The 57,671-nt window shown below is 40.8% G+C and carries 49 protein-coding genes (1 of these 49 running past the window's edge); 11 read left to right on the top strand and 38 right to left on the bottom strand.

Annotated features, from left to right (window positions below; genetic code table 11):
- From CUU64_RS02035 to CUU64_RS02015, 5 genes are all read left to right on the top strand, one after another.
- Positions 1-983 carry the 3' portion of an ATP-grasp domain-containing protein gene (locus CUU64_RS02035; RefSeq protein WP_101631618.1) on the top strand. It extends 253 nt beyond the left edge of the window, so only the last 983 of its 1,236 coding nucleotides appear in the window; its start codon lies beyond the left edge, outside the window; its stop codon occupies positions 981-983.
- A gap of 244 nt (positions 984-1,227) precedes the next feature.
- Positions 1,228-2,364, top strand: a complete 1,137-nt coding sequence (locus CUU64_RS02030; protein ID WP_101631617.1) for a GerAB/ArcD/ProY family transporter — start codon at positions 1,228-1,230, stop codon at positions 2,362-2,364.
- Between the two features lie 121 nt (positions 2,365-2,485).
- A complete protein-coding gene (locus tag CUU64_RS02025) occupies positions 2,486-3,991 on the top strand; it encodes a spore germination protein (RefSeq protein ID WP_374702695.1) in 1,506 nt (501 codons plus the stop codon).
- A gap of 31 nt (positions 3,992-4,022) precedes the next feature.
- Positions 4,023-5,228 (top strand): Ger(x)C family spore germination protein, encoded by a 1,206-nt coding sequence (locus CUU64_RS02020; protein ID WP_101631615.1) that lies wholly within the window; start codon positions 4,023-4,025, stop codon positions 5,226-5,228.
- Positions 5,228-5,464, top strand: a complete 237-nt coding sequence (locus CUU64_RS02015) for a hypothetical protein (protein ID WP_101631614.1) — start codon at positions 5,228-5,230, stop codon at positions 5,462-5,464. Before CUU64_RS02020 ends, CUU64_RS02015 begins: the two co-directional genes overlap by 1 nt.
- A 131-nt stretch (positions 5,465-5,595) precedes the next feature.
- On the opposite strand, the gene CUU64_RS02010 is transcribed toward CUU64_RS02015, so the two are convergent.
- Positions 5,596-5,787, bottom strand: coding sequence for a hypothetical protein (locus CUU64_RS02010; protein ID WP_101631613.1), 192 nt, complete (start codon positions 5,785-5,787; stop codon positions 5,596-5,598).
- Positions 5,788-5,981: 194 nt separating this feature from the next.
- Here CUU64_RS02010 and CUU64_RS02005 point away from each other — a divergent pair, with 194 nt between their 5' ends.
- Positions 5,982-6,821 carry an STAS domain-containing protein gene (locus CUU64_RS02005; RefSeq protein ID WP_101631612.1) on the top strand — a complete coding sequence of 280 codons (840 nt, stop codon included), beginning with the start codon at positions 5,982-5,984 and terminating at the stop codon, positions 6,819-6,821.
- A gap of 469 nt (positions 6,822-7,290) precedes the next feature.
- Here CUU64_RS02005 and CUU64_RS02000 read toward each other — a convergent pair whose 3' ends face one another.
- Positions 7,291-7,635, bottom strand: a complete 345-nt coding sequence (locus CUU64_RS02000; RefSeq protein WP_101631611.1) for a general stress protein — start codon at positions 7,633-7,635, stop codon at positions 7,291-7,293.
- A 532-nt stretch (positions 7,636-8,167) separates the two neighbouring features.
- On the opposite strand from CUU64_RS02000, the gene CUU64_RS01995 reads away from it, so the two are divergent.
- Together CUU64_RS01995 and CUU64_RS01990 are read left to right on the top strand one after the other, a co-directional pair.
- Positions 8,168-10,660: a transglycosylase domain-containing protein gene (locus tag CUU64_RS01995; RefSeq protein ID WP_101631610.1), complete on the top strand. Its 2,493-nt coding sequence runs from the start codon at positions 8,168-8,170 to the stop codon at positions 10,658-10,660.
- 132 nt (positions 10,661-10,792) lie between these two features.
- Positions 10,793-11,608: an exonuclease domain-containing protein gene (locus CUU64_RS01990; RefSeq protein ID WP_101631609.1), complete on the top strand. Its 816-nt coding sequence runs from the start codon at positions 10,793-10,795 to the stop codon at positions 11,606-11,608.
- Positions 11,609-11,800: 192 nt separating this feature from the next.
- Here the strand turns inward: CUU64_RS01990 and CUU64_RS01985 are convergent, their stop codons facing one another.
- The 6 genes from CUU64_RS01985 to CUU64_RS01960 form a co-directional block, all read right to left on the bottom strand.
- Positions 11,801-12,991: a M20 family metallopeptidase gene (locus CUU64_RS01985; protein ID WP_101631608.1), complete on the bottom strand. Its 1,191-nt coding sequence runs from the start codon at positions 12,989-12,991 to the stop codon at positions 11,801-11,803.
- Positions 12,992-13,108: 117 nt separating this feature from the next.
- Positions 13,109-14,176 (bottom strand): alpha/beta fold hydrolase, encoded by a 1,068-nt coding sequence (locus CUU64_RS01980; protein ID WP_257985369.1) that lies wholly within the window; start codon positions 14,174-14,176, stop codon positions 13,109-13,111.
- Positions 14,177-14,405: 229 nt separating this feature from the next.
- Entirely contained in the window at positions 14,406-15,719 is a 1,314-nt protein-coding gene (locus tag CUU64_RS01975; protein WP_101631607.1) for an MFS transporter, read from the bottom strand.
- A 29-nt stretch (positions 15,720-15,748) separates the two neighbouring features.
- Positions 15,749-17,341, bottom strand: coding sequence for a class I adenylate-forming enzyme family protein (locus tag CUU64_RS01970; RefSeq protein ID WP_101631606.1), 1,593 nt, complete (start codon positions 17,339-17,341; stop codon positions 15,749-15,751).
- Positions 17,342-17,365: 24 nt separating this feature from the next.
- The gene (locus CUU64_RS01965; RefSeq protein WP_101631879.1) at positions 17,366-18,130 is read right to left on the bottom strand and encodes an SDR family NAD(P)-dependent oxidoreductase; all 765 of its coding nucleotides are present in this window, start codon (positions 18,128-18,130) and stop codon (positions 17,366-17,368) included.
- A gap of 302 nt (positions 18,131-18,432) precedes the next feature.
- Positions 18,433-19,866, bottom strand: coding sequence for a sigma-54 interaction domain-containing protein (locus tag CUU64_RS01960; protein ID WP_257985368.1), 1,434 nt, complete (start codon positions 19,864-19,866; stop codon positions 18,433-18,435).
- 341 nt (positions 19,867-20,207) lie between these two features.
- Here CUU64_RS01960 and CUU64_RS01955 point away from each other — a divergent pair, with 341 nt between their 5' ends.
- Together CUU64_RS01955 and CUU64_RS01950 are read left to right on the top strand one after the other, a co-directional pair.
- Positions 20,208-20,996, top strand: coding sequence for an alpha/beta fold hydrolase (locus CUU64_RS01955; RefSeq protein ID WP_257985367.1), 789 nt, complete (start codon positions 20,208-20,210; stop codon positions 20,994-20,996).
- Positions 20,997-21,088: 92 nt separating this feature from the next.
- The gene (locus tag CUU64_RS01950; protein WP_101631605.1) at positions 21,089-21,892 is read left to right on the top strand and encodes an alpha/beta fold hydrolase; all 804 of its coding nucleotides are present in this window, start codon (positions 21,089-21,091) and stop codon (positions 21,890-21,892) included.
- A 331-nt stretch (positions 21,893-22,223) separates the two neighbouring features.
- On the opposite strand, the gene CUU64_RS01945 is transcribed toward CUU64_RS01950, so the two are convergent.
- From CUU64_RS01945 to CUU64_RS01900, 9 genes are all read right to left on the bottom strand, one after another.
- Positions 22,224-22,979 (bottom strand): SDR family oxidoreductase, encoded by a 756-nt coding sequence (locus CUU64_RS01945; RefSeq protein ID WP_101631604.1) that lies wholly within the window; start codon positions 22,977-22,979, stop codon positions 22,224-22,226.
- Positions 22,980-23,204: 225 nt separating this feature from the next.
- Entirely contained in the window at positions 23,205-24,389 is a 1,185-nt protein-coding gene (locus CUU64_RS01940) for a thiolase family protein (RefSeq protein ID WP_101631603.1), read from the bottom strand.
- A gap of 51 nt (positions 24,390-24,440) precedes the next feature.
- Positions 24,441-25,649 (bottom strand): acyl-CoA dehydrogenase family protein, encoded by a 1,209-nt coding sequence (locus CUU64_RS01935; protein ID WP_101631602.1) that lies wholly within the window; start codon positions 25,647-25,649, stop codon positions 24,441-24,443.
- A 1,182-nt stretch (positions 25,650-26,831) separates the two neighbouring features.
- Positions 26,832-27,890 (bottom strand): phosphotransferase family protein, encoded by a 1,059-nt coding sequence (locus CUU64_RS01930; protein WP_101631601.1) that lies wholly within the window; start codon positions 27,888-27,890, stop codon positions 26,832-26,834.
- Positions 27,891-28,751: 861 nt separating this feature from the next.
- A complete protein-coding gene (locus CUU64_RS01920; protein ID WP_101631599.1) occupies positions 28,752-29,501 on the bottom strand; it encodes an SDR family NAD(P)-dependent oxidoreductase in 750 nt (249 codons plus the stop codon).
- A gap of 67 nt (positions 29,502-29,568) precedes the next feature.
- A complete protein-coding gene (locus CUU64_RS01915; RefSeq protein ID WP_180954428.1) occupies positions 29,569-30,315 on the bottom strand; it encodes an SDR family NAD(P)-dependent oxidoreductase in 747 nt (248 codons plus the stop codon).
- A gap of 22 nt (positions 30,316-30,337) precedes the next feature.
- Positions 30,338-31,975 (bottom strand): AMP-binding protein, encoded by a 1,638-nt coding sequence (locus tag CUU64_RS01910; protein ID WP_101631597.1) that lies wholly within the window; start codon positions 31,973-31,975, stop codon positions 30,338-30,340.
- A gap of 33 nt (positions 31,976-32,008) precedes the next feature.
- Positions 32,009-32,806 carry a 1,4-dihydroxy-2-naphthoyl-CoA synthase gene (menB, locus tag CUU64_RS01905; RefSeq protein WP_101631596.1) on the bottom strand — a complete coding sequence of 266 codons (798 nt, stop codon included), beginning with the start codon at positions 32,804-32,806 and terminating at the stop codon, positions 32,009-32,011.
- 66 nt (positions 32,807-32,872) lie between these two features.
- Positions 32,873-34,027, bottom strand: a complete 1,155-nt coding sequence (locus tag CUU64_RS01900) for an acyl-CoA dehydrogenase family protein (protein WP_101631595.1) — start codon at positions 34,025-34,027, stop codon at positions 32,873-32,875.
- A 241-nt stretch (positions 34,028-34,268) separates the two neighbouring features.
- On the opposite strand from CUU64_RS01900, the gene CUU64_RS01895 reads away from it, so the two are divergent.
- On the top strand, positions 34,269-34,841 hold the full coding sequence (locus CUU64_RS01895; protein ID WP_101631594.1) for a hypothetical protein: 573 nt from the start codon (positions 34,269-34,271) through the stop codon (positions 34,839-34,841).
- A gap of 149 nt (positions 34,842-34,990) precedes the next feature.
- Here the strand turns inward: CUU64_RS01895 and CUU64_RS01890 are convergent, their stop codons facing one another.
- The 21 genes from CUU64_RS01890 to CUU64_RS01790 form a co-directional block, all read right to left on the bottom strand.
- Positions 34,991-35,101 (bottom strand): helix-turn-helix domain-containing protein, encoded by a 111-nt coding sequence (locus tag CUU64_RS01890; RefSeq protein ID WP_257985403.1) that lies wholly within the window; start codon positions 35,099-35,101, stop codon positions 34,991-34,993.
- Positions 35,102-35,110: 9 nt separating this feature from the next.
- Positions 35,111-36,328 carry a sigma-54 interaction domain-containing protein gene (locus CUU64_RS01885; RefSeq protein WP_101631593.1) on the bottom strand — a complete coding sequence of 406 codons (1,218 nt, stop codon included), beginning with the start codon at positions 36,326-36,328 and terminating at the stop codon, positions 35,111-35,113.
- A 12-nt stretch (positions 36,329-36,340) separates the two neighbouring features.
- Positions 36,341-36,757: a hotdog family protein gene (locus tag CUU64_RS01880; RefSeq protein ID WP_101631592.1), complete on the bottom strand. Its 417-nt coding sequence runs from the start codon at positions 36,755-36,757 to the stop codon at positions 36,341-36,343.
- Between the two features lie 358 nt (positions 36,758-37,115).
- Positions 37,116-38,588 carry an aldehyde dehydrogenase family protein gene (locus CUU64_RS01875; protein WP_101631591.1) on the bottom strand — a complete coding sequence of 491 codons (1,473 nt, stop codon included), beginning with the start codon at positions 38,586-38,588 and terminating at the stop codon, positions 37,116-37,118.
- An 18-nt stretch (positions 38,589-38,606) separates the two neighbouring features.
- Positions 38,607-39,701 carry an NAD(P)-dependent alcohol dehydrogenase gene (locus CUU64_RS01870; protein WP_101631875.1) on the bottom strand — a complete coding sequence of 365 codons (1,095 nt, stop codon included), beginning with the start codon at positions 39,699-39,701 and terminating at the stop codon, positions 38,607-38,609.
- 162 nt (positions 39,702-39,863) lie between these two features.
- On the bottom strand, positions 39,864-40,424 hold the full coding sequence (locus CUU64_RS01865; protein WP_101631590.1) for a UbiX family flavin prenyltransferase: 561 nt from the start codon (positions 40,422-40,424) through the stop codon (positions 39,864-39,866).
- A 33-nt stretch (positions 40,425-40,457) separates the two neighbouring features.
- Complete coding sequence (locus tag CUU64_RS01860) at positions 40,458-41,849, bottom strand: UbiD family decarboxylase (RefSeq protein ID WP_101631589.1); 1,392 nt, start codon at positions 41,847-41,849, stop codon at positions 40,458-40,460.
- Between the two features lie 11 nt (positions 41,850-41,860).
- The gene (locus CUU64_RS01855; RefSeq protein ID WP_101631588.1) at positions 41,861-42,691 is read right to left on the bottom strand and encodes a R2-like ligand-binding oxidase; all 831 of its coding nucleotides are present in this window, start codon (positions 42,689-42,691) and stop codon (positions 41,861-41,863) included.
- A gap of 26 nt (positions 42,692-42,717) precedes the next feature.
- A complete protein-coding gene (locus CUU64_RS01850) occupies positions 42,718-43,893 on the bottom strand; it encodes an iron-containing alcohol dehydrogenase (RefSeq protein WP_101631587.1) in 1,176 nt (391 codons plus the stop codon).
- Between the two features lie 18 nt (positions 43,894-43,911).
- The gene (locus tag CUU64_RS01845) at positions 43,912-45,378 is read right to left on the bottom strand and encodes an aldehyde dehydrogenase family protein (RefSeq protein ID WP_101631586.1); all 1,467 of its coding nucleotides are present in this window, start codon (positions 45,376-45,378) and stop codon (positions 43,912-43,914) included.
- 74 nt (positions 45,379-45,452) lie between these two features.
- Positions 45,453-46,796, bottom strand: coding sequence for an MFS transporter (locus tag CUU64_RS01840; protein WP_101631585.1), 1,344 nt, complete (start codon positions 46,794-46,796; stop codon positions 45,453-45,455).
- A gap of 150 nt (positions 46,797-46,946) precedes the next feature.
- Positions 46,947-47,735: an enoyl-CoA hydratase/isomerase family protein gene (locus CUU64_RS01835; RefSeq protein ID WP_101631584.1), complete on the bottom strand. Its 789-nt coding sequence runs from the start codon at positions 47,733-47,735 to the stop codon at positions 46,947-46,949.
- Positions 47,736-47,753: 18 nt separating this feature from the next.
- Positions 47,754-49,313, bottom strand: coding sequence for an AMP-binding protein (locus CUU64_RS01830; protein ID WP_101631583.1), 1,560 nt, complete (start codon positions 49,311-49,313; stop codon positions 47,754-47,756).
- A 15-nt stretch (positions 49,314-49,328) separates the two neighbouring features.
- Entirely contained in the window at positions 49,329-49,811 is a 483-nt protein-coding gene (locus CUU64_RS01825) for a (2Fe-2S)-binding protein (RefSeq protein ID WP_101631582.1), read from the bottom strand.
- A gap of 5 nt (positions 49,812-49,816) precedes the next feature.
- A complete protein-coding gene (locus CUU64_RS01820; RefSeq protein ID WP_101631581.1) occupies positions 49,817-50,686 on the bottom strand; it encodes an FAD binding domain-containing protein in 870 nt (289 codons plus the stop codon).
- Positions 50,687-50,704: 18 nt separating this feature from the next.
- A complete protein-coding gene (locus CUU64_RS01815) occupies positions 50,705-51,160 on the bottom strand; it encodes an SRPBCC family protein (protein WP_101631580.1) in 456 nt (151 codons plus the stop codon).
- A gap of 15 nt (positions 51,161-51,175) precedes the next feature.
- A complete protein-coding gene (locus tag CUU64_RS01810) occupies positions 51,176-53,590 on the bottom strand; it encodes a xanthine dehydrogenase family protein molybdopterin-binding subunit (RefSeq protein WP_101631579.1) in 2,415 nt (804 codons plus the stop codon).
- Positions 53,587-54,192: a nucleotidyltransferase family protein gene (locus CUU64_RS01805; protein WP_101631578.1), complete on the bottom strand. Its 606-nt coding sequence runs from the start codon at positions 54,190-54,192 to the stop codon at positions 53,587-53,589. The genes CUU64_RS01810 and CUU64_RS01805 overlap by 4 nt, the downstream gene beginning before the upstream one ends.
- Positions 54,189-55,310, bottom strand: coding sequence for an XdhC family protein (locus CUU64_RS01800; RefSeq protein ID WP_101631577.1), 1,122 nt, complete (start codon positions 55,308-55,310; stop codon positions 54,189-54,191). Before CUU64_RS01800 ends, CUU64_RS01805 begins: the two co-directional genes overlap by 4 nt.
- Before the next feature lie 15 nt (positions 55,311-55,325).
- Positions 55,326-56,099: a response regulator transcription factor gene (locus tag CUU64_RS01795; protein WP_101631576.1), complete on the bottom strand. Its 774-nt coding sequence runs from the start codon at positions 56,097-56,099 to the stop codon at positions 55,326-55,328.
- A gap of 355 nt (positions 56,100-56,454) precedes the next feature.
- Entirely contained in the window at positions 56,455-57,393 is a 939-nt protein-coding gene (locus CUU64_RS01790; RefSeq protein ID WP_101631575.1) for an MBL fold metallo-hydrolase, read from the bottom strand.
- Positions 57,394-57,671 lie beyond the last annotated feature (278 nt).

The following is a 57,671-nucleotide window of genomic DNA, read 5'->3' as shown; positions in this document are numbered from 1 at the left end:
TGCGTAAAGCTGGTCTCCATGTGCCTTCCAACCGTTATACCTACCGGGACGATAAGGAATATATTCAAATTCTTAATAGATTAAAAGAGGAAAATAGAAAGCTGATCTTCCAGTATCCTCATCCTATTGAAGATGTCTCTCCTGACCTCTATTGGGTAGATCCTGACTTGCTGGCATATTTATGTGATAAGCGAAATATTCCTGAACTTGTTCCTAAGGAGCATGTGCCAGGCCGGAGAATGATGAGCCTTGAACAAATCCTGGAGGAAAAACCAAAATTGCCAATTGTAGTAAAGACAGGTGACGGCCGGCCTACTTCAGGCGGTTGTGGTGTACTTTTGATTAGTGAAGAAAAACAGCTCTTTGAAATTGACGATACATTTGGCGATTTATCCCGTCTTATTGTTGAAGAGCATATCGATTACGATAATAATATTTCTGTTCATTTTGTAGTAAACAAAGATGGAGAAATCAGTTTCCTTGGAAAATCCGAACAACTCGTCAATAAAGACGGCTGTTTTCGCGGGAGCTGGATCAGTGTAGATGTAGAAGATGACATTGCCGATATTATCGAAACCGGATATGGAATAATGGAAAAAGCGGCTCAGAAAGGATATGTGGGTGTAGCCGGCTTTGATGTCCTTATCCGGGGAGATCAATATTATTTTATTGACTTAAATGTCCGCTTTAATGCCTCTACATGCGGGTTATTGCTGTTTAACGAAATACGAAATAAATACGGAAAAGAAATCGTGCGCCTGTGTACACTTGAGTGGCAATATGATTTCGAAAATGTTGTTCCTGTTGTGGAAAAATATATGGATCAAAAACGTTTTGTACCATTAAGCTTATTGGACGCAGGTTATTTTCCTGACCAAAATGGTTCCTCCGTTATTATCGGACTAGTGCTGGGACATTCTGTGCCTGAAGTGGAGGTCATCCTTGAGGAGTTGGCTAGAGATGGCCTTCATCTGCGCGAGTAACAAATGAATTGTTTTTATGGAGGAACACTCCAGAAATTCTAGCACTATCCCCTTTTAATAGGCAGTCTAAGGATTAATCTCTGCCTATTAAAAGGGTTTTTTTGAAAATCCCATTGGTGCGCCTCAAATATATATTACCTCGCTTTTACTTTTCCTTTTCAAAGATTGTCCCACATCACTAATTTCTGAATGTATTTAAACAAAAGAGAAATACTAGAAAAAACATAAAATGAGGGACAGATAAATGATCGAAAAAGGAAAGATATCTGCATATCAATTGGGACTTCTAATCTATCCGACAATTTATGCCACTGCCGTTCTATTTGTTCCTGCGGTTACAGGTAAATATGCCGGGCGCGATATGTGGTTATCCCCTATCTTAGGCTCAATAACAGGTTTCATAACAGCGTTGATCCTTTATAGATTACATAAATCCTACCCGGATGAGACCATCATCCAATATAGTAAACATATTATCGGCCGCAAGCTCTCGTTCATTCTCAGTTTTCTTTATATATTTTTTTTTCTTTTTCTTTGTGGATTTATTATGAGGGAATACGCTACTTTTATCATCACTTCTTTTTTACCGCGTACCCCACTAATTGTAATTATTGTAAGTTTTGTGCTTGTTTGTGCAGTAGCAGTTAGTGGCGGAGTGGAAGTTTTGGGAAGGGCCGCAAATATTTTTGTCCCATTATTTATTTTTCCCATTCCTATATTTGTGCTTTTGCTTACTGGAGATATGGATCTAAAAAATGCCCTTCCTATTCTCGAGGATGGGTTAAAACCTGCCATTTTGGGGGCTGTTTCACCACATGGATGGTTCAGTGAAGTTTTTCTGATTTCTATGTTACTGCCCTATGTAGGCAATCGTGAAAAAGGATTAAAGTGGACTCTTATATCCATTGTTGCTGTTATAACAAGTTTGGTAAGCCTTAACCTTATGTGTATATTTTTATTTGGAGAGATTACCGCCAGCTACACTTATCCAGTTTTCAAAGCAATTCGTTATATTAGCGTTTCTGAATTTTTTGAACACCTAGAAGCAGCTATCATTTCTGTATGGATAATCGGAGCATTTGTTAAAATGACGGTATTTTATTACGCACTTGTTTTAGGGACTGCCCAATGGTTACAGCTTTCGGACTATAAACCCATTGTATTGCCTTTAGGCTTTATCATTACTCTGTTCAGCATTTGGGAATTTGATAATCTGCAGGAACAAATTCGATTCTCGGAGACTGTCTTTCCTTTTTATGTTCCATTTATGTTAACTTTGATCCCATTTCTGTTACTTGTGATTGACTGGGTTCGAAAAGGATGGCGCAGGAACAAAGATGGAGTAAAGAGGAAACTCGATATCAAAAATTTTGACTCATAGTATGTAGGAAATTTAATCAAGTCACTATGTTCGAATATTATAATCGTAAGGAGTGCGTTTAACTTTGTTTGATAAAATCCAAAGATTACTCCTTAAACTGCAGCCTAAGGATAAACAAGATGTGTATACACAAAACGAATCGGATTCTCTTTCTCATAATTTAGATGAAAATTTACAAAAACTTGGGTCCATTTATGATAACTGTTTTGACGTCGTTTTCCGTTCATTTTTTATGGGTGGACATACTAACGCGGTACTTGTTTATATTGAAGGATTATCTGATGTAAAGCAGATTGAAAACAACTTGCTTGCTACGCTTATGTCGGCAACAAAGGAACCTTTACCTCCAAAAGAGGCGATAAAGAAAAATATTCAATTAGCGGATATTAAAGTAATTACAACCTTCACTGATTGCATTAACAATATTTCCACCGGAAACCCTGTACTTCTGGTACAAAATGAACAAGAGGGATTCGCACTAGGTTTAGCTAAGTTTGAGAAGCGGTCAATCGAAGAACCTTCCGCTGAATCCGTTCTCCGGGGCCCAAGGGACGGGTTTGTAGAAGATATAGGAGTAAATACCAGTTTAATTCGAAGAAGGATTACAAGTCCAAAACTGAAGATGCTTTCAATGAATATTGGACGTTACACAAAAACTAAAGTAGTCATCGGCTATATTGACGGGATCGCAGACCATACCTTAATCGAGGAAATAAAAAACAGGCTAGACCGTATTGATATTGACGGCGTTTTAGAAACCGGTTACCTCGAAGAGTTAATTGAAGATTATCCGGCTTCCCCCTTTCCTCAATTAATGAGCACTGAGAGGCCTGATGTAGTAGCAGCAAATCTCCTAGAGGGCCGATTTTTCATTTTGGTAGACGGGACCCCTTTCGTCTTAATTGCACCCGTCAGTTTTTTTTCCTTCCTGCAATCTGCAGATGACTTTTATAATCGCTATATCAATGGAACAGCTATCCGTTTACTACGATTTATATTTATAGTTATATCCATCTTTTTGCCTTCATTTTACGTCGCGGTCCTTACTTATCATCAAGAAATGGTTCCAACTGCCTTGCTTATCAGCATTGCATCGTCACGTGAAAATGTACCTTTTCCTACCCTGGTGGAAGCGTTGATGATGGAAGTGACTTTTGAAGCTCTTAGAGAAGCCGGCCTCCGCCTACCTAAACAAGTTGGCGCAGCTGTAAGTATTGTTGGTGCCCTTGTTATTGGTCAGGCTGCCGTACAAGCAGGCATTGTATCTGCCCCGATGGTCATAGTGGTTGCTCTAACAGGCATTGCTTCTTTTATGGTCCCCCGATACCCGCTGGGTATTGCACTGCGGCTTTTACGCTTCCCCGTTATACTTTTGGCGGGAACAATGGGGTTATTGGGTATTGTGCTTAGTGTAATTATGATAACTGTCCATTTGTGTAAACTTCGGTCGTTTGGAGTTCCATACCTTTCTCCTATCGCTCCAATGAAAGCAAAGGAATTGAAGGATGTCCTCATTCGGGCACCGTGGTGGATGTTAAGCAAACGGCCTCACCTAACGGGTGAGTATAATAAATACCGCCAACATCTGGGTCAAAAGCCAAATTCACATGAAGGAAATGAAAAGTGATTGCCCTTTTTGCAGAAAGGCGTGACATAATTTGAAATGGTGTTTATCTATTAAGATTCGAATCGTTTGTTCCGTTGTTCTTCTGATCTTAACATTGTCCCTGCTGGCAGGATGCTGGGACAGTAGAGAACTTAATGACCTGGCATTAGTTGTAGGAGCTGCATTAGATAAAAGTAAGGAAGACCAGATCATGCTTACGGTACAAATCTTGACACCACGTTCGGCCGGCAGCAGCCAACAAGGCGGTGGAGGAAGCAGCACGCAACCACAGTTTGTAATAAAATCCGCTACAGGGCAGAATATGGCCGATGCAATGTTAAACCTCCAGCAAAAAGTTTCACGCCAAATTTTTTGGGGGCATTGCGAAATTTTTATTTTCGGCGAAAGTCTCTCAAAACATGGAAATCTTAAGGACCAAATTGACTACCTGAACCGGCATCCAGAACCGCGGGAACGTGCCAATTTGTTTGTTAGCAGAGGGAATGCCGCAGACATATTGGAAACGAACCCAACTTTAGAAAGCTACACTGGAAACGTCCTCCAAAAGTTAAATGAGATTCATTTCGACGAAGGATTAACAATGAAGGATTTTGAACAAAACGCAATCTTAAATGCTGAGGGAGCCATTTTGCCCTTTATTGATGTCCCTCCTGCCACATTAAAAAACGAGGAATCAATCCCTTCCATAAATGGGATTGCCATTTTTAATAAAAGTAAAATGATTGGTAACATAGATATTGATACGTCCAAAGGTTTGTTGTGGATACAAAATCAAATAGAACAACCCACTGTTACCGCAACTATAGACAAAAGAAAAACAATCTCCTTTAAATCAATCCGGGAATCAACCAAATTGACCCCTTCTATTCATCATTCAAAATGGAGTATCACTATTAATGTAAAATCAGAGGGAATGGTTGTACAAAATGCAAGTGACATCGATGTCATCTATCAGTCAGAAGCAAAAAAGGCAGAACAGGCATTAGAAAAGGAAATCAAGAGGAATATTGGAAAAGCGCTACAAAAAGTTAAGAATGATCTGGAGACAGATGCATTTGGATTTGGAGAGGTTTTTCATCACAAATACCCTGATGAATGGCAAAAAATCAAAAATAACTGGAATCATTTTTTACCTGAAGTTTCAGTCAAAGTGCAGGTTAAGGTAAATATCAAGGAGCCTGGACTAACAACTACCCCGTTGGAACTTTTAGAAAAAGAAAAAGAGGTTACAGACTAATGAAATTGGTAGTCGTTTTAGTAATAACAGTCATAATGCTTCTTATTTTTTTATATGAGTGGCCAAAAATCGAAAAAGGCCAAAAAAAAGAAAGAGCCGCCTTTGTTACCCTGACAACAATTGGCCTGCTCCTCTCCATACTCCTTGTTTTCTTTCCTGAAATTCCTGGTCCATCGGAACTTCTAAGCAATCTTTTTTACCCATTCGGGCAAATGTTGGATAGAAGCAGGAGTTAATAACATAACAGTATTCCTAAACAGATTTAGAAGGAAAAGTGAAGTTTGTATCAACTAGCCACGTTGCAGAGATAAAGAGAATACCTTTTATTCCAAAATGGAATGGCTGGCAAATTGTACGCCAGCCATCATTAATGTACGACTCCATCCTTCAGCAGTGTCTTAATCATTCCCATTTGGATCGCTGGATTGGATTTATTTAAAGTACCTGCGTCAAATCCTGCTGCAAAACCTAATGCAGCGTATTTGATAATCTCTTCTGAAACGCCTTCAGCCCTTAAAGAGTCAAGATAGGCCTGGATTGCATTTTCTTTGTAATTCATAGTGCGGCACCCCCTACTTTATGTATCGGCTGTATCTTTATAGATATGAATGATTTTTACTGATTTATTCCATCTATGTTTCCTGTATAGCTTATTCCTTGTTTTAAGCAATAAAGTTGAAAGACAAAAACGGGAAGGTTACCATAATAGCATGAAATGAACATACAAGCTAGTGTATTTTGGAGGCAGATAGAATGAGCTGGAATGAAGAACAAGTAGCAGAAAAGGTTGCGGCCCAAAAAAATGAGCTGGCAGAAAAAATCACTAATATCCAGAACCAAAAACATCCAGAGCAGCAAGTGCCTATATCTAAACAGTTACTGGAAGAGAGAGTTAAATTGATTGAAATGTACAAGGAACTGTTAATTGATCCTTTAGATACAGCACTTAAAAAAATCTCCTTGTGGGGAGAAGAAACGGGAGAATATTGTTCCAAACTGGGGATGACCATTGATGTAGCACTGGATGAATTACCCATTTACCGTGAAGTAATGGCAGAAGTAATCACTCAAGAAGCAATTTCCCAACAGGCATCCTTTCACGAATATAGTGATTACGTTACAAAATTGCATAGAATTATTGACCAGGCGGCTCATAGTTTTAGTGTGGCGTTTGTGAACCACCACAACCACTTAATGGAAACTGCACGAAACGCTCTAGCTGAACTATCCGTACCGGTAGTTCCTCTAGAGAAAGGTGTTGCTGTCCTTCCGATCGTTGGCACAGTCGATACCGAGCGTGCAAAATTATTGATGGAAGAATCATTGAAGCGAAGTACCAAATTAAATGTTACTTATTTCATATTGGATCTTTCAGGCGTTCCGATTATAGATACGATGGTCGCCCATCAGTTATTCCAGGTCGTTGATTCCTTACGCCTGCTTGGTGTTGAAGCTGTTATAACAGGAATACGACCTGAAATAGCTCAGACCGTCGTCAGCCTTGGCATAGACTTTCATAACATCAAAACGTATGCCACCCTGCAGCAAGCCCTAAACGCATATAGAAAAAGGGAAAAAGACGGTGAAGCATAAGAAATGTTTCTAAGTAAATCGCTTTTTTACAGCAGTACCATCCCCCCAAGGAACTGAGAATATTCAGGTTTTACTATCCAGTTCTAGATGAATTGTTTGTGGGCTGACTTTTCCTTCTATGAATGTCGGCAAAAATGATTAATTAGATCGAACATCGATTCCCTTTAAAGAAACTCGACTGAAATACAGTAATTTGTTGATACATCATTTGATACATTAATATCATATTCATTCATAAAGCTGCTTATTTCTTGACAATCATATAATTTTTATATCTGGATAGTCATTTAAATGATATAGTATGCTAATTTCTTGATGTATACGCAAATTCTTACCACCAATACATTGGTTGGTAACCTATGACCATTAAAATAGCGTATTTTCACGATCTAATGCTTTTGAAAATAAAAAAGAACTGCCAAATGACAGTTCTTTTTACTTATTTTATACTTTTTTCTCCCCGGCTCCCCTATTTCCGTTCCAGAAGTATCAGTATGCCATCATTTTTAACGACATTTGCATATTTCTCTGCATCCTCATGACTCAGCCCTGCTTCCAAAAGGTTATCCTCCGGGCGGAGATTTCCGGCATCGTAAAATATTTTTAGAACCTTATCGATAATGGTGTCATCTTCCGGAGAGTCTATTGCGATTTTTAGATTTAGGTCCTCATTATGACGTGCAAAATGAAGCGTTTCTTCCTTTTCCGCAAGCAACGTAATATCCTCGTCCTCCAAGCCTCTGGCCTCTAAATCATGGATAGCAGCGATAACCGCCTCTCTAGTCTTATAGACCCCATAAACTTCCTTTTTCATCACATATCCCCCAATGATTAGTTTTTAAATTTATACCCTGCATTCTCCCAAATAAACGAATGATCCTACTATATAAAAGGAATCTTTCCCTTAACTTAATACTCTCGTCCCTTTTCAAATACAGTCCATGTGTTATAGTAATTAAATATATTCTATCGAGCTTTTTAGTACGATATTTTTTAACAGGAATAATGGGATATAACGATGCTAATCATTGGCACTTTATGAACACCATCCATTATTAACAAACATTCGACAAACCGCTACCGTTTGGAAATTTGCTTAATGAAATGGGGATACTTTAATATTGACTAAATCAGCACACCAATTTATCATTACACCTGAACGAAAAATTCACTGCTATAATTTTCTAACTCTAGCACGTTCTCAGCCCAGTTGTCCCTGACCTAAACTACACCTTTTTAATCATTTTATAAAAGTAATAGAACGTTTTTGTTTGATTATTGACTTACTACGGGAAATTCCCGTTATTGAGTCTTATTTCTTGTTCATGAAAGGCAGGTCGTATCTTATGGCTGAAAAATATAACTCAAGACTTGAACGCCGAAAACAAATGGAGGGCCAGAATAAAAAAGGCAAGGATAAAACTGGCGGCGGTCTTTTTAAGCGAATCTTCCTTATCCTGATTTCACTCGGGATTATCGGCATTATTACGGGTGGCGCTACATTCGCCTACTTTATCAGTGACGCTCCTAAATTGGATGATAAATTATTAAGGGACCCAGTTTCCTCAAAGATCTATTACGATGATGGCAAACTTTTAACAGAAGTTGGGGCTGAACGTGACTTTGTTGCTTATGAAGACATTCCAAAACAGATTGAGGATGCTGTGCTAGCTACTGAGGATGTCCGTTTTTATGAGCATCAGGGAATTGATTTCTATCGACTGGGAGGAGCAGTTCTAGCAAACTTCACTCAAGGTTTCGGATCACAAGGGGCAAGTACCATTACCCAGCAGGTTGTCAAACGTTCCTATTTAACAGCGGATAAAACAATGAAAAGAAAAGTCCAGGAAATGTGGCTCGCCTTTCAGCTGGAACGAAAGTATACAAAAAAAGAAATTTTTGAAATGTATATGAACAAAATTTTTTATGGTGAACGAGCCAATGGTATTGCCAGGGCAGCAAAAACGTATTACGGAAAGGAACTCAAGGATTTAGAGTTAAACGAAATCGCCCTCTTGGTCGGATTGCCGCAGCGTCCAAGCGCATATAATCCTTATGAAAATAAAGAACTCGCCAAAAAAAGGCGCGATGTGGTACTTCATCTGATGAATAAGCATGGTTTCATCAGTAAGGCGGAAATGGAAAAAAATCAAGACATTCCAATCACCGAAGGCCTTCAAAAAGAGCAAACAAAAAAGAACGTAGCGACATACGACGCTTTCATCGACCAGGTAATCGAGGAAGTTGAAGCCATGGGCGACTATAATGTATACAGCGATGGATTAGAAATTCACACAACGCTGGACAAGGACGCACAAGAGTATGTTTATAAAATGCTTAACACAAATGATATTATTAACTATCCGAGCGAAAAGCTGCAGGCAGGGATAACGCTTCTTGATACAAAAACCGGAGAGATTTTAGCAATTGGAGGCGGCCGTAACACGAATGTATCCCGCGGTTTCAATTATGCCACTGATGCAACACGACAGCCCGGTTCGACAATTAAACCGATCCTAGACTATGGCCCTGCAGTTGAGTATCTCAACTGGTCTACCCATAAGTTGATCACGGATGAACCCTATGAGTATTCTAACGGAACACCTTTGAAAAACGCATCAAACCGATATTACGGAACGATGACCATCAGGGAAGCACTTGGGCGCTCACTAAATATCCCGGCGGTTAAAACCATCCAAGAAGTGGGACTTGACCGGGCACGGGAATTTGGCGCCAATTTGGGCCTTCCCCTTCCGGATGAAATTGGGGAAGCTTATGCAATTGGCGGAATGAAAGACGGCATTTCTTCCTTACAGCTGGCCGGCGCATACAGCGCTTTTGGAAATGGCGGTATATACAACAAACCGCATACGGTGAAAAAGATTGTGTTAAGGGATAAAACTTCCATCAAAAACAACGTGGAATCGAAAACGGTTATGAAGGAATCTACCGCATTTATCGTTTCAGATATGCTTAAGAGCGTATTGAAGGAAAGCTATGGTACAGGAAGGCTCGCAAATATCCCATATCTTCCTGTTGCGGGGAAAACAGGTTCAACAAACTTCTTAAAAGAAGACCGTCTCCGCTATGGTATCCCTGCTGAAGGAGTTCCCGACAGTTGGATGGCCGGATATACAACGAACTTTACGATTGCTGTCTGGATGGGCTACGATCCAAAGGATAATACAAAAGAGTATTTAGGTAAGGAATCACAAAAAATCCCTAAATATCTCTTTAAAAATCTGATGGAATATGCTTCAAAAGACGTAGCAACCGCGGATTTTGAACAGCCCTCCAGCGTTGCAAGTAGCGGAAGTGAATTCTACGTAAGAGGCCACATGCCGGTTCAGGTTGCCAAAAAGCCTAAGAAAGAAAAGAAAAAAGAAAGTGAACCAGCAACAGCGCCAGTAGAAGAAGAGGAAAACCCAGAGGAAGACACTTCAACCGAAGAAGAAACCCAAAATCCGGAACAAACTACACCGCCTGGACAGGAAAACGGTGAAGGAAATGATCAGGATCAAAACGGTAACGATGATAATGAAAACGGAAATGGCAACGGAAATGGCAATGGAAATGGTAATGGCAACGGAAACGGAAATGGTAATGGTAATGGCGGCAACAATGATAATGGCGACGACCAAGGAAATGATAATGGTTCTGGATCCAAGCCTGCCAACCCAGCTACACCTGGCACTACTCCGGGTAATGGAGGCAACAATAATACCGGTGGCTCTGGTACCACTCCTGAAACAGGAAATCAGCCGCCTCAATCAAATCCAAACACCCAAAAGCCAAGTCCCAATAGAGAGTCAATAACGCCAGAATCATCAAACCCATAAAACTATTCAAAAAGAGGTTATATCACAGGACCTGTTCCTAGTGATATAATCTCTTTTTGTTCATTACCAAATATTTGACAAACCAAACTGACACTTTTCTGTTATAATGTATACATAGAAAAGGTGGTACTTATGAACTATATAATTGTTGATGTGGAGAGAAACAGTTTTAAATATGCAACGGACAAACCTAGTGAAATCATTGAAATCGGAGCTGTGAAGCTGGATGAAACCGGAACAGTTCTCGATACTTTCTCAACTTTAATTAAGCCATTGTGTACCCTTTCAAACTTTACCTCCAAGCTAACTAACATTACAGAAGATATGATTAAGGATGCGCCGAGGTTTAAAGAAGCTTATTCCAATTTCGTCCATTTTCTTGGTAAGGACTATGTCTTCGTTTCATGGGGAAAAGAAGATTACCGATTCTTTCAGTCAGACTGTAACCGTTTGGAACTGAAGCTTTTTGAGCCCTCTTCCCTATTGGATATCCAGGAAGTTTACATGTACGGTGTTTTACACACCTTCAATACACCAAGCCTCACTTCAGCCCTTGCGCAACTAGAAATTAAGGAAAATCAAAATGCCCACAGAGCATTAAGCGATGCAGAAAGCACTGCTAAGATCTTTCTTGCGTTACGAAACAAGTTTGACCTATACTCCGTACAAAAACCAAAAAGATTAGCAAGTGAACTTCATTTCTCAAGTGGAAAATTGAACAGCTCTGGTAAAAAGAAATTTTCCAGATTGATCAGCTCTACCATGAAAAAAACCGGTCAATTGAACCTTACCTGGAAGCAATTCAACTCCCATTCAAAATGGCAGGAATACAAGAAAGACTTCCAAATTGATAGTGTATTGGAAAAATACTATGAAAAACAATTCAATAAGACAAAAAACAATATTATCCATAGTCTTAAACAAAAACAAAAGGTGGAGTCTATTTAGGAAGGACTTCCCTTTTCTTATTGATATATATTTTCGACAACTATACTTAATAATGACCTGAGTTATAATAGTTTGTAAAAACTAGCCACCGATTTAAAGTTGGTTTGTATGTTACAAAATGGCACAAACTAAAAAAACCCGAATAACGGCACTATGTTCGCTGTGCCCCTCCCCGGGTGTTTTATCCATTTGCTATTCTTTTTGACCCTGACCCAAGTAATCAATGGCGAGGGCAATAAAATAACGGATGGATTCTATGAAGTGATCAATTTCTACATACTCATTCGGCTGATGGGCCAACTGCGGATGGCCTGGACCAATAATGATCGTAGGAATTTGTAAATGAGGCCAATAAACAGATGCGTCAGTATAGTAATTGACCCCTGTAGGTTTTAAATCTAAGTCAAGATGCTCCTTGCCTGTTTGAACGGCACGTTTAACAAAACCGTCTGATTCGTCTGTCGAAACGGAATCCATACGATTAATGATTTTTATTGCATACGTGGATTGCGACCCCTTTGCAGCCGCTTGGATCATGGTCTCAATATCTGATAGAATGCGGTCATTATCCTGTCCTGGAACGGTCCGGATATCTAGGGTTAAATTACACTGGTCTGGAACGACATTTGTTTTAACCCCACCTTCAATGGTTCCGATATTCATTGTCGGGTGTCCCAATATCGGATGTGGTATATAATCAAAATGATAGGTTTGCAGTTTATTCATAAATTCATTCATCGTATTGATAGCGTTAATTCCCTGATCAGGCATCGAACCGTGTGCCGTTTTTCCATATGTAATAATCTCCAGCCAGAGACACCCTTTATGAGCGGTAAATAGCTGATTACTGCTTGGCTCAGAAACAACCATCGCTGTAGCACCGTCGATTTGTCCTTTTTCTATTACTTTTTTTGCTCCGAAGCCGTCCACTTCTTCTCCTGCTGTGCCAACAAACTGCAGCTTTCCGTTTAGTGTAAGGCCAGCCCGTTCTATACATTCTAAGGCAAGGATCATTGCGGCTACACCGCTCTTCATGTCGGTCGTTCCCCGACCGAACATTTTATTATCGATTACTGTGCCTGAAAACGGGTCATGTTCCCACGGGGCCTTCCCGGTAGGTACCGTATCAAAATGCCCGCTGTACACTAAATGCTTTTCCTCCGATGTCGTATGTGGATATGTAACAAAAAGATTTGCCCGATTATCTCCGAGATCATCCAATTCCACTTGAAGCGCGGATGAATTTAAATAATTTTGAATAACCAAAGCAACATCTTTTTCGTTCCCTTTTGGGTTCACACTATTTACCTGAATAAGTGATTGCAAAAATTTGATGGATTTTGCTTCATCAATGAGTTCAAAAACGGTTTGTAAATTTTTCATGTAATCCTTCCTTCCTTGTTAATAATAACTCGCCCGCCTGTCTCCAATAAATCTAGGAAACAGGCAGGCATTATGTGTTGCTTATCCTTTTATAATCATCACTACTGCGGCTTGTGTTTAAACATTTTTTGAACGGTCACATAACCACGTATCCAAAATACCGGAAAATTTCCCAGTTAACGCTAATGAAACATGGCCCGCCTCCACTACCTGGTAGGTTTTATCTTCGCTTGACACCAAATCCATTAGAGGGCGGCTTTGTTCCTGAGGTATGAGGTTATCATTTTTTGAGCTAACAACCAGAAGGTTTGCCTTAATATTCCCTAAATCTACTTTCTTGCCGCGAACCGTAAATTCACCTTTGACCAGCTTATTTTCCTTAAAAAGATCGTTCGTTAATTGCCTAAATGCTTCCCCCGTAAACGGGACATGTTCTTTCGTCCATTTATTCATTCGTCTCCATTTTTCCACGAATCGCTTGTCAGTGGCACGGTTTAACAAAGTAACGTAAGGACTGAAGTATACAGGTGATGTAACTGACCGGAACATTGCTTCAATGTAATGTGGCGGGATTAATCCATACACATCAATTAGACGATCTATGTTAAACGCACCTTCTTGCATCCCTTCCGCCCATTTTTCAGGCATCGCTGCGACACCGAAATCAATCGGAACGGTCGCGACAACCAGGTTCTTGATCGGTTCTTCTGCAATGGCCGCATACATGGCTGCCAGGGTTCCTCCCAGGCAGTACCCAACAACAGACACTTCATTGGCACGCGAATGCCGTAATGCCCTCCGGACCCCATTTCTAATATAATCGACGATATAATCTTCTATATTAATTTCTTTATCCTCGTATCCTGCAATCCCCCAGTCGAGAAGATATACATCGTACCCGCTCTTTACCAAGCCTTCAATAACGCTTGAACCTGGGGAAAAATCAAGGATATTAGGACGGTTAAATAAGGAATAAACAAAGAAAACGGGAATATCGTATTTCTTTTCTACCGCAGGATAATGCCATAAAACAGCCTTATTCTTCTTCCAAACCACGTGTCTCGGCGTATGGTCTACACTCGGTTCAGGTTGATTTGCGATATTTGAAAAAACATTCCAACGTTCCACCTCTTTTTCTATATCAAAAGTGGGTAACATAGAATTAGTTAAAGTATTAGTAGCCAACGCTGCTCCTCCTTACGATCATTTACGTGTCACGAATTCTCGTTTTGTTTCTTGTTGTGATGTATTTGTTTGTACATTCATTTCCTCTTTTAGTGAAATGATCTCCTTTTTAATTCAACCGTTCAGTTCGAAGATGTTTTACTCACTAAATGGTTTAAATGTTTTGTAAGGATCGAATGCTTTCTGTTCAGCCATTTCAGTGCACCCTTTATAGTAGTAGGTTATTTATTTACACGCTTTGCTCTTTATTACTTACCACATGCTGAGAAGTGGTTAATTTCTTTTCTTTAAGAATAAAAGAACATACGGCCGCTAATGCCGCTGCTGCTGCAAAAAAGATAAATACGGCGCCAAAATCCTGTGTCCCATCCGTCCCTACTTTTACTAAATAACCTGCAATTAATGGAGAGACGAAAGAACCCAGCTGTCCGATCCCATTAGCTAGCCCGGTAGCACTGCCGACGATTTCTTTTGGGTAGCGTTTTGGCAAATAAGCATAAATGGAACCGAAGTTTAAGTTTACAAAGAAACCAACGAGCAAGAGTAAAACAAGCAAAGAGCCTGTATTCCCCTTTTCTACAGAACCCAGCATCCATAAAACAGGGATACTTCCGATATAGGCAATCCACGCAACCGGCTTCATTCGATGCATGATTTTATCCATGAGCCAGCCGCCCAGCATCATTGCGAAGAAGGCAACAATATATGGCGCAGAAGCTAAAAAGCCCATTTCCTTTATATTAAAGCCGTGCTGGTTTACCAAAAATGTCGTTAACCAGGTTGTGGTTCCCCAATAAACGGCTAGCTGGCAGAAAAGCATCAATGTATATACATAAAAATTAATATCTTTTAAGAAAATACCATAGCTCTTTCTTTTATCTGCCTTTGACATTTCATCCGTTTGCTCATTGACATCCTGGTCCTTGCTTAATGTACCTTTATCGATCATTTCTTTTGGTGTATCCGCTACATATCGCCACAATAGGAAAATTCCAAGTAAGCCCGGGATAGCTAGTATATAAAATACTGGTCTCCAGCCGCCTCCGAAAAAGTAGAAGGAGATGCTTGTGACAATTACCGGTACAATCGCAGGGGCAACTGCCCATGATGTTGCGAAAAAGGAAACCGCTCTTCCTCTTTCTGCAAGAGGGAACCAGTTATTGATTGCGCGGATTGCAGGGGCAAAATGGTGTCCTTCCCCAAGGCCCAATCCGATTCGAAGCGCTAAAAACTGAACAAAGTTTTTTACGGCGCCAGTTAATGCCGTAATGGCAGTAAATACCGTAATCGCAATGTACATAACTTTTTTAGGACCGATTTTATCGGCGAGAAATCCAGCGCTGATTTGAGCTGCAGCATAGGCAAAGAAAAATACGGATGCAAGCTGCCCTACTTCCACCGGAGTTAATTCAAGATCCTTTTGGATGTATGGAAGAAACGTTAAGACCGCCATCCTGTCAAAATAATTGATAATATAGACCAGCCACAGAATAACAAGGACCCAATAACGATATCCCCAAGCTTTCTTCATAATTGTCGACAATTTGACTCACTCCCTCTATTCTTGAATTTTTAAGATTGAAGTTGAAGGTTCTTTAATTTTGCCTTTATCACTTTTCCTGCCGGATTACGGGGCAGCTCTGAAACAAATTCCACTTCTTTAGGAATTTTATAGTTTGCTAAATGTTTGGATACAAATTCCTGAATCTCTTGCTTATCAATTAATGCATCCGGTTTCGGAACAATAACAGCTTTCACAATTTCCCCATAGATGGAATCAGGAATCCCTACCACTGCAGCTTCCAATACTTTGGGATGGTTATAAAGAACATTCTCTACTTCAATGGAAAATATCTTCTCCCCGCCCCGATTGATCATGTCCTTTTTACGATCCATAATATAAACAAAACCATCTTCATCCATTTGTGCCAAGTCGCCTGAGCGCCAAAATCCATCGATAAAGGATGTTTCATTGGCAGCGTTATTGTTCCAATAGCCCTCTATCACCATGGGCCCTTTAATTAACAATTCACCTACTTCTCCTGGCAAACATGGGCGGCCATAATCATCAACAACCTTCAATTCACCAACGGGAACCGGCAGGCCGACAGAGTTAATTTTAGTTGGATCATAAATCCTAGGCATGATAGTTGCTGGTGAAGAAGTTTCCGTTGCCCCATAAGCATTATGTAAGTAAGCATTTGGAAAATAACTTTTTAACATTTGTATGGTATCTGTGGACATGGATGCTCCACCATAAGCAATGCAGGTAACACTTGGATAGCTGTATACCGGAAAATCTTTATGTGACATCATCATGACGTAAATAGTTGGGACATTGAACAAAAAGGAAATTTCCTCATCTGCGGTTATCCGGATGTATTCCTCTGTCTTATATCTGCGCATGAGAACGGATGTACCGCCAACCTTAACCATATGCAACAGCTGACCAATCAAGCCGGTGACATGAAACAGCGGGACCGCGATCACAGTTTTGGTATCCTCATTTGTTTTTAAGACCACTTCATAGCTTATTGAGCTATGGATGACACCTAAATGGCTGCCCACAGCTCCTTTCGGTAGCCCGGTTGTTCCCGATGTATACATAATGAATAAAGGATCGTTTTCGGAGACATAAACCTCTGTTACCGATGATTTTTGCTCCAGGATTTCATAAGGCAGATAGTCCTTACGTTTAGGGATTTCATTTCCAACAAGAAAAAAATTCTGTACATTTGGAATAGATTCTTCATCCCGTAAGCTTTCAACTTTATTTAAAAATTCATCGTCCACAAATAAAACCTTTGCACCTGATTGCCTAACCATATAGGAAAGTTCCTGTTCTTTTAACCTTGTATTCAAAGGAACGACAATCGCCCCAATTCTGGCACACGCAAAGACCAAAATACAAAATTCGATACTATTGCCTAACAAAAGGGCAATACGGTCCCCCTTTTTAATACATAGAGAGTGTTGCAGATTTCCTGAGATTTGCTCAACTTTATCCAGAAGCTCTTTATATGTAAGCCTTTCATTGCCCATGACCAGGGCTTCTTTTCCGGGATATTTCATGGCTGATGTTTCCAGCATAGCAATTAGATTTCCAGGCCGGTTTTCAAAAACGTTAATGTGACGATCAAAATGTTCTTCTTGCATGATGTTCATTATGTAAACCTCCTATCGAGTTGTTTATCGTGCAGTCCAGCCGCCATCGACATGTAACACCTGGCCAGTAACATAAGCAGATGTATCAGATGCCAGGAAAACAACCGGTCCAACCAGGTCACGAATCTCCCCAATACGTTTGATCATGGTAGAATTGGTGATTTTTTCAAGCCTTTCAGGATCTGAGAGCCATTCCTCGGTCATCGGGGTTTTGATATATCCCGGTCCAATCGCATTTACAGTGATATTGTATGGAGCTAATTCATCCGCCCATACTCTGGTTAATTGGTTGATCCCGCCTTTACTTGCCGCATATGATGTTTGAAACGGCATCCCGATTGTTCCCAAAATTGATGAGATATTAATGATTTTCCCGTAGTGTTGTTTTATCATCTGTCTTGCACAAGCCTGGCCTATTAGAAAAATCCCCTTAAGATTTACATTTAACACTCCATCCCAGTCGCTTTCTTCCACATCTACTAACGGTTTCCGAATATTGTGGCCGGCATTGTTAATAAGAATATCAAGGGATCCGTACCGGTCGACGATTTGGTTTACTAGCCCTTCCACCTGTTCCTTTCTAGATACATCACAAGGAATGAAGGCTGCTTTGATGTTTTCTTCCTTTAGTTTTAAAACAGCTTTTTCTCCCTCCTCTACACCCCGGCTTGAAATCATAACGGTTGCTCCATGCCTGCCTAAAGCTTGAGCCATACCGAATCCAATTCCTTTACTTCCCCCAGTGACAAGGGCGATCTTCCCTTGCAGATCAAATGTTGGCCAATTCATACGCTCTTTTTCCCCTTTTTCTTTTTTCATAAATTTTTCTATATCTAATGAAGGCATGCCTTATGCGTCTACGTTCCTCGTTCCTCCCCTATTTCACTGTTGGCATGTCACGTTATATTCTTAATGCAAGCAGCGTGCCAAAGTTCTGATTATGCTGAAAATAAATAAAGTTCCGACATTTACTTACAAAAAAAGTGTTTATGCTACAAATATTTTTGGTAAATAAAAAAGTTGAAACAAATGAAAAGGGCCAATGTTTGGACATTGACCCTGAAATACACAATTTTCGATTCCTTTTTTCATCAAATACCTAGCTTTTGCATTTTTTTGACTAGTGCTGATTGACTAATTCCTAGCTCAGCAGCTGTCCTTCGTGTTGTTTTAAACTGCCTGATATGCTCTCTGATAATCTGCCTTTCGACATTCTCGACTATTGCTTTTAACGTTCCCTTGGATCGTGCTGTTCTCTTTAATGGGTGCGAAGAATTAATTCCCTCTAAAAGGTGAGGCGGTAAGATCTCGGGTAGGATGTGATCATGATCTGCCGTTACAACTAATCTTTCAACTAAATTCTCAAGTTCTCTAATATTTCCTGGCCAAGCATATTCCTGAAATATGTGCAGCACTTCTGGATCAAATCGTTTATTCAACTTGTTCTTTTTATTCGTTTTATTTAAGAAAAAGAAGGCAAGCGGCACAATGTCGGCCTTCCTTTCCCTCAAAGGTGGAATTTTTATTGGCACGATATTCAATCGGTAATAAAGATCCCTTCTAAACTCGCGGTTTTCAACCATCTCTTCTAGATTCATATGAGTAGCAGATATAACTCGTACATCAATCTCTACACTTTTTGTTCCACCAACCCGGGTTATTTCGAATTCCTGTAAAACCCGCAGCAGCTTGACTTGAAGGTCAACGGGCATATCCCCAATTTCATCAAGAAAGATGGTACCCCCACTCGCCTGCTCAAATAAACCAGGTTTTCCGCGATTGTCCGCCCCAGTAAAAGCACCCTTTTCATAGCCAAATAATTCAGATTCCAGCAAATGCTTTGGTATGGCTGCGCAATTCACTTTAACTAGTGGTCCATCTGCACGGTCACTTTCCTGGTGTATATATTTCACAATGACCTCTTTCCCCACACCCGATTCCCCAAGTAACAACACAGTTGAATTGACTTTGGCTACTTTTTTGGCAAGATGGAAAACCTTCATAATTTCCGGGCTTTGACCTACAATTCCGTCCAAGTGCATATGCAGTATTTCTGTTTTTTTCAGTTCCGCTATCTCATTAAGGTATTTCTCGCTCAATTTTATCGACTGCCGCAGCTTTGTTTTCATAAGGTTTAAATCTGAAATATCTCGTACATTTGTCACCACATACGCAATTTTCCCGCTTTCATCAAGTACTGGATTACCGGTTACTAATAATTCTTTGCCCCTCACGGTTTGAATAATCGTTTTCGGTACTTTTTCTTCGAGGACTTTAACGGTCACAGATTCTGAAACAATACCCTCTTTTACGACGGTTTTCATGGTTTTACCGAGCAGCTCCTCACTTTTTACGCCCGTAATTCGTGAGTAAGCCTGATTTACCATAATTCCTACCCCTTCACTATCCGCAACATATATGCCATCATAGCTTGACTGAAAAATGGAGAGTAAAATATTTTGGATATCTTCATTCTTACCTGCCAATCCAGTATCCTTGACAGACAATTCTCTAAATGTGTTCAAGAAAATACACCCCTAACAGTTTAGTGAATTTTTTGAGAGAGTAGAAATTTAATCATGGCTTCTATTAGAAAAATAGTCCTGATTACTTTATGAATCAGTTTTTTTGACTGATTCGTTTTTTTATCATTTTCCAGATATACATTTCCCTTCCTATTTCATTTTTCCTCTTTTTTCAACAATATTTTTATAAGGAAAAATTTTCTAAACGCTTTTCAGTTTTTTAATATATGTAATTTACATTTATAGGTTTTTTTCCATTTTAGCCTGAATATATATGGAACAATAAATGGATTTTACACTCAGGCCATATATGGAAAAGACATCTTAAGGGGGATTCTACTGTGAAAATAATAGATATAAGTCAAAACGGTATGCCGTATTTACGTGTTGGCAACAGTGGTGAAACATTGGTATTTATTCATGGGCTTGGTGAAATCAAGGAGGGTTGGTCTAGACAATTTGAGTTAGCTGATCAATATCACCTTTTGATTCCCGATTTGCGGGGACATGGCGAAAATGATACTCAGGAAGGTATTACGATCCAGAATTTCGCCAAGGATATTGTTTCCCTGCTTGATGAACTCAATATTGAAAGCGCTAACATATGTGGGATGTCAATGGGCGGCATTGTTGCACAGGAAATATACCGGCAAGCCCCGGAAAGATGTCTATCGTTGGTTCTGGTGAGCACATTCCATTATGCCCCCCTTCATTTTGGAAAAGTGATTTACCACATTCGAAAGGCACGAACACAACTATTTTCACCAACACAACAAAAAGTACTGGCAGCGAAAACATGTCTTTACTCCTGGCAACGGGATGGGGAAGAGTTTTATAAATATTACAAACCCAAAAAAATTGGATACGTCCAATCTTTGGAGGCATGCCTTTCTGTGGATAATCGTGATTTATTGGCCCGAATAAAGGTACCGACTCTGGTTATTGGCTGTCTATATGACTCGATCATTCCGGTTTGGGTACAGATTTTTATGCACAAAGAGATTCCAGACTCCAATTTAGTGATCTTCAAAAATTCAGGGCACATAGCAAAATTGGAGGTAACTGAAAAATTCAATCAGGCATTACGGCATTTCTTGCACATAAACCGTATAGGGGAAAAAACAGGATAAACAATGAAAATTTATATATTGTAAATTTTGCAAATATTTGGTTTTTACCTTATCATTGACATATAAATCCATTTGAGAAGAGAGGTTTCTTTATGCCTTTTGCAAACCATGACGATGTAAGCCTTTACTATGAAGTTCACGGAGAAGGCGATCCTTTATTGATGATTATGGGACTTGGCTACAACTCTTTATCATGGCACCGAACCCTTCCAGCCTTATCTAAGCACTTTCAGGTAATTGTTTTTGACAATCGTGGTGTAGGTAAGAGCAGTAAACCAGAGAAGACCTACTCCATTGAAATGATGGCCGATGATGCCAAGGCGGTATTAGACGCTGCATCTATTGATAAAGCCCACGTTTATGGCATCTCTATGGGCGGGATGATAGCGCAAAGGCTGGCCATTAATCATCCGGATCGAGTGCGCTCCCTTGTACTGGGGTGTACCACTGCCGGTGGGCCAACTCACGTCCAGCCATCTCCGCAAATTATGGCAACAATGGTGGCACGTGCCGCCCTAACAGGAACTCCAGAAGAAAATGCCTGGGCTGCAGCACCGATTGTATATAGCCAATCGTTTATTGACAGGCACCGCGACATGATTCAAGAAGATATAGAACAGCGTATCCAAATCGTAACTCCGCCACATGCCTATTTATCCCAGCTTCAAGCTTGCGGCGCCCATAATACATCTGAAGAACTTGATAAAATAAAGGTCCCGACATTGGTCATCCATGGTAACGCAGATGAGCTGGTTCCGTATGATAATGGCAAAATGCTGGCTGAACGTATAAAAGGGGCAGAATTTCATACCATTTCTGGTGCGGGTCACATTTTTTTCACTGAAGCGGTCGAGGAGTCAAATGATAGAGTGCTCCAGTTTTTGACTAGTCATTGATTTTTAAGGAATCTTTGCAAGCTTATCTTTTCCTAGAAAGCCCTTATTAGCTTACGTTTGTGCTTAGTTATTCCTGAAGAGTAAAATGAGGATTTTGTAACCTGAGGAAAAAACAAGTGACAGCTGCTGACTCATTGGCTCTATTCGTATAGTCTTCAACTTAATAAGAAGCGATTATTGTGATTTCTGAAAGCTCAGTAACTAGGAGCTGTAATCTTTTGACGATTACAGCTCCCTTTATTGTGTAATCTAGCTTTATCAGTTTTTGTCTGATTCGAAATTGTCTTAAATTTGTCCCCTTGCGAAGCAATCACTGACTGATGTTATTTCATTACTTTTGATTCTTTGTCTGCATCGGTCTTACTATTACTTCATTTACATTTACATGGTCTGGTTGAGTCATAGCATATACAACAGCCTCTGCAATATCCTTTGCCTCAAGGGTTTGCATTCCTTCTGCTCTATTCTGGAACATGTTCAGGACGTCTGGATCAGTAATATGGTGAGCTAGTTCTGTGCTTACAGCTCCTGGTGAAATATTCGTTACGCGAATCCCTGCTTTTGCTAATTCTTTTTCCATTCCTATTGAAAGAGCACGCACTGCATATTTTGTAGCACTATATACAGTACTGGAAGGAAAGACCTCATGACCTGCCACAGAAGAAACATTAATAATTTGACCATGGCCTTGTGCCACCATTGATGGTAATACAGCATGAATGCCGAACAGAACGCCTTTAATATTAACATCTACCATTCTTTCCCACTGATCTACTTGATCATTTTTTAAGAAAGATAATAACATTACTCCTGCATTGTTAATGAGTACATCTACTTTACCAAATTCAGCCTTACTCTTTTCAATAAGATTTTCAACAGATGATTTAACCGTAACATCAGTTTCAACTACTAGTGCTTTTTGGCCTGTTTCCTGTTCAATAACGGACGCCAAGTCTTGAAGCTTTTCAATACGGCGGGCTGCTATGACCACTTTGGCCTCTTGCTTAGCCGCTTCCAAAGCAATTGCTTCTCCAATCCCACTGCTTGCTCCAGTTATTACTACAACCTTTTCTTTCAATTGAAACATTGAACTTTCCTCCTTTAAAAAATATATTGGTGCTTAACAAAGACAGTTTAGCATAAAGATTCTTATCACTTTCATAGGAAAAGATTCATTTACTTATAATTTAATCTGCCTGTCCAATCAAACAATTAAAATATGCAAAAACTTCATGCAATTGCAGATCTACTGATAATATTTGCAGTAAAAACACTCGTTCACCGAATTGAACGAGTGTATAACCATGTTTTTTTATGCCTTTTCTAGTATCACCGATATCCCTTGTCCGCCCCCAATACATAATGTGGCTAAGCCGTAATTGGCCTGACGCTCTCTTAATTCCAGCGCTAAAGAATATATAACCCTGGTTCCGCTTGCGCCTACAGGATGGCCTAGGGCGATGGCCCCGCCATTTACATTTACCTTTTCAGGATTAAGATTTAATTCTTGTATAACAGCCAAGGACTGGGCTGCAAAAGCTTCGTTTAGTTCAATCAAATCAATATCATCCCATGAAAGGCCTGCGCGTGAAAGGGCCATCTTGCTTGCCGGTACCGGGCCGATGCCCATTACATTTGGATCCACACCCGCGATCCCCCATGATTTAATTTTGGCAAGTGGTGTAATATTCGGATTTTTGCTTAGGTACTGTTCAGAGGCTAACACAACCGCAGCAGCGCCGTCATTGATCCCGCTGGCATTGCCAGCAGTAACCGTTCCTTCCGCTTTAAAAGCTGGTTTTAAACCGGAAAGCTTCTCGACATTTGTATCAGGCCTTATGTGTTCATCTTCTGTAATCGTAAGTTCGTTTTTCTTCCCGGCATTGAGCGTTACGGGGATGATTTCCTTTTCGAATCTTCCTGACTCCCGGGCGGCTGCAGCTTTTTGTTGTGAGCGGTAAGCAAACTCATCTTGCTTGGCCCTCGAAATATCATACCGATCTGCAAGATTTTCCGCAGTAATTCCCATCCCGCAACCAATATATTCATCGGATAACGTCGCCCAAAGCATGTCATCCATTTGGGGAGATTTTAAACCTGTCCCAAATCGCGTATTTCGCAGCACATGTGGAGACTGGCTCATGTTTTCCGTTCCGCCGGCCAAGGCCGTCTGTGCTTCTCCCAGACGAATGGTTTGTGCGGCAGAAACGACAGCCTGGAGCCCAGAGCCGCACAGCCGATTTAAGGTTAATGCGGGCGATTCTTGCGGCAATCCTGCTTTAAGTGAAATATGTCTCGCAATATACGATGCCGCTTTTGTTGTATGAATCACATTTCCAAAAAATGCGTGTTCAATGTCACTGGCATCGATCTTGCTCCTTTTAATTGCTTCCTTACTTGCAGTGACTCCCATTTCTATATCTGTTACAGATTTAAGCGATCCTCCAAAGCTTCCAAATGGAGTCCGTGCTCCTTCTATTAAATATACTTCTTCCATTTTATCCTCCTATATTGCCTATTATTTTTTATAGAATACTAAGAGAAGAAATCACTTCTGATAGTTTTTTAATTCCAGGCGCCCGATATCACGAAGATGGACCTGATCGGGCCCATCAACGAGCCTTAATGTACGTGCGTTTGCCCAATGTGCAGCAAGTGGGAAATCCTCCGAAACGCCTGCAGCACCAAATACCTGAATTGCGCGGTCAATAACACTGATCGATACCCTTGGGGCAACAATTTTGATCATCGCTATTTCTTTTCTGGCAGCCTTTGCGCCTTCCTGATCCATTTTGTGTGCAGCATGAAGCGTCAACAGTCTTGCCTGTTCAATTTCAATCCTGGACTCAGCAATGATTTCTTTAATCACTCCCTTGTCAGCAAGTGCTGATCCAAATGCCACCCTATCACCGGCACGGTTACAGAGAAGCTCCAAAGCCCGTTCAGCAGCCCCGATAGCGCGCATGCAGTGATGAATCCTTCCAGGGCCTAACCTGGACTGGGCAATTTCAAAGCCTTTGCCCTCTGCGTATATTAGATTCGATACCGGAACACGTACATTGTTATAATGTATTTCCCCGTGTCCGTGCGGTGCATGGTCATACCCAAAAACAGGCAAATGCCTCTTAATTTCCACACCTGGCGTATTTAATGGAACGAGGACCATGGATTGCTGTTCATGCCTCGGGCCCTTGGGATCCGTTTTACCCATTACAATCGCAATTTCGCATCTAGGATCAATGGCGCCCGTACTCCACCATTTGCGGGCATTGATCACATATTCATTTCCCTCGCGGATAATGCTTCCCTGGATATTGGTGGCATCCGAGGAAGCAACATTTGGTTCGGTCATGGAAAAACATGACCTGATCTCACCATTTAATAAAGGCTTAAGCCACCGCTCCTTCTGCTCCTCGGTTCCGTATTTCATTAATACTTCCATATTTCCTGTATCCGGCGCATTACAGTTAAACAGTTCAGGGGCAAGGAGGGATCTGCCCATAATTTCGCATAGATGGGCATATTCATAGTTTGTAAGGCCCGGGCCATAATTTGTGTCATGAGCAAAGAGATTCCAAAGCCCTTGCTCTTTTGCTTTTTCTTTTAATTCCTCGATAATAGGAGGAATCTGCCAGCGGCTCTCCGCTCTATTTAACTGTTCTTCAAAGAGCTGTTCATTTGGGTAAACATATTCAACCATGAACACTTCTAGCTTACTTTTTAATTCTTTAGTTTTTTCTGATAATTCAAGCAACATTATTACCACTCCCTATTTCCTTAAAGAATTTTAGAAGATTCCAAATGCATTCCGGGGAAGCCTTTAAAACATTTCAAAATTTTCCAGAAGTATAATTTGCTATGTAGCTAAAACAATAACTTTTGTTCCCTAGGGATAACTGATTGGAAGGAATGTGTGGCCATTTCCAATGAACTATAGCTTTAGATATTAAAGAGCTTAAAGGCATTAAGGTGACTGTTGGTGAGGTTTCCTTTGCACCATTCGCATTATGTAAGCTTACTTCTGGAAATGAACCCCTTATCACATTCCAGGTATGCTGATAAAATGGGAGCGCAGCCATAGGCGATTTTTTACAAAATCATAAGTGATGCTCATAAAATAATAGGCCTGTAAACATCAGGATGAAAATAGCTGAAGCAATGAAGAGAAAATCATTGGTGCTGCAGGGGATTCTTAATATAGTCCTCGTTTTGTTACCCGCTTATGTCGACGGATGTCCCCCCGGTGTAAATGTTATCGAGCAGCTGCCCATCAGCCCAGTAACATAAAACAACGGAACGCAATTAGTGTTTTTATAAAAGCATCGGTCAGAAAAGTGGTCTGGTAATTTTGTAAAATATGAATTACCCCAATATTGCTTAATTCCGCACCACTTGGTCATCAAGTTGTACTAAAAATGTAAAAATATAAGCAGGGTCCTCTTCGTTAACCGGTTCGTTTTTAAGAAGTGGCCTGTGAGTTAATAAATCGTGAATAACAGTTGTTGTTTTGATAAATCCATAATGTAGAAGATATTAGTCTCGAGGTAAAATATCTTGATGTGTTTTTTGCTATGTCATTGAAGGTGGATTATAGCTGTTTTGGCAAAAGATAACTGCAGGTTTAGAAATGCCCCATAATATATAATCCGTTTCATCCATTGTCAATATTATACAAGAATTTTGTAGTCCTGCAGCAAGGGTAGAGGCTTCTTGGCAAGTTGTTGGTATGCTTTAATGATATCATCGCAATGCGTGCCTTATTGCCCCGACATCGTGTCACCGTTTTCGAAAACAACTCCCATCGTTTTCGGCCGGTCTGCATAAACTTTTGATACCTGCCCTTCCGAACAATTCTCTTCTTTCAAACTCCATGATGTCCCTCCCTAATTATTGCATACGTTTTCAAAAGATGGAATAGCGACTGAAGTACTAAATCAAGTTATATGATTTCCTTTTGCATAGCCTGGTAGGATAATGTCATTAGGTTTTCGACTCCCATACCTAGTTCTTTAAATCTCTCATCTGTAAGCTCACCCTTTTTCCAGCGAAAATAAATCTGCTGTAGGATGGCGGCTACCTTATAAAATGCGAAAGTCAGATAATAATCAATAGAAGTAACATCACAGCCTGTATTTTGACAATAACGCTCAATAAATTCCCTACGTGATATGAAACCTGGTAAATGGGTAATAGAATTTACACCTGTAAAGGGTTCATGCGCCCCCTTCCAATAAGCAAGTGAAGAGCCCAAATCTGTTAATGGGTCCCCAATGGTTGACAACTCCCAATCGAATACTCCAGTTATTTTTCCTGGGTCCTGCGTGTCAAACATCAGATTATTAAGCTTAAAGTCGTTGTGAACTACAGAGATAACAGGATTTTGAGGAGGCAGATTTTTAGTTAAAAACGATTCTATTTCTTTGGTTACGGGTATATCATCTGTTTTAGAACGTTGGTAACGGGATATCCAACCTTCCACCTGGCGTTTTAAATAACCTTCAGGCCTTCCGAAATCCTTCAATCCGTTATCGCTGCAATCGACTTGATGAAGTAGTGATAAAGTATCAACCACTGCATAGGAAATGCTTTTTCCGGATGAAGTTGATGGAGAAAATTGTTTAGGGAGCTTATCATCCAATACAACGCCAGCCTTATTCTCCATTACATAAAAAGGCCTTTCCATTATGTCTGTGTCCTTTGATAATATGTAGGGCTGAGGTGCCAGGGGAAATACCGCATTCATTCTCTTTAAAACGGAATACTCCCTTTCCATATCATGAGCCTTAGCTGGAATTTCTCCAATAGGGGGCCGTCTTAACACGCCCTTCCAATCGCCAATAGATATGGCAAATGTCAAATTTGAATAACCTGCCGAAAATGGCTTGACTTCCATTTGATCTGTAACATGGTTGAGGTTCAATTCCGATTTAATTAATTGTTCCACCTTTGGCCAATTAATGACGTGTTCATAAGGATAAATCACTTGTGTTGATGACATTCCTTCACCTCACATAAAAAATTAGGGCAAGCTGGTATTTACATATCCATTTCAAACCAATTGTGGTTATTGAAACTTAATTGATTTCAACTAAAGTTCTAGTTTTACGACAAAAGTGAGGATTTTGAAATGAAATTGAGATTTCCGCAAAAGCTTTACGCAGTGTTTCTCCTTCTCAATACCCACTTCAGTTGATAAAATAAACCACATGATTAAATATATGGCAAATTTGCCAGCTTGATGTAAGAAAAGGTTGAATTCTAATAAAGAGTGTCAATTGTACTTGAAGAGAAGGCACAAAAAAAGAGTAGGCGATTCCTACTCAGGAGAATTTCTATTTATTATTGTTTAGTTCAACCCACACTTAAATGTCTGTAAGCAAGGATAGAAACGATCGACTTAGTTACCAGGTAAAGGTGCTGGTTTAAATTTTTTACTTGTTCAGGTGTTTGGGACATAAAGTACTGTAATTGGGATTCTTGGTATGTAATGCAACTATTGAGAAAATCTAAATGTTTTTCCTTATCAGCCACATTACTATTTTTCACGACATAAAATTGTTCTCTAAGTTCAGCTATCTTGTTCCTGTACTTATTCTCGCTGTTTTGAATAAACGCTAACTGTTGCTCAAAAGAATTTTTTAGACTAATAAGTAAATCCAACCTATTGAGTGTGATTATTAATCAGCCCCTTTCCCTTATAGATATTAATACATTCCGTTTAAGGGAACTGGATGTTTTTGTTAATATTTTGTTAATAAAGGTTTCAGCCGTCATGCACTACAAGACAATTGGTCCGTAATCTAGTTTTATAAACCTCAATTAACAACTTACGAAACAAGTAACTTTTCCTACAATTTTATTATCCTAGCATACTATGCCCGCCATTGACTGAGATTACTTGCCCCGTTATCCAATCAGACCAGGAAGACAATAAAAAAAGAATAATTCCAGTTACATCATCTACCTTTCCAAGCCGCTTTAACGGGTATTGCTTCACTAATCTTCCCATTGTTATGGCATCATAATTTTGACCTTGATCAATGAGGCCCAGAGAGACGGTGTTGCACTGTATGTTCTTCCTGCCAACGTCCTGGGATAATGATTTTAAAAAACTGATCGATCCACTTCTCGCTGCACCCGAAATGATTAAATTCCGATCACCAGTACGTGCGGAATCTCCAACAATATTGATAAATTTCCCACGATTCTTTTCAAACATGTCCGGAACAAAGGTATGCGCTAAATGAATCACTCCGTAAAGACATACTTCTACCTCCCGCTTCCATTCCCCCGGCTGATAGTTAAAGAACGGTTTATATTGGGCCCAACCTGCATTATTGACCACATGATCGATACTTCCCAGCTCTGTCTCAATCGTTTTTTTCATCATTTGAACATCTTCGATTGACACCAGGTCGCCTTTCACTAATGCCACTTTCACACCATAACCTTGAATTTGCTTTGCTGTTTCAATTGCAGCTTGCTCGGAGTTGTTATAATGAAGGGCAATGTTTGCACCTTCGCTGGCTGCAGCTAGTGCTAATCCCCGGCCAACTCTTTTCGCGGCCCCGGTTATGAGTATGTTGGTTCCTTCTAAGTTTAGCTTCATTTTTTCGCCTCCTAATCTTTTCAATAAGAATAGCCAGTACAGCTATCCGTACTGGCCTGCTTGTTACTTACACCATAGTCAAACCGCCGCTTACAGAGAGGGTCTGGCCTGTTACATATTCCGCCTCATCTGACACAAAATATGCAACCGCGCCGGCAATGTCTTTCGGTTGGGCCAATCGGCGGAATGGGATTGCTTTTTCCAGGGCTCCTGCAAGTCCCTCATTATATGAGCCAATTTCTTTAAATAACGGTGTATCGCTGGGACCTGGCGCGACACAATTGATATTAAGCTTATACCTGGCCATCTCTCTTGCCAGCGTTTTGGTAAGCGCAATAACTCCACCCTTGGCAGCGGAATATACTGCCTCGCCGCTAGAACCGACCCTGCCTGCATCAGAGGCAATATTCACGATTTTTCCATAGCCATTCTCTATCATGATCGGTAAAATTTTTTTACACGTGTGAATATGACCGAGCAGATTAATATCCACGATTTTCTTCCATGTGTCCGGCTCACTTTTAAGAAAGGGCTCTACCTTATCCCAGCCGGCATTATTAATTAATACATCTATTTTTTTATAAGCATTCAATGATTCTTCCACAGCTGATTTGACACTTTCCAAATCCGTCACATCACAAAATACCGATTTGGCTTCGTAGCCTTCCTCTTTAATGGAAGAAACTGTTTCATTCGCATTTTCAATATTGATATCCGCCACAACGACTTTCATCAATCGGGAAGCAAGTGTTCTAGCAATCTCCCTGCCTATGCCGCTTCCTGCTCCAGTTACAAAAGCTATACGTTGATCCATCACGAACCCCTCCATATTCTATTTAAACTTTATCGGACATTATCTCGTTTATGATTGCCCGCAGACGGTACTTCTTGATTTTGCCGCTTGGTGTCCTTGGGAATTCATCGATTATTTCAATATGCTCCGGCCAATATTGTTTTGCCATACCTTTTTCTTCCAAAAAGACTGACATTGTCTGCATTGTTAGCGGGTCCTTGCCAGGTTTCATACTAATGAAGGCACAGGCCTTTTCTTGTAGGCGGGTATCCGGCATGGCAACGATCTGGACTGTTGAAACATCCGGATGTTCATACAATACGTTTTCGACATAAGCGACAGGGATATTTTCTCCGCCGCGAATGATAATATCTTTATTGCGTCCGGTAATTCTGATATATCCATCTTCGTCCATGATTGCCCGGTCCCCGGTAATAAACCAGCCATCATCAAACTCAGACTTTGTCATCTCCATCCTTTTTAAATAACCCACAAACAAAGCAGGGCCTTTGCATAGCAAACTCCCTTCCTCGTTTGGAGGAAGTGTGTTGCCGAGCGCATCCACCACTTTAAGTTCCATTCCCGGGAATGGTGCCCCATCTGTACTTGTAAGTTTTTCTTCTGTATCATCCATCTTTGTAAATGTAACCATTCCATTTTCCGTTTGACCCCAACCGGAAAGAATGGTACTTGGCAATTTTAATGCTGCCTGCTTTACGAGGGTACGCGGAATCGGGGCACCTACAGCAATAAAGATGCGCAGTGAGCTTAAATCAAACTCTTCAATGCCCTCCACTTGAATTGTATCCTGCAGAAATGGTGTAGCCCCGGCTGTAAGCGTAATATTCTCTTTCTCGACCAGTTCAATAAACTCATTTGCATTCCAAATATCCTGATATACAGCCGTCCCCCCGTAAATCACCGGCAATCGAACCCCGTACAGGAATCCTGTTTGATGGGCAAATGTGGATGCCATAAAAATGGTATCGTTAGGCGTTAACTTTAAGTGGTCAATCCAATAGGTTGAAGAAATGGTAACTGTATTATGAGTATGCATGACACCTTTTGGTTCACCGGTCGTTCCGGAAGTGAAAATGATTTCTGTCAGTTCATTTGGCTCATGGGTAATCCCGTCAAGAATTGACGGATCTCTTTTTTCTTCCCATGGTTCTTCAAGGAGTGTAGAAAAAGATTTCATTCCAGCGGGCACTTCTTTTCCAACTACAAAAACATGTTCCATCGCCGGCCATTCCGGCAAGAGCCTGCTTACCATTTCGGGGTAATTGAATCCACGGAATTCATCAGGGATGACAATCATCTTAGATTCAGCCATGCTGACCATGAAGCCAATCTCCCTGTCCCGATAGATTGGAATCAACGGATTGCTGATAGCTCCTATTCTTGTTGCAGCAAAATGCAAGATCACGAATTCATTCCAGTTAGGGAGCTGAAATGAAATAACATCTCCCTTTTTTAAGCCTAATTCAAGAAGACCCAAGGCCACTCTGTCTACCAGCTTGCCAAGCTCGCTATACGTATACCGGCTCTTTTTATCAATGATGGCCGTTTTGTCCGGATAATTTTTGATTGCTGCGCGTAAATAGTCCAGAATCGTTTTGTTTGGCCACTCGTTCTCGTACTTTTTGATATACTCTTCTGTCAAGATCGTTTCGAAATTCACCAGCTTCTACCTCCTTAAAATGGGTACAGCCATTTATGCCCTGAATTTCTTGAAGTCGACCGGCCGTTTTTCAATAAAAGCGTTTCTTCCTTCTGCCGATTCCTCCGTCTTATAAAACATTGCCAGGCTTCCCATAGAAAGCTGAGAAATTCCTTCAATGTTTGCCGAATCGGCATTAAAAGAATATTTCAGCATGCGAATGGCAGTAGGACTCTTCTCAAGGATTTTTTCCGCCCACTCTTTTGCTGTATCCATCAATTCCTCCTGCGGAACGATTTTATTGACAAGACCCATCTCTTTCGCTTCTTGTGCTGAGTATTTTTCACATAAATACCAGATTTCCCTAGCTTTCTTTTCCCCTACAATTCTGGAAAGATAGGCAGACCCAAATCCGGCATCATAGCTCCCCACTTTTGGTCCGGTTTGTCCAAAGATGGCATTTTCAGATGCAATGGTCAAATCACAGATCACATGAAGAACATGTCCGCCCCCAATCGCATATCCGTTCACCGCTGCTATAACGGGCTTCGGAATAGCACGAATAACATGATGAAGCGCTTCCACTTCTAACCCGATGCCATTTCCTAATCCACCGCTGGAACCATACCCACTATCCCCTTTTTCCTTTTGATCTCCGCCTGTACAAAAAGCCTTTTCACCAGTTCCTGTGAGGATTACAACGCCAATTCTATTATCATCCCACGCATCACGGAAACACGATATTAAATCTCTTACTGTCTGTGCCCGAAAAGCATTATAAACTTCTGGACGGTTAATCGTAATAATTGCCATTCCGTTTTCCTTTTTATAAAGAACATCTGTCAATTCCATCCTTTAGTTCCTCCTATCTTAATGAAAAAAATATATATCTCTTAAAATGTATTAACTCCTCCATACTTAATAGGAACGAAAATCTTTCCCAATAATTTCTTTTGCGATGACAATTTGATTAGCCTGGGCTGTGCCATCACCAATTTCCAAACCAATGACATCACGCAGCCTTTGTTCAATCGGCATTTCTTTTGTATAGGCGTAATGGCCGTTTAACAGCATACATTCATGGATCGCTTCCTGGCTCAGCTTAGGACCCAGCCATTTCACTGATGCGGCCTCTTTTGTATGCTTCTTGCCCTGGTCCCTAAGCCACAGTCCTCGATAGGCCTGCCACTTGATTAGTTCCAATTGGGTATAATGGGTAACAATCGGGAATGACACACCCTGGAATTTCGCAAGCGGCTGCCCGAAAGCATGTCTTGATTTCACATGTGCTATAGTCTCATCCAAACTCTGAAAAGCAGCTCCGACACACTGCAATCCAATTAGCAGCCGGCTAAGATCAAAGCCGTTCATCACCTGGGCAAACCCTTTATTTTCAAGCCCGATGATATTGCCTTCTGGAATTTCCACTCCATTTAGATAAATCGAGCCCCTGCCGATTGGAACATTTCCCATGTCGTCGTAACCTTTACACTCCACGCCGGGAAGGTCGGAAGGAACGACAAAAGCACTAATGCCACGGCTTCCCGCTTCCCGGTCGGTTTTGGCAAAAACGATAAATGCATCTGCTATTGTAGCAGCACTAATGCCTGACTTTTCTCCGTTTAAAATATAATGGTTTCCCTTATGTACAGCGGTCGACCGGATTCCGGCTGCATCAGTTCCAGCTGCGGGTTCCGTTATGGCGATCCCCATAATTTTATCCCCGCTAGCAATTCCAGGAAGCCATGTTTTTTTCAATTCCTCAGTAGCATGGTTTGCAAGAATCTCAGATACGAGCGCATTTAGCATCACGGCATACGTCAAGTTAAAATCTCCGCGGCCTATTTCTTCGGCTGCAATTCCAGCCGTCACACATTCTGCACCACTCCCCCCATACTCTTCGGGAACCCGTAGTCCATTCACACCAAGTTCTCCAAGCTTTTTCCATAAATGTCTGGGATGCTTTTGCTCCCTGTCCCACTTTGTATAAAGTGGAAGAAGCTCATGTAATGAGAATTCTTTTATCATAGTTCGAAAAGATTCTTGTTCTGCATCGAAAGAAAAATTTAACACCGGTAGCGATCCCTCCTTGTTATAGATAAAATGCAAGATGTGTGCCAAATGGAAACTGTCTATGTATATGGGTGACAACCTTTTTTTTTCGCAAAAATGATATTTCTTTCGCAAATTTGCAAAGCATCAGTGCGAAAAAGCTATTCAATTTATTACCAAGTGTGTAAAATCCGTTTTCAGAAATCATCAACGGGTAGTAAGACAATAAACGTAAATTTAATAAAAGAAGGAGTGATTAATTATGAAGACATATAAGCTTAAAAAAATTGTGGCAGGAATAGCTATGGCAACTTTCATCGGCTCATCAGTTCCTGCTTATGCAGGAGCGCAGGTGGAATCATATCAGGAAGAAGGGAATTATTATTCCTACCACCAGCCTTGGCACGAATATAAACATATCGACAATCAAAATGATTATATGTACAACAATCGTGACGTTTTAAATCAGCTAGAACAAGGTGAACAACTTGGGTCTTTGACTGTTGCATCTGTTGAAAAAGGAGAAACAACTACCACGGTTACATTCACAGATGATATCAAAGTAAATGGATTCTATCACCCTGAAACTGGACAATTTTTCTTGAAACGTAAAGATCTTAGTGAATCAATTGATGGATATAGTACAAATGCGGATGCAGTAGTGGTAAAAAACCAAGCTGAGGTAAGCCGAGCTCTGGAAGGTCATTCCCTTTTCGATAGAATATCTGGTACTTTATCAAACATTCAAATGGAGTCATCAGGAAACGATTTAACGCTAAACGCGGACTTAAATAACGTCGAACCATTGAACTGGAAAGACATAGACAATTTATAAAAAGAGGTCTATTAACAGTCAGATTTCTGACTGTTTTTTATTGAGGGCCATTTCAATCAAGGCTGCCTTTTTTGGCAGCCGCACTGTCACATTATCATTAGGCATATATTATTTCTATACAAATTTATTAATTTGAACTAGCCCTAACCTTAGGTTAGCTTATACTTAGCAATTTTCCGGTAGAGGCTTGCTAAATGGATACCAAGTTTTCTGGCAGCGAGTGTACGGTTGCCATTTGATTCCCTTAAAGCCCTCTGAATCGCAGCAATTTACGCCTTACATACTTCCTCCTCTAAACTGGAAAAGGTACTTTCTTGTTTTATGGCTTGAATATCTGCTTCTACGTATGTTGTATTTAAATACATACTTTCCAATGAAAGGGAATGGCCTTCTACCATATTCATCCCTCGTTCAATAAATGATTTTAATTCGCGGACATTCCCTGGCCAATCTTGATTATAAATCCATGTTTTCAGTCCTGGATCTATCTGTTCTACATTTTTTTGAAAAACATCATTGAAATGATCAATGAAATAATAAGCAAGTGGCAGGATGTCATCCCTGCGTTGTCTTAAGGAAGGAATTTTCAGTTCAAATACAAATAAACGGTAAAACAAATCCTGGCGGAACCTTCCTTCTTGCACAAGAATTTTCAAGTCGCGGTTTGTCGCAGCAATTATTCGGATATCAACTACTTTGCTCCCTGTTCCCCCGAGCCGTTCTACCTCCCTTTCCTGAATCACACGCAATAGCTTTCCCTGTGCTTGATAGGGGAGTTCAGAAATTTCATCCAAAAAAAGAGTCCCATTCTGTGCTAATTCGATTTTACCTGGCTTTCCTTCCCTTTTTGCCCCGCTGAATGCGCCTGATTCATATCCAAAAAGCTCTGATTCAAATAACTCGTCAGGTATTGCAGCACAATTAACCGCAATAAATGGGTGGTTTTTTCTGCTGCTTAGCCCGTGTATGGCCTGAGCAAACAGTTCTTTCCCTGTACCGCTATCACCCGTTAGAAGAACTGTTGAGTTGCTCGTAGCGATTCTCGCAGCCAATTCCTTTATATGATGGATTACCTGGCTTTCGCCAATAATTTCTTCAAAGCTGTAACGTGATGTATTCTGGGACTTTTTCTTTACTCTTAGAGGGCTCAATGTATTTATAAAGGACATCATATCTTGACGATCGACTTCATCTTGTCTTAAAATCACTCGAAATAATAGAAGGCTAGATTGTCGAGATACTCGAATTAAGCAGGAAAAGCCATTAATCAGCCCGGACATGACTGGTTTTGATTCATAATCCTTGGATAAGTTTATGGGAGAAATGCCCTGGATGATTTGTACGATGGAGGTACCAGTCAACTCAGACGACTTTACATCAAAGTGACGGCAAAAATCAGCACTAGCTTCCTTTATCGTTCCATTTTCTTTAACTACAATGTAACCCCAATCTTCCAATTGTTTTTGCACACTTTTAACATTCTCCATTTACATCACCCATCAACATTGATTTGTAAAAATCAAAATCACGACTTGTCCTTTAACTACTTCATTCCCTGCCTGATTGTAACAAGTCACTTTCTGGGTTACCCAGTTCCTCGATAAATTAATATCAATCACCTCCAGTTCCGCTGTGATTTCATCACCAACATGAACTGGATGATAAAAAACCAATTCCTTTTGCACCAATATACAAGCACTACCAGGCAGCTTTTCGCTAATCACCTGTGTAATTAATCCTTCTGTTAATAAACCAGGTACAAGCGGTTTTTTATAAAAAGCCTTCCATACATCTTCATCTGGCTGATAAACTGAACTAAAATCTCTTGTTAATTCATTACATAGGCTGACATCTTTTTCTGTAAAGGTTCGTTGAATCCTTGCAATTTGTCCTGTGAAAATTTCATTGATTACCATTTTCCGCTCTCCTTTTTTAGAAGAATTAAATGTTTATATTTTAAATCTACTGTATAAAGCTACGTGATAATCTTTCCTACTTGCATCCTTATTGGATGAAAATGACATATCCTTTTAAGCAATATGTTGAGGGGAATCTCTTTGTTTTAAGTAATGAGATAACTGATTTCCCTATACATGGCATAAATCCTCCGGTGTTAATCATGTTCTTTGAACCCAATCAATATGCGGTGTGGATTCATTAAAGTTCGCAAGATTATTTGCGTAAGGCTGGATTCATTTCGTACATACTTTTTTTCTGCCTACCTATTTCATAAATAAAAAGAGGAAACATACTAATGTTCCCTCCAAATAAAAGTTATGAGAATGGGTATTGTCTCGGTTGTGTTTGAACGGATATCCATTTAACAGTTGTAAATTCTTCAAATGCCCATTCACCACAGTAACGGCCGAGCCCTGATGCTTTTTCACCACCAAATGGGATATTCGTTTCCACGTTAACTGTTTGATCATTGACATGGATCATTCCAGTCTTAATTTGTTTGGCGACTTGAATTCCCCGCTCAATCGAACCGGAAAAAACAGCACCACTTAAACCAAATGGAGAATCATTTGCTACCCTTATAGCTTCTTCCTCACCATCTACTGGAATCACACAGGCAACGGGTGCGAAGATTTCATTTTGGGCAATGGTCATATCATTCTTGACATCCACCAAAACGAATGGCTCCATAAGATTTCCGTTCACATTTCCTTTCTTTACAACCCTGGCTCCCTCTTCCTTACTTTTCTCAATAATGCTTAGCGCACGTTCTACCTGCTTTCTATTAATCATAGGACCAATAATTGTATCGCTATTCCGTGGGTCACCTACTTTAACCTGAGCCGTCTTCTCCAGGAATTTTTGAACGAAAGGCTCGTATAATTTTCGATCGATGATTATCCGGTTGATTGCTATACAAATTTGGCCTGAATGCATATATTTTCCAAAGGTTGCAGCTGAAACTGCCTGATCTAAATCGGCGTCATCCAGAACGATAAATGCATTGTTTCCTCCAAGTTCCAGTGCCGGTTTTTTTACATGTTTTACTGCCAAAGAGCCAACATGTCGCCCTGCAGCCGTTGAACCAGTAAATGAAATCACGCTTGGCACAGGATGTTCCACGAAATAATCGCCAATTTCCTCCAGATCGGCAACTGTAACATGAATTAATCCATTAGGAAGTCCCGCTTCTTCAAAGATTTTAGCAATGATTAATCCACCTGAAATAGGGGTTTGGAAATCGGGCTTTATAACAATGGCATTACCAGTTGCAATGGCTGGCGCCACAACACGCATCGTCAAATGAAAAGGCCAATTCCACGGGGTGATAGCCCCGACAACTCCGACAGGCTCTCGATAAATCCTGTTCTCTTTTCCCGGTATCCCGGACGGACGAATATCTGCACCCATCATCATTGGAAATGTCGAGGCTAACTTTAAGTCGCCAACAACACAATCCACTTCAACAGCCGCTTTTAATTGAGAGCTTCCAGTTTCTTCCACAAGAAGCTGGATTAACTCTTCTTTTCTGTCTTGTACAATCTGAGCCGCTTTTTCCAGGATGGCAATCCTTTCATAAGGATTTGAATTAGACCAGCTTTTTTGGGCCTCTTCAGCCGCCTGGTAGGCTTCGTGGATATCTTCTTTACTCGCATACTTTAATTCTGTTATAACCTCATCATTAAACGGGTTAGTAACCGTGCAATACTTTACACTGGAACCTTCTCTCCATTTTCCGCCTACCATTAATTTGTTCCATTCTGCATACTTATTAGTTTTTACAGTCATTTCTATACCTCCCTAAATTTAACCAATCTTAATTACTGGTTTAATTGTAATCCCTGCTTCTGAGTCTTCACTGGCCTGATTTATTTCTTCCAACCTATAGAATTTTATTAATTTATCAAATGGAAATTGCCCTTGTTGATAGAGCTTTATTAATTTAGGAATATACAACTGGGGTACGCCAGAACCCATTAATACACCAGTGACTGACCTTTCAAATAAGATCGTATTTACATCCAAATTTACTTCAGTGCCTAAAGGCGGGGCACCGATCACTACAGCTTTTCCAAGAGTAGCAAGGCAATCCACGGCTTGGCGAAGTACTTCTGGTCGGCTAGTTGTTTCAATGGAATATTCAACACCGCCACCGGTTATTCTTTGAATTTCATCAAGTGTATTAGTTTCTTTTGGGTTTATTGTATGAGTAGCGCCAAGTTCCTTGGCAAGTTCTAAGCGGTTATTTTGGAGGTCTACAGCAATGATTGTTGTACAACTGGCCACTTTTGCAGCCATTAGAGCACTTAAGCCTACGGAACCACAACCAAAAATGACGATGCTAGAGCCGGCCCTAGGTTGCAGCTTATTTAAAACTGCCCCACTGCCTGTTTGAATTCCACACCCAAGGGGCCCTAATAATTCTAGAGGTACATCCTTATCAACCTTTACCACATTTCTCTCAGAAACTACGGAATAACACGCGAAACTAGACTGGCCAAAGAAATTGGACAATTCCTCTCCATTTTTATGTAATCTGCTAGTTCCGTCCTCCATCTTACCTGTGAAATTAAGAGTGAAAAACTGAGTACAACCATATGGATTCCCACTCCGGCAATTATTGCATTCTCCACATGAACTGTAGGATAAAACCACATGGTCGCCAGGCTGTACTGAATGAACTCCTTGCCCCACCTTTTCAACAATTCCAGAACCTTCGTGTCCTAACACCGCAGGAAGGGGCACTGGATAGTATTGGTCCCTAACAATCAAATCAGTATGGCATATTCCTGATGCAATAATCCTGACAAGAACTTCTCCCGCTTTTGGGTCATCAATTGTTATTTCCTCGATTTTAAAGGGTTCTCCCTTACCGTGTGTAATTGCTGCTGACGTTTTTATCATAATTAATTAAATCACCTACCTTCTTTTTTTGAAAGCGTTTACAGGTATATTTTATCTATTTTCTTTACACTAAAATTTTAAAATCTTACAATCTGATTTTTAAATTTTTATTATTCGAATTTTGGTAATAATAACGGGACAAAGTTGTTGGTTTTTAAGTTAAATACCTACCCATCTATTAAACAAATTTGCTTCAATATCAAACTGATCCAAAGCTTTTTGAACGCTTTGATCAATGATTTCATTAATCGTTTTGGGAAGATGATAAAAAGACGGGACAGGCGGGAGGATGACCCCGCCAAATTGTGTAACACTTGTCATATGATTGAGATGGCCCAGATGAAGAGGAGTCTCCCTAACCATTAATACTAATTTTCTACGTTCTTTTAGACATACATCTGCCGTTCTGGTAAGCAAATCAACATTATAGCTATTCGCGATTCCCGAAAGAGTCTTTATTGAACAGGGTGCAATAACCATACCATCTACTTTAAAGGAACCACTGGATACAGCAGCACCTAGATTTTTATTATCATAGACTTTTGAAGCCAACTGGACTACATCGTTTATGTCATAGTCTGTTTCATATTCAATGGTAGTTCTTGCTGTGTCACTTAGGATAAGATGGCTTTCTGCACCTGCTGTCTTTAATGCTTCTAGTATCCGTATCCCGTAGATTGCCCCGCTTGCCCCGGAAATTCCTACTACAATTTTCTTCATCCATATCCCCCGTCTCCATCTGGAAGTAGCGAACTACCATTTCTTTTCCATATGTTGGTCCAGTAATCCCGAAGAATTTTTATTTAAAAAGTCATGAATGTTCAATTCTTCATAACCCGGTATATGGATTCGTTTATATCTCATTGGTTCACTTTTTAATGGGACCGTACAATCAAAGCCCATTTTTGAACCAAATCCATTGTCAGTGGAAGGGTCCAATTTTGATCCCTGTGTACCGTTAATCACTACTAAATCTGTTTCTGCTTGGAAGCGTGTGGCAATCGCCCATTCTACTTCTTCCATATTAAAAATATCTACTTCTTCATCGACCACGACCACATGCTTTATATCAAAGCTATTTGCCAAAGCAGCAATGATCGCATTTTTACCCTCCCCTTCGTTCCGCTTCTTGATCGAAATGATGGCATGATACCTACACGTTCCTCCCGGGCTCATGTGGACAGCCTTTACTGAAGGAACAGTTTGACGAACGGTTTGAATAAGGCTTGCCTCCCTCGGTATACCGCCTAAAAGCAAGTGTTCATATCCAGCAGGAACAATCGTATAAAAAATAGGATTATTTCTGTGCGTGATACCGGTTATCTGAACTACTTCCTTGTCATCCCTTGGTCCATAATATTTTGGAAATTCTCCAAAAGGCCCTTCCGGTTCTCGAACTTTAGGCAATATCTTCCCTTCGAGCACAATTTCTGCATAGGCTGGGACATCGATATCTACTGTTTCACATCTGACAACTTCGAGAGGTTCTTTTAGGAGTGCACTCGCAATCTCAAGCTCATCAACACCAAAAGGAGTACTCGCTTGAGATGCAAGAAGTGTAACTGGATCGACCCCGATTGCAATTGCACATTCGAGCGGTCGCCCTGCTTCCTCAGCTTGCTTGAATAAATGATAAGTGTGGCGCGGCAACAGCAGGACACCAAGTCTGTCTTTCCCGGATACTTGAAGACGGTGTATCGACACATTTTGTTTCCTCGTTAGCGGATCGCGAACGATAAAAAGCCCTGCAGTAATGTACTTGCCTGAATCCTTTTCGTGGTGTACCGGAATTGGAAACGAATTTAAATCAATATCATTCAGGATGATATTTTCCTTAACCGGAGCCTCCTCTATCTCTATATGGCGGCATGCCACCGGAGAAGAGACAGCCTTGGAAAACATTGAAAGAATATCATACTGGTCGGTTTCAAGTGCCTCGGCAAATTGTTCACGGGTGGAACAAATACCAGACACGACAGGAATATCATAGTCCTCAACCTTCGTAAAATATGTTGCCTTTATACCATCCAGCTTCTTTGTTAATGCAGCAACTTCAAATTGCAGACTGACTTCTTTATCAATTACTGCAAATCTATCGGTTTTTTGAAGGTACTCAAGCCAGGTGCGGAGTGACTTTGCTCTCATCATGTGACCTCCTAATTTTTGACCAGATTGCCAAAGATATCTTTTAATCGTCTATCGAATAATTTCGTTAACCGCTCACGGCCGCGCACTTCTGGCGGTGTGGAAACCTCCCGGCCATCAACGATCACTTGCTGGTCATAACGGATAAGGATAAACGGCAAATATTCGTCATAAATAGCACGGATTCTCTCTGCATGCTTTGGATTTCTTGCCAAAAGCTTTAGCATTCGAAGTCCGAATCCAACATGCCTTCCTTCATCCTCTTTAATCCTTGCGAAGCCTTCAGCAAGTCCCGGGAACAAACCTTTGCTCCCGTAAACAGCTTCAAAAACATCATAACCAGACATAGCCTGAACACCCTCGATGATTCCCTGATAATGGGTCAATCCTTCGACAAGGGCTGCCTCCCGCTCTTCCGGCCCTGCCTCTAAGGCATCAAGCATCTGTCTCGCTCGATCGTCCAGCTTTTGCTGAACCAGGTTTTTCACACCAGAAATTCGCTCGCGGCCCAATACCTCGCTAAAATAGCGCATAAAAAACTCAGTATGCTTAAATTCCTCCAGTAATTGAGTGCTTAGGAATGCCTGTTCTTCTGTGGTGGAACCTAGCATAATCCAAGGACAAAATTTTAATGCCACATTTTCTTCCGCATCCAGAAATCCTGTACAAAAATGAATAAGATAGTCCTTTAAGTCCTGATCAAGCGATTCAAAATCTTTTTTATCCTGAGTTAAGTCAATTGCAGCAGGATCCCAAGTTCCAAACTTGATCGCCTTGCGGTATAAATTCCATGCTACCTCACTTGTACTTTTATCAAGACCCGGAATCAATTCTTCACTCATGCAACAATACCTCCGTTTAGTAAGATTTAATAAACTCGTTTTAATAGCTCTAAAACTTCTGATTCAGACGGCTGCCTAGGATTAAATTTCATCATTCCACTTTTAAAAGAATCCTGTGCAATAGCCGGTAGCTTTTCTTTAGGTACATTCACATCTCTTAACCGAGTTGGAAGGCCAATATCTCTAACCATATCTGCCACCGAACTTCCTGCCTGCAACGCCATGTTGTCTAGGCTGTCTGCCTTTACTCCTAAAGCTTTCGAAATTTTCGCAGCCTTTTCTGGACAGGCCGATGAGTTAAATTCCACCACATGCGGAAGCAATAAACCGATAGCGACTCCATGCGGAACATGGCAATGGCCTGAAAGAGCACTTCCAATTGCATGGGTGAGGCCTAGGAAACTATTATTAAAAGCCATTCCAGCAAGGAGGCTTCCCTGGGACATTCCTATCCTTGCCTCTTGATTCTTCCCCTTATTTACCGATGGACGAAGGTGTGAGCCTACTATTTCTATTGCTTCCATTGCCAGTGCTGCAGAAGCAGGACGGGACCTCTTAGAGAAATAAGATTCAATACCGTGCGCCAACGCATCTATACCAGACGCAGCAGTCATGTTTTTTGGAAGATTCATCGTTAGCTCTGGGTCAACAAGTGCAATAGTAGGAGCCATATATTGGCTGGTTACTGTCACTTTTACATTTTTCACCCAGTCAGAATAAACGCCAAAAATGGTGACCTCACTGCCTGTTCCTGAAGTTGTAGGTATAGCAATCAACGGAACCGTGGGAGCCTTGCCGACTTGTTCAACACCTGCATAATCACCAATACTTCCGCCATTAGCCGCTATTATTCGAATACCTTTTGCGGTATCTATGGCACTCCCACCGCCAACTGCCACGATGCAATCATAAGCACCAGATGTAAAAACTGCTGCCCCCTTATCAATGGTTTCCAGTCCCGGATCCGGTTCCACCTCTAAATAGGTTTCATATTGAATATTTGCACCGCGCATAGATCGTTCTAAACTCTCCAGAAGACCGGCAGCTTCCACTCCTTTATCGCTAACCAAAAAAATATTTTTCACGCCCATACGGAGAAGCTTCTCTCCAAGTACCCCCGCCTTTCCAAACCCAAATTCAATCAAAGTAGGCAAGTGAAATGTAAATTCAGATTCAACCGCAATAGTTTCGCTGATACTCACGCGAATGGCCTCCTTCCTTTATTCAGTCTCTATATGAACGTGTTTTGTTTCGCAATATTCCATCAATCCGTCTATTCCTCTGGTTCTTCCTAAACCGCTTTGCTTATAACCTCCAAATTCAGCTTCAGGGAAATTCTTATTGTACGTATTGATCCAAACGGTACCAGCCTTAATTCCTCGTGACATTTTCATGGCACGGTTTAAGTCGGTTGTCCAGACACCTGCAGATAAGCCAAAGTCGCTATCATTTGCGATTTCCAGAGCTTCTTCGTCACTCGAAAAAGTTTGGACAGCAAGAACAGGTCCAAAAATCTCTTCCTTTATAACCCGGCAGTTTGCTGAAAGCTCATCGATAATGGTTGGACTAAAGTAGTAGCCTTTATCATAGTCGCCTCCAGTTAATTGGTAGCCGCCTGTTATAACTCGGCCTTCCTGTTTGCCAATGTCACAGAAGTTCCGCACAATATCGAGCTGACTCTTGGATACAAGCGGTCCCATGTCTGCAGTTTCCAGGATTCCATTTTCAACCCGAAGACCTTCAGCATACTTCTTTAATCCGGCTACTACCTCATCTTTAATGGACTCATGAATCAACACTCGTGAACCTGCCATACATATTTGCCCTGCCGAAATGAAAATAGATTTTCCTATGATTGGAATAGCCTTATCAAGATTCGCGTCAGAAAATACAACGTTTGGCGATTTGCCGCCAAGCTCTAATGCAAGCTTTTTGATATTGCTTGCCCCCATTTCCATGATCGCTTTTCCTGTGGATGTATCTCCGGTAAAACTGATCATATCAATCTTGCCACTTGTTGCCATTGCTGCCCCAATCGAGCTTCCAGGCCCTGTAATAATGCTTACAATCCCTTTAGGAAATTCAGGAACCTCATCTATTAATTTAAAAATTTCCACTGATATCGATGGAGTCAGGCTTGCAGGCTTTACGATTACACCATTACCGGCTGCAAGAGCCGGAGCAAGCTCGCGTACCATAAGCAGTGCTGGCCAGTTCCAAGGGGAAATGATTCCCACCACTCCTATCGGTTCTTTTACGATTACTCCAAAATTATTTGGCTCAAGCTGAATGGAGCGTCCAAAAACTGTACGTGCAGCACCCGCAAAATATTTCAGGGTATCGATACAACCGGAAATCTCAATACGCGATTCACGAATGGTTTTTCCTTGCTCCATAGTCAAAATACGCGACAGGTCTTCTATTTTTTCTGTCATTTTCCTTGCCAATCCAAGCAACGCTTCATAACGACGCTTTGGATTAACAGACCAATCACTTTCTAAGTACGTTTGATATACAGAATCGATGGTTTCAGTCACATCGTTTACATTAGATTTTTGTGAATAACTGACTAATTCTCCTGTTGCAGGATTGAAAGATTCAATTGTTTCTTTTGAAACTGATTCAACCCATTCTCCACCAATATAGTTGTAGTAAACGGGGGTTTTTTTATTTATAGCTGTTGTCATTTCTCTCCTCCTAAACCGGTTATTTATTCAATGGAAGGGGAACAGCGACGAACTCCCCCTCCTATATGGCAAATCTATTTCAAATTTCCTTTAGTTTCTGGAATGATAACGCTTCCAATAATGTAAACCAAATAAATTCCGATAAAGAATATCATGAGGGTATGTGGAATGTTTTGTACGGAACCGCTCGCCAAAGTAACAAATGTTGGCATCATGCCGCCAATCGCAAATCCCATGTTCCAGGAAAGTCCAGTTCCGGTAGAGCGAATGGAAGTAGGAAAACGTTCATTTAAAAATATCAAAACAGGTGCATAAGCAGCATTTCCAAGAAATACTACACACATGGTATAGAAATAAATCGAAGAAGTAGTGGTTGCATCAGCTAATGAAAGGTAAAAGAATGGAAGTCCGATGATATTTATTAACCCGACAACTAGAAATGTCTTTTTACGCCCGAAAATTTCACTTAAATGCCCGACAATAAGCGCTGAAATAATCGTTATGATACTAGAAGCGATCAGGATTCCTGATTTAGTCGCCGGGGAAACGTTATTTATGATAGATAAGAAGGTCGGTATAAAACCGGCAGTGAGATAATAACCGGATCCTCCTCCTATCACGATCATCAGATTTACCAAAAGTACTCGCAAGTACTTAGTAAATAAGGATTTAATCGGTTTTTGTTCAATCGTTTTAGTCTGAGCTTTTTCTTTTTTCTCTTTTTGGAGTTCCTTCCACAACGGCGATTCATCGAGTGTCCGGAAGACAAATAGACCGGCGATTGAGCCAATGATACCAGTGAAGAACATGACTCTCCATCCCCATTCACTAAACGCCTCACCAGGAAATAAAGCGGAAACGATCGTGAATGTGATAGATGCAAACAAAGCTCCTAAACCTGCGCCTCCACCGCCAATAAGGCCTGACATTAGTCCTCTCAGCCTAGGTGGTGCTGATTCCGTTCCAATGGTATGGGTAGAGGCTACAACCCCGCCAACAAATACCCCTTGAACGAGGCGCAATAGCAAAAAGATAATTGCTGCAAAAACACCTATTTGCGGCACCGTCGGCAATAGTCCAAAAGCGGCTGTGCTGATCCCTACCCCTACTATAGCGACGGTCATTGCTTTCTTTCTCCCGTTTTTATCTGCATAAGACCCAAAGATCGCTGAGCCGAGCGGCCTCATTAGCAGCGTAACAGCGAATGAAGCGTATACGGCAGCAAGAGAGAGGGTTGGGTTGCTGCTAGGAAAAAATAATGCACCAATCGTAGGCGTTACGTATAGAAGAATAAAAAGGTCATAAAGATCAAACGACCATCCTAGCAATGAAGCCATGGTAGCTGATGCCAACTGTCGGTTACTTCCCTTCTGATCAGGCAGGTTTGTAATAACTTCAGGTTGTACCGAATTCGCCATACGTCTTTCCCCCTACTTTTTTGATTTTTAAAACTTTGGGACTATACACAATATATTTCAGAATATTCAGATATTTTTATTTGCACGAGTAAAACTTTTTTCATATAATCCCCACAGTTGTACTGTGAGGATTATATTTAATATTATTGTTTATTTCCCAGTAAAATTTGGTTTGCGTTTTTCTACGAATGCTTCCACACCCTCTTTAAAATCATGGGTGCCCCTTAGCATGCCATATGCCCTTCCTTCGATCTCCAAACCAGAACTTAGCGGTCCTTCTTCTGCTGCGTTCAATACTTCCTTACAAACTCGCTGGGCTAAAGGAGAAAATCTGGTTAACTCTTGTGCCAATTGAAGAACTTCTGATTCCAATTCGCCCTTAGGAACAACTTTTGTCAGCAATCCCCACTGATAGGCCTCGTCTGCAGGTACTCTCCTTGCCCGCATGATCATATCTTTTGCCCTTGTTAATCCAACCGCTCTGGCCACACGTTGAGTCCCCCCACTGCCTGGAATCATGCCAAGATTCATTTCTGGAAGGCCTAACAGCGTATCTTCTGCAGCAATTCTGAAGTCGCACGCCATGGCAATTTCAAAACCAACCCCGAAGGTATAACCTTGAAGCTGAGCAATAACCGGTTTAGGTGAACGTTCCGGAGCTGCTACGTTGATTCTTAAGCGTGAAAGCTCCTCCGGATGTGACTCCATAAATTGCGGGATGCTTCCGCCTGCGCTGAATGCTTTGTCACCTTCTCCTTTAATGATGATAACCCTTACATTTTCATCCTTATTTAAGCCGTCGAAAATCTCGGCGAAATGGCCGCGGGCAGTCATGCTGATATAATTCATTTTTTCCGGGCGGTCAAAAATAATGGTTGCTATTTTCTTTTCACTGTCTTTTTCCACTCTGATATGATCGTATTTTGTTGTTGTTTCCATTAGTAATTCCCCTTTCAATTATCCTACGATTTTATTTTCAGTAAAATATAACTCAAATTCTCCCTCTCTTATCTTTCGACGAAGAATTTTGCCGACCGGGCTTTTTGGAATCTGTTTCAAAAACACATAATTTCGCGGTCTTTTAAAATTTGATAGCTTTGGATCACTTTTGCAATAGTCATCAAGTTCCTGGACGGTGATCATCGGGTCTGATGGTACGATAAATGCAGATACAATTTGTCCCCAGCGATCATCATCTTCCCCTACTATCGCTACCTCTGACACCTTAGGATGCTTGGAAAGGACATCCTCTACTTCAAGGGGATGAATGTTTTCCCCTCCTGAGATGATCATGTCATCCACTCTTCCGACAACAAATAAATCTCCCTCATCGTCGATAATCCCTAAGTCCCCAGTAAAGTACCAGCCTTCTCTTATCGCCTTCTGGGTTGCCGCTGGCTTATTCCAATAACCCTTAAATGCCTCATTAGAATCAAGATTTATAATGATTTCTCCAACCTCTCCCTTGCCGATGATATCATGTGGCAAGGAGTTCCCTTCAGCATCGGCTTTAACAAGCCGGACATTTTGATTCAAGCCTGGTTTGCCTGCACATCCTGGTTTTTTCAGGACATATGGACATATTGTAAATGTGTAGATTTCGGTGCTTCCATAATGATTAACAAATACTTTTGGCTTTAATAAAGCCGCACATTTCTCGGTTAGTGCAGTAGTCATCGAGGCACCTGCGTAACCAATTTTCTCAAGCTTATCTAATCGATAGCTTGAAAAATCTTTATGGCACAAAATATCGTGATAAAGTGTTGGTACTAAATATAGTGAAGTGATTTTTTCAGTACTTAACAAATCCAAAGCATCTTTGGCATCAAAATCGGGCAGTACTACGTATTTGCCGTTTAAGAAAGAGATCGAGAGCAATGATCGCATGCCCATCGTATGATATAAAGGCATGGTACCTAAAGTACTTTCCCCATCTGTATATTGATTTTGGATGATATGGGCTATAGCTGCCGAATATTCATTTTTATGGCTTCTTGGGACACCTTTTGGCATCCCGGTTGTTCCTGAAGTATAAAGCATCAATGCTATATCATCTTCATGAATCACCGGCTTATTAAAGCTGCCTGGGCTTCTATCCACCAGTTCCTCGTAATGAATGTCCGCACCTTGAACAGCACCTAAACCTATTAAAATAGGATTCCCTTCAAAGGTTGCATTCAGAACGGCATCCTGGCTGGAGCTTTCATAAACGACCGCTTTTGATTCTGCATCGTTTACACAATACTCCACTTCTTTTGCAGATAGCCTGTGATTGATTGGCGTATACACTGCACCAAGCTTTTGAATTGCCCAGTATATAACGATGTTTTCCAGTCGGTTTTTTAAGACAATGACTACACGATCGTGTTGATTGATGCCCATGCGCTGAAGTGAAGCCGCTACCTTAGTTATTTCTTTATTTAGATGGTTATACGTGTATCTTTTTGTGCCTTCCACGACCGCTGTCCGGTTTGGATACCTTTCTATAGCAAATTCAAACATGGTTGATAGATTCATAGATTCAACTCCCTTCTACGAGATTTTCTCTATATTTTCTTCAACGGTTTTTTCAATAGCTTTTAAAATGCCGTCATACCCTGTACACCTGCACAGGTGACCAGATAACATCTCTTTCAATTCTTTGGTGGAAGGATTTTGATTTTTGGACAAATAGTCTGTAGTTGACATTAAAATTCCAGGGGTACAAAAGCCGCATTGCAATCCATGGCACTCCTTAAAATTTTGCTGGAGCGGATTAAGCTCACCGTTTTGACTCAGGCCTTCCACTGTCTGGATTTCAAGACCTTCTGCCTGTACCGCAAACATTAAACAGCTTCGGACAGCCGCCCCATCAACAATGACAGTGCATGAACCGCACACACCATGCTCACACCCTATATGGGTTCCTGTAAGTCCACATTTTTCGCGGATGAAATCACTTAAAAGCATACGTGGTTCCACTTCTTCCAGGAATGCCCTCCCATTGATTCTAACTCTTATATGATGCGTTCCCAATCTGTTCACCTCCTTGCCTTTGCGTAAGCTGATTGCAGGGTTCGTTTTGTTAATACGGTCGCTAAGTGGCGCCGATAATCTGCAGAAGCATGCAAATCAGACTCAGGATCAACCGACGCTGCCACAATTTCAACTACCTTATTAAGTAAAGAATCTGACAGCTTCTCCCCTGTCATGATTTGATTTGCGTCATCCACTAGGAGCGGAACGGCCTCAACTCCACCAAGTGCAAGCCTAACGTAGGATATTCTATCGTTTTCGTCCAAGGATAACTGGCAGGCAGACGCAACCAAGGCGAAATCACCGTGTCTCCTTGATATTTCCTGAAAAGAATACCCAGTCCTCCCCTCCCAAATAGGGATATGGACTTCCGTCAAGAGTTCAGTGGGTAAAATATCTGTTGTTAAATAGGTTACAAAAAAATCTTCTACCGGCAATACCCTTGTCTCTTCTTTCGAGGCAATCAGTAAAGAACCTCCCGTAGCAATTAGTGATAGGGGTATTTCTGCACTTGGATCAGCGTGGACAAGACTTCCGCCAAAGGTGCCCCTATTTCTTGTCTGGACATGGCCAATGAATGGCAACGCTTCACTCATTAATCCAACTTTGTCCTTTATGATAGAGGAGGTTTCAACACGGCTTTGACGGGTTAATGTGCCGATCTTGACCTTTTCGTTATCAAATTCTATAAAATCAAGATCCGTTAAACGATTGATATCTATTAGACAATCAGGAGTCGAGAGTCTCATGTTCATAATGGGAACAAGACTTTGCCCGCCCGCAATTATTTTTCCATCAAACCCTGATTCTTCTAGCAGAGAAAGGGCAGATTCAACTGTTTTGGGACAATGATAATCAAATTTTGCTGGTTTCATGTCTTCCCCCTTCTTGCGTTATGCGCTAGATTCAATTTTTTTTAACTCTTTAGCTAGCTTTTTAAAAAAATCCTGTATGATCAATTTGGCCACGCCTCCTAACATCCGCTGGCCTATCATTGCAACTTTCCCTCCCACTTCAGCCTCGTATGTATAGGCTAGTTCAGTGGTATTTTCATCTAATGGACTAAGATCGATAAGTCCGGTAGCTTCAACATTTCCAGGTCCGCCTTCCCCCTTAACGATCAGCTTGTAATGCTTCGGTTTCTCAATATCTGCAATCTCAATGGTAGATTCATATTTTCCTTTCACAGCTGCAATCCCGATTGAGAGCTCGGCATTGTACTTATGCTGAGATTCTAATTCGAGCTTTTTGCAACCCATGATGCATCTTTCCAATACGTTCGGGTCAAGCAAAACCTGCCAAGATCTTTCGATACCGGCGTCCAATTTCAAAGTTCCCTGTCCATTCATATCCTGTCACCTCTTTTAAGTGTTGGTCACTTTTTGTTCAGAAAGTAAAGTCCATATCTTATTTGGGCTTAAAGGCAAAGTATCTATGGTGACCCCGTATGGTTTTAATGCGTCACTTACTGCATTTGCAATCGCTACGGGTGCACTCATGGTATTTCCTTCACCAAGTCCCTTTGCTCCAAGAGGAGTAACCGGAGAAGGGGTTTCAATATGTTTAATCGTTATGTTCGGAATTTCCGGCGCAGTCGGACAGAGGTAATCCATAAACGAACCTGTCAGGAATTGGCCCTTTTCGTCATAGGCTAGCTCTTCGTATAATGCTCCGCCAAGTCCATGGACTAGCCCGCCGAATATTTGCCCATCCACAATCATGGGATTCAACAATTTGCCGGCATCATGGATCGTCACATAGTCAAGGATATTTACTTCTCCAGTGTCCGGATCGATTTCAACCGTTACCATATCTGCTACAAAACCATAGGTGATAGAGGAATTAATCAAATCATTCTCATCCGGTGGTTCAGCTATTTTAGCCGTGTAATAATAGGTTTCATATATTCCAGGCTCCATTCCATCCGGAAGCGATAATGGATTCCAATGGGCGGAACCCGCAGCTCTCTTTAATGGCCATTTTATGGACGCATCTTTACTTGAATTGATGGTCCCATTCTCCAAAAATAGGTCCTCTTCCGGTACGTTCAGGTGATGTGCCCCAATGTGTAATATTTTTTTCTTCACCTTTTGGGCTGCCAGATAAACGGCACTTGAACCCAATGATGCAAACCGGCTGGAATAGCTTCCCGAAGCAATGGACCATGGACTGGTAGATGTATCAAGTTCAGCCACTACATTAATTTGATCGGTTGGAATCTGAAGTACATCCGCTACTATTTGGGCTGCGACCGTTTCGTGGCCTTGGCCTGTTGGAGCCGTACTGATCCGGACATTTACATAGCCCATTGGATCCATTGAAACAGTTGCTGCTTCTGTACAACCGGATTTTGGCAAGGAAGCTGCCCTTTCTTCAGGGGTTAGAGCAATGGTGATATAGCCCATGTTCGATCCGGACGGTTCTACGATGCAGGCAAGCCCGACACCGAAAATCTTTCCCTGTTTTCTCGCTTTCGCCTGCTTCAACCTGAATTCCTTATACTGTCCTGTATCTAATGCAAGTTGAAATGCTTTCTCATAATTCCCGCTGTCATAGATTCCCCCTGATGCGGTCCGATAAGGAAATTGTTCGGATCGAATTAAGTTCTTTTCAATTACTTCTGCTGGATCTAAATCCAGTTTGAACGCAATCATCTGCATGATCCGTTCCAAAGGAAAATAAAGCTCCTGTCCACCGTATCCTCTGATCAATCCTGTAGGCAATTTATTTGTCATCACAACGTATCCATCAATCTGTAGGTTCGGGACATCATAGGCCCCAGTAGTGTTCGCATGTGTACGGTAAAGGCAGGCAGGTTCAGGGGCACGGATATATGCACCAACGTTATCGATCATTTTCATTTTAAGCCCCAAAACTTTTCCATCTTCTTTCACAGCGGCCTCAATATAAGTGATCCTATCTGTGCCGCTGGAGCTTGCAGCCAGATGTTCTTGCCTATCCTCTATCCATTTAACCGTGCACCGAAGGATCCGGCTTACTACGGCTAATAGAACCATATATGGGAAAGTACCCGCTTTGATTCCGTAGCTTCCGCCAATATCTTTTGGGACAATGATCCTAAGTCTATTACTAGGAATTTTTAAAGCTCCTGCCATAACTGATTGAATGATGAATGGACCATGAAAGTTTGCATGAATGGTATATTTGTCTGTACTATCTTCATATTGAGCAATAATTCCATAGGTTTCGACAGGTGTGGCTGAATATTTTGGGAAATGGAACTTATGCTTAATAACTTGATCCGCTTCTGCGAAAGCCTGCTCTACATCTCCATAATGGAAGGAACGATGGTTTGCTATATTTGAACCTACATTTTCATGGAGCATGGGTGCATCCTCTCCCATAGCCTTTTCTATATCAACTATAGGCTTGAGGATTTCGTATTTTACCTTTACGAGTTCCGCTGCATCTTCAGCTATATATCTATTCTTCGCAATGACGACAGCAACTGGTTCTCCAACATAGCGTACTTTATCAATTGCTATGGGATAATATTTTACTGGGGCACTAACACCCACACTAAAAGGATTTAAAAAAGGTTCTATATCTTTGCCGGTTATAATGCCTTTAACACCAGGGACCAACAAAGCTTCCGAAATATCAATGGATTTTATATGGGCATGTGGATATGTGCTTCGGACAATCGCTGCATGTGATGTATTTGATGGAATACCAATGTCGTCTATATACTTTCCCTGTCCTGTCAGCAACCTTGCATCTTCTACCCGGGCCACCGAGCTGCCAATCGCATTATTCATCCTCTCTCCTCCCGAAGTAATTTTTCATAATCTAATTGAGTATCAATATCTGAAGCCATTTCTTTTTCCATATATGAATAATAAACAAGGTGTTTATAGGTTTTAATTATTGATCTGCCTCCTTCATCACCTGTAACTTTGTACAGTTCAGAGAACAAATTTCTGTCAAATAAAACCGGGTGCCCATTTTGATTTTTATAGCTTGATTGGACGATACATGGAAATGTTGTTTGCTTGCAGTAATCTTCAATGACTTTATTGATTTCCAAAGATGTAATTAATGGCATGTCGCCTAACAGCATCATGACCGCCGAAACATTGGCAGGCACAGAAAGTAAACCTGTTTGTATGGAAGTGGACATACCCTGGCCCGCTTTTTCATTCAACATAACTTTGTCTACGCCAGGGACAGAGGCTTCCGTTTTTAGCTCCGGAATGCCTGGATTAACTACCACCGTTATCCCGGCTAATTTCGAAGTTAAGCTCTGTTCCACCACATGCCTTATGATGGATTTACCTTTATATGGTAGCAACAGTTTAGCCTTCCCCATACGCCTGGAATTCCCAGCGGCAAGAATGATTCCCCAGACCTTTCTATTCATTGGTTCAATATAGCTTCACGCTCCTTCTGCAAACAGAAAGAAGTGTCCCCTTTTACCTCGGTTAGTCTGGAGGCAGTTCCACCACGATACGTAACCATAATTTCGGCTAAGATACTCAGTGCGATTTCTTCAGGTGTTTTCGAACCCAGATCCAAGCCGATCGGAGTATGAATTTGATATAGCTTAGGATTTCCACTGAGAAGCTGACTTGTTCGGATTAACTCATCTGTTCTTTTTCTCGGACCCAAGACCCCCAAATAAGCCGGATCCATTTTTAGAACGTCCTCTAAAATCATTTGATCTTGAATAAAGTTATGTGTCATTAAAATGATGTAAGAATTCTGATTGATTGTGATTTCAGGTACCTTACCAGCTGGATAGACAATGATATCATCTGCATCCGGGAAATTTTGCTTGGATGCAAAGGATGTTCTATAGTCCAGCACGGTAATTTGCCAATGTAACAGTTTGGCCATTCGTACTAATGGCATGGCATCAGGGCCGGCACCGTAGATGATAAGATGAGGGGGTGGTGTAGTATACTCGTAGAAGACTAACAGATTCAGATTGCCCCCAATAAAGGAAAGGCCATTCTTTTTCGTATGTCTTTTTACTAGATAATCATGTAAGATTTCGTTAAAACGAATGTCGGGGATATCTTTTGATGCAGGATCAACCAGCCAGGTGGTTCCCAATAAAGAAGTATCAAGGCTATCTACTATGGTAATTCTATGCACGGGTTTCATTTGAACCGCAGAAAAAAAGGTATCAATGATAGTTGGTTTTCCACAATTTTGATCAGGTAGATAAGGTTCAAGGAAAATATTCATTTTACCGTTGCAGCCTAAGCCTAATCCCCAAACTATATCCCCTTCGTCTTGAAAATCATAATGGACAATCCTAGGAAAACCTGTGGCTATGATTTCATGGACATATTCTTTCAAATCCCCTTCTACACAGCCTCCGCTCAGTAGACCTGTTAAAAGCCCATCTTCACTGATAAAGCATTTGGCACCTGCTTTTTGATAAGTTGATCCTTCTGTTGAAAGGATTGTCCCGATAACTCCTTTAAGACCATTACATTTGCATCTCTGCATTTCCTGGTAAATGGCTATCATCTGTTCACCTCCCGTCTAGCTAGTTACAGTAATCCCTGGTTCCCAAAGAAATTGCTCCCGATATTCCGTAGGTGTTTTTCCTACCAGCTTCTTGAAAGCGGTTGCAAAATAACTTGAATTTGCAAATCCTGTGTTATTAGCAATCACTTCAATCGGCAAAGAAGATAAGCGAAGCATCCCTTTTGCTTTCTGAACCCTTACAAACGTTACATATTCTACAAAAGTCATTCCTGTTTCTTCTTTAAACAGCCTGCTGAAATAGGAGGGGCTCAGGTAAACCTTGTTGGATATATCCTTTAAAGTTAAGGCATCTCCATAGTTCAGTTGAATATATTGGATAGCACTCTCAATTGGATTTTTTAAGTCCGTTATAAACTCACCTGACGCATTATTGATTCCATAATGGACCTGGGAACTGATTTCCGGGGCAAGCACCCTGTCAAAAGTTTCAATTAGCTCGTTTTTAGAAAGCGGCTTTAGTAAAAAGGAAGCAAAGCCAGAATTCATTGATTGTTGAACTAGTTCGAACATTTTCAGCTGAGTAACTACGATAATCGGTAAAGTAGGGTACAATTGCAGGGCCGTTCTTCCAAATTGAATGCCATCCATATCAGGTAAAGACAAATCAATGATAAGTGCGCTTGGCTGGCTCTGCTTGAGGAGTAGCAATCCTCTTTGTACAGTACTCGATTCATAAACGGATAGAAAATGATACTTACTTTCCTGAACGATGGAACATATCTCTTTCCTTGCCATCAGATCGTTATCAACGATTAGCAACTCAGCCAATGATTCTCCTCCTATCTGCATCATAATAAAAAAATTTGAGCAGCAGTTTCATTTTCTTGTTTTGTGACCTTTGTTTTTTTCTTATTTTTCTAATTTTCTTATTATTTTAATACTATTTGATGCGTTTCCTGGCCGGTTTTAAATTTATGCTTTTTAGCTTTTAAATATTAGTTCTTTTGTTTTTTTTGGAATCCTGTTTTTTTCGTTGAATTTCAGATAATAAATGGTTGTCTAAAAAGACGGTTTTTTAGTACTTGCACACCAAATTAAAACCCAAGAATGCTGATTCAACAACGTTCTTGGGCTTTGCTTTTATAGCAAGGGTGCTATTTTAGGACACTAGATGAGGCAAACTTTACCTTCTATATATGTATGTACCTTGAAGCTCTTCTTTTTCGCACTCGCCTTTTTTCAATAAATATTCAAGGTGTGCGATGGTTTCACCTATTGCAAATCTCATTTCATGTGGATTAAATGCTTTGCCGAAAAGATTTTGGCATGCTTCATAAACAGTCGTGGGTGTGCGGAGGATTTCATGTAGTTTTGATAGTCTTTCTTCATGATGATCGATGATTTCGTTAATTCTGGCATTTGCGTTTGTAAAAGGCTTTCCATGTGAAGGAATGACATATTCCGCTTCAAGCCGTTTAAATTTGTCCAGTGACTGCAGAAACTTGTTTAACGGGTTTTTCTCCCCATGGAAATGATAAGAAATATTGGGTGTAATTTTAGGCAAAATATGATCAGTGGAAAATAAAACCCGTTTTTCCCGGTTAAACAGACAAATCAGCCCATTGGAATGCCCTGGCGCGTCTAACACCTCATATTCATATTTTCCGAATAATATCTTATCGCCATTCTTAAGATAATTGCTTACTCTTGGATGCGGGGATACTTGGGAAATAAAACCCGCTTCATTTCCAGCCATAGAATCTGCCATATCAGTTGGAATCCCACATTTGTAGTAGTTTTTCCTTAAAGAATCGCTAAAGCCTTTTCCCCACAAAACAAGTGCCGTGTTTTTATCGGTTTCAGTCATGGAAACATCAGCGCCTGTTAATTCCTGGAGCCTGCCGGCATAACCGTAATGATCAGGATGATAATGAGAAATGATGATATGGTTAATTTCATGTTTTTCCAAAATGGGTTTCCAGCTCGTATCGGTAACCGAATTGTTCAAGCCAGCATCCATGATGGTCCATCCATTTTCGCCCTTAGCTACAAAACAATGGACATGATTTAATCTGAATGGCAAATCAATAGTTACACAAGAAACCTCTAATTGCTCAAGCATTGTTCCCCCTCCAATTTACTATAATCTAATAAGCCAATTTCCTCATAACTTACTCATTTCTCTTTTATCCACTTAATTTCCTGCCTATTTTTATTTTTTGATAGCTGATTAAAAAGGTGAAATCAAAAAAGCCTATTGAACCTTGTACTGCACCCCAAAAGTTAGAGTGAAATCTAACTTTTGGGGTGTTTTTTAATGGCTAAATATAGTGAACAATTTAAGTTAATGGTAGTTAAGGAGTATCAGAAAGGGGGATTGGGATATGACCTCTTGGCGAA

This window comes from Bacillus sp. V5-8f (assembly GCF_002863565.1).
GTDB lineage: Bacteria > Bacillota > Bacilli > Bacillales > DSM-1321 > Peribacillus.
This window is presented reverse-complemented; position numbering and strand designations above follow the sequence as displayed.

Coding starts and splice junctions, on each gene's coding strand:
- CUU64_RS01920 (WP_101631599.1), bottom strand. CDS start 29,501: ATGAAGCTAAACTTAGAAGGAACCAACATACTCATAACCGGGGCCGCG.
- menB (WP_101631596.1), bottom strand. CDS start 32,806: ATGGAATTGACAGATGTTCTTTATAAAAAGGAAAACGGAATGGCAATT.
- CUU64_RS01810 (WP_101631579.1), bottom strand. CDS start 53,590: ATGAATAATGCGATTGGCAGCTCGGTGGCCCGGGTAGAAGATGCAAGG.
- CUU64_RS02030 (WP_101631617.1), top strand. CDS start 1,228: ATGATCGAAAAAGGAAAGATATCTGCATATCAATTGGGACTTCTAATC.
- CUU64_RS01830 (WP_101631583.1), bottom strand. CDS start 49,313: ATGAATCTATCAACCATGTTTGAATTTGCTATAGAAAGGTATCCAAAC.
- CUU64_RS01950 (WP_101631605.1), top strand. CDS start 21,089: ATGCCTTTTGCAAACCATGACGATGTAAGCCTTTACTATGAAGTTCAC.
- CUU64_RS01865 (WP_101631590.1), bottom strand. CDS start 40,424: ATGAAGAAAATTGTAGTAGGAATTTCCGGGGCAAGCGGGGCAATCTAC.
- CUU64_RS01895 (WP_101631594.1), top strand. CDS start 34,269: ATGAAGACATATAAGCTTAAAAAAATTGTGGCAGGAATAGCTATGGCA.
- CUU64_RS01945 (WP_101631604.1), bottom strand. CDS start 22,979: ATGTTTCAATTGAAAGAAAAGGTTGTAGTAATAACTGGAGCAAGCAGT.
- CUU64_RS01800 (WP_101631577.1), bottom strand. CDS start 55,310: ATGATAGCCATTTACCAGGAAATGCAGAGATGCAAATGTAATGGTCTT.
- CUU64_RS01820 (WP_101631581.1), bottom strand. CDS start 50,686: ATGAAACCAGCAAAATTTGATTATCATTGTCCCAAAACAGTTGAATCT.
- CUU64_RS02000 (WP_101631611.1), bottom strand. CDS start 7,635: ATGAAAAAGGAAGTTTATGGGGTCTATAAGACTAGAGAGGCGGTTATC.
- CUU64_RS02015 (WP_101631614.1), top strand. CDS start 5,228: ATGAAATTGGTAGTCGTTTTAGTAATAACAGTCATAATGCTTCTTATT.
- CUU64_RS01965 (WP_101631879.1), bottom strand. CDS start 18,130: ATGAATTGGCCAACATTTGATCTGCAAGGGAAGATCGCCCTTGTCACT.
- CUU64_RS01805 (WP_101631578.1), bottom strand. CDS start 54,192: ATGAATAGAAAGGTCTGGGGAATCATTCTTGCCGCTGGGAATTCCAGG.
- CUU64_RS02005 (WP_101631612.1), top strand. CDS start 5,982: ATGAGCTGGAATGAAGAACAAGTAGCAGAAAAGGTTGCGGCCCAAAAA.
- CUU64_RS01790 (WP_101631575.1), bottom strand. CDS start 57,393: ATGCTTGAGCAATTAGAGGTTTCTTGTGTAACTATTGATTTGCCATTC.
- CUU64_RS01935 (WP_101631602.1), bottom strand. CDS start 25,649: ATGTTGCTTGAATTATCAGAAAAAACTAAAGAATTAAAAAGTAAGCTA.
- CUU64_RS01985 (WP_101631608.1), bottom strand. CDS start 12,991: ATGAAAAATTTACAAACCGTTTTTGAACTCATTGATGAAGCAAAATCC.
- CUU64_RS02010 (WP_101631613.1), bottom strand. CDS start 5,787: ATGAATTACAAAGAAAATGCAATCCAGGCCTATCTTGACTCTTTAAGG.
- CUU64_RS01855 (WP_101631588.1), bottom strand. CDS start 42,691: ATGAGTGAAGAATTGATTCCGGGTCTTGATAAAAGTACAAGTGAGGTA.
- CUU64_RS01860 (WP_101631589.1), bottom strand. CDS start 41,849: ATGAGAGCAAAGTCACTCCGCACCTGGCTTGAGTACCTTCAAAAAACC.
- CUU64_RS01885 (WP_101631593.1), bottom strand. CDS start 36,328: ATGGAGAATGTTAAAAGTGTGCAAAAACAATTGGAAGATTGGGGTTAC.
- CUU64_RS01990 (WP_101631609.1), top strand. CDS start 10,793: ATGAACTATATAATTGTTGATGTGGAGAGAAACAGTTTTAAATATGCA.
- CUU64_RS01930 (WP_101631601.1), bottom strand. CDS start 27,890: ATGTCATCAACACAAGTGATTTATCCTTATGAACACGTCATTAATTGG.
- CUU64_RS01875 (WP_101631591.1), bottom strand. CDS start 38,588: ATGACTGTAAAAACTAATAAGTATGCAGAATGGAACAAATTAATGGTA.
- CUU64_RS01835 (WP_101631584.1), bottom strand. CDS start 47,735: ATGGAAACAACAACAAAATACGATCATATCAGAGTGGAAAAAGACAGT.
- CUU64_RS01840 (WP_101631585.1), bottom strand. CDS start 46,796: ATGGCGAATTCGGTACAACCTGAAGTTATTACAAACCTGCCTGATCAG.
- CUU64_RS01845 (WP_101631586.1), bottom strand. CDS start 45,378: ATGACAACAGCTATAAATAAAAAAACCCCCGTTTACTACAACTATATT.
- CUU64_RS01915 (WP_180954428.1), bottom strand. CDS start 30,315: ATGGATCAACGTATAGCTTTTGTAACTGGAGCAGGAAGCGGCATAGGC.
- CUU64_RS01970 (WP_101631606.1), bottom strand. CDS start 17,341: ATGAACATCATGCAAGAAGAACATTTTGATCGTCACATTAACGTTTTT.
- CUU64_RS01995 (WP_101631610.1), top strand. CDS start 8,168: ATGGCTGAAAAATATAACTCAAGACTTGAACGCCGAAAACAAATGGAG.
- CUU64_RS01815 (WP_101631580.1), bottom strand. CDS start 51,160: ATGAATGGACAGGGAACTTTGAAATTGGACGCCGGTATCGAAAGATCT.
- CUU64_RS01940 (WP_101631603.1), bottom strand. CDS start 24,389: ATGGAAGAAGTATATTTAATAGAAGGAGCACGGACTCCATTTGGAAGC.
- CUU64_RS01880 (WP_101631592.1), bottom strand. CDS start 36,757: ATGGTAATCAATGAAATTTTCACAGGACAAATTGCAAGGATTCAACGA.